At 43.8% G+C, this 56281-nt stretch carries 67 protein-coding genes (2 of these 67 only partly in view); 5 read left to right on the top strand and 62 right to left on the bottom strand.

What is annotated here, in order from left to right; genetic code table 11:
* The 40 genes from BM293_RS00630 to BM293_RS00460 all read right to left on the bottom strand — a co-directional run.
* A protein-coding gene (locus tag BM293_RS00630) for a hypothetical protein (RefSeq protein ID WP_093446074.1) crosses the window boundary here: on the bottom strand, window positions 1-9 show its 5' portion. Its footprint begins 969 nt before the window's first position; only the first 9 of its 978 coding nucleotides appear in the window; the start codon lies at window positions 7-9; the stop codon falls past the left edge of the window.
* Entirely contained in the window at window positions 9-302 is a 294-nt protein-coding gene (locus tag BM293_RS00625; protein WP_093446073.1) for a hypothetical protein, read from the bottom strand. The genes BM293_RS00630 and BM293_RS00625 overlap by 1 nt, the downstream gene beginning before the upstream one ends.
* Before the next feature lie 141 nt (window positions 303-443).
* Entirely contained in the window at window positions 444-1478 is a 1035-nt protein-coding gene (locus tag BM293_RS00620) for an FRG domain-containing protein (RefSeq protein ID WP_093446071.1), read from the bottom strand.
* Window positions 1479-1535: 57 nt separating this feature from the next.
* Window positions 1536-2348, bottom strand: a complete 813-nt coding sequence (locus BM293_RS00615; protein ID WP_093446070.1) for a DUF2971 domain-containing protein — start codon at window positions 2346-2348, stop codon at window positions 1536-1538.
* Between the two features lie 4 nt (window positions 2349-2352).
* Window positions 2353-3483 carry a dTDP-4-amino-4,6-dideoxygalactose transaminase gene (gene rffA, locus BM293_RS00610; protein ID WP_093446068.1) on the bottom strand — a complete coding sequence of 377 codons (1131 nt, stop codon included), beginning with the start codon at window positions 3481-3483 and terminating at the stop codon, window positions 2353-2355.
* A gap of 56 nt (window positions 3484-3539) precedes the next feature.
* Window positions 3540-4727, bottom strand: a complete 1188-nt coding sequence (locus BM293_RS00605; RefSeq protein WP_093446067.1) for an ATP-grasp domain-containing protein — start codon at window positions 4725-4727, stop codon at window positions 3540-3542.
* A 5-nt stretch (window positions 4728-4732) separates the two neighbouring features.
* Window positions 4733-5824 carry an FkbM family methyltransferase gene (locus BM293_RS00600; protein ID WP_093446065.1) on the bottom strand — a complete coding sequence of 364 codons (1092 nt, stop codon included), beginning with the start codon at window positions 5822-5824 and terminating at the stop codon, window positions 4733-4735.
* The gene (locus tag BM293_RS00595) at window positions 5821-6966 is read right to left on the bottom strand and encodes a Gfo/Idh/MocA family protein (protein WP_159428440.1); all 1146 of its coding nucleotides are present in this window, start codon (window positions 6964-6966) and stop codon (window positions 5821-5823) included. Before BM293_RS00595 ends, BM293_RS00600 begins: the two co-directional genes overlap by 4 nt.
* 31 nt (window positions 6967-6997) lie before the next feature.
* Window positions 6998-8056 (bottom strand): TDP-N-acetylfucosamine:lipid II N-acetylfucosaminyltransferase family protein, encoded by a 1059-nt coding sequence (locus tag BM293_RS00590; protein WP_159428439.1) that lies wholly within the window; start codon window positions 8054-8056, stop codon window positions 6998-7000.
* Complete coding sequence (locus BM293_RS10395; protein WP_255360072.1) at window positions 8053-8175, bottom strand: hypothetical protein; 123 nt, start codon at window positions 8173-8175, stop codon at window positions 8053-8055. Before BM293_RS10395 ends, BM293_RS00590 begins: the two co-directional genes overlap by 4 nt.
* Window positions 8172-8810, bottom strand: a complete 639-nt coding sequence (locus BM293_RS00585) for a hypothetical protein (RefSeq protein WP_093446062.1) — start codon at window positions 8808-8810, stop codon at window positions 8172-8174. The genes BM293_RS10395 and BM293_RS00585 overlap by 4 nt, the downstream gene beginning before the upstream one ends.
* A complete protein-coding gene (locus BM293_RS00580) occupies window positions 8810-9697 on the bottom strand; it encodes a formyltransferase family protein (RefSeq protein WP_159428438.1) in 888 nt (295 codons plus the stop codon). The genes BM293_RS00585 and BM293_RS00580 overlap by 1 nt, the downstream gene beginning before the upstream one ends.
* A 7-nt stretch (window positions 9698-9704) precedes the next feature.
* Complete coding sequence (locus tag BM293_RS00575) at window positions 9705-10265, bottom strand: acyltransferase (RefSeq protein WP_093446059.1); 561 nt, start codon at window positions 10263-10265, stop codon at window positions 9705-9707.
* Complete coding sequence (locus BM293_RS00570) at window positions 10265-11308, bottom strand: TDP-N-acetylfucosamine:lipid II N-acetylfucosaminyltransferase (protein ID WP_093446057.1); 1044 nt, start codon at window positions 11306-11308, stop codon at window positions 10265-10267. The genes BM293_RS00575 and BM293_RS00570 overlap by 1 nt, the downstream gene beginning before the upstream one ends.
* A gap of 52 nt (window positions 11309-11360) precedes the next feature.
* Complete coding sequence (locus BM293_RS00565) at window positions 11361-11921, bottom strand: ORF6N domain-containing protein (protein WP_093446056.1); 561 nt, start codon at window positions 11919-11921, stop codon at window positions 11361-11363.
* Window positions 11918-12067 (bottom strand): hypothetical protein, encoded by a 150-nt coding sequence (locus BM293_RS10130; RefSeq protein WP_200770582.1) that lies wholly within the window; start codon window positions 12065-12067, stop codon window positions 11918-11920. The genes BM293_RS00565 and BM293_RS10130 overlap by 4 nt, the downstream gene beginning before the upstream one ends.
* Window positions 12064-12963, bottom strand: coding sequence for an ORF6N domain-containing protein (locus BM293_RS00560; protein ID WP_234968840.1), 900 nt, complete (start codon window positions 12961-12963; stop codon window positions 12064-12066). Before BM293_RS00560 ends, BM293_RS10130 begins: the two co-directional genes overlap by 4 nt.
* Complete coding sequence (locus BM293_RS10125) at window positions 12964-13119, bottom strand: hypothetical protein (protein ID WP_200770581.1); 156 nt, start codon at window positions 13117-13119, stop codon at window positions 12964-12966.
* Between the two features lie 8 nt (window positions 13120-13127).
* Window positions 13128-14132: a PDDEXK nuclease domain-containing protein gene (locus BM293_RS00555; RefSeq protein WP_200770580.1), complete on the bottom strand. Its 1005-nt coding sequence runs from the start codon at window positions 14130-14132 to the stop codon at window positions 13128-13130.
* A gap of 234 nt (window positions 14133-14366) precedes the next feature.
* Window positions 14367-14666 (bottom strand): type II toxin-antitoxin system RelE/ParE family toxin, encoded by a 300-nt coding sequence (locus BM293_RS00550; protein ID WP_093446052.1) that lies wholly within the window; start codon window positions 14664-14666, stop codon window positions 14367-14369.
* Window positions 14659-14871 carry an addiction module protein gene (locus BM293_RS00545; RefSeq protein WP_093446050.1) on the bottom strand — a complete coding sequence of 71 codons (213 nt, stop codon included), beginning with the start codon at window positions 14869-14871 and terminating at the stop codon, window positions 14659-14661. The genes BM293_RS00550 and BM293_RS00545 overlap by 8 nt, the downstream gene beginning before the upstream one ends.
* A 27-nt stretch (window positions 14872-14898) precedes the next feature.
* Window positions 14899-15762 carry a glucose-1-phosphate thymidylyltransferase RfbA gene (gene rfbA, locus BM293_RS00540; RefSeq protein ID WP_093446049.1) on the bottom strand — a complete coding sequence of 288 codons (864 nt, stop codon included), beginning with the start codon at window positions 15760-15762 and terminating at the stop codon, window positions 14899-14901.
* Complete coding sequence (locus BM293_RS00535; RefSeq protein WP_093446047.1) at window positions 15759-17093, bottom strand: GDP-mannose 4,6-dehydratase; 1335 nt, start codon at window positions 17091-17093, stop codon at window positions 15759-15761. The genes rfbA and BM293_RS00535 overlap by 4 nt, the downstream gene beginning before the upstream one ends.
* Window positions 17093-17470 (bottom strand): hypothetical protein, encoded by a 378-nt coding sequence (locus tag BM293_RS10425; protein ID WP_143607722.1) that lies wholly within the window; start codon window positions 17468-17470, stop codon window positions 17093-17095. The genes BM293_RS00535 and BM293_RS10425 overlap by 1 nt, the downstream gene beginning before the upstream one ends.
* Before the next feature lie 255 nt (window positions 17471-17725).
* A complete protein-coding gene (locus tag BM293_RS00525; RefSeq protein WP_093446045.1) occupies window positions 17726-18013 on the bottom strand; it encodes a GIY-YIG nuclease family protein in 288 nt (95 codons plus the stop codon).
* 158 nt (window positions 18014-18171) lie between these two features.
* Entirely contained in the window at window positions 18172-18306 is a 135-nt protein-coding gene (locus BM293_RS10390) for a hypothetical protein (RefSeq protein ID WP_255360071.1), read from the bottom strand.
* Window positions 18281-19636, bottom strand: a complete 1356-nt coding sequence (locus BM293_RS00520) for a Fic family protein (protein ID WP_093446044.1) — start codon at window positions 19634-19636, stop codon at window positions 18281-18283. Before BM293_RS00520 ends, BM293_RS10390 begins: the two co-directional genes overlap by 26 nt.
* 366 nt (window positions 19637-20002) lie before the next feature.
* On the bottom strand, window positions 20003-21202 hold the full coding sequence (locus BM293_RS00515; protein ID WP_093446042.1) for an NAD-dependent epimerase: 1200 nt from the start codon (window positions 21200-21202) through the stop codon (window positions 20003-20005).
* Window positions 21199-21492, bottom strand: a complete 294-nt coding sequence (locus BM293_RS00510; RefSeq protein WP_093446040.1) for a type II toxin-antitoxin system RelE/ParE family toxin — start codon at window positions 21490-21492, stop codon at window positions 21199-21201. Before BM293_RS00510 ends, BM293_RS00515 begins: the two co-directional genes overlap by 4 nt.
* A 1-nt stretch (window position 21493) precedes the next feature.
* Window positions 21494-21709, bottom strand: coding sequence for a hypothetical protein (locus tag BM293_RS00505; RefSeq protein WP_093446039.1), 216 nt, complete (start codon window positions 21707-21709; stop codon window positions 21494-21496).
* A 23-nt stretch (window positions 21710-21732) separates the two neighbouring features.
* A complete protein-coding gene (locus BM293_RS00500) occupies window positions 21733-23028 on the bottom strand; it encodes a nucleotide sugar dehydrogenase (protein ID WP_093446037.1) in 1296 nt (431 codons plus the stop codon).
* A 25-nt stretch (window positions 23029-23053) separates the two neighbouring features.
* Complete coding sequence (locus BM293_RS00495) at window positions 23054-23617, bottom strand: YveK family protein (RefSeq protein WP_159428437.1); 564 nt, start codon at window positions 23615-23617, stop codon at window positions 23054-23056.
* 170 nt (window positions 23618-23787) lie between these two features.
* Window positions 23788-24462 carry a hypothetical protein gene (locus tag BM293_RS00490; protein ID WP_093446034.1) on the bottom strand — a complete coding sequence of 225 codons (675 nt, stop codon included), beginning with the start codon at window positions 24460-24462 and terminating at the stop codon, window positions 23788-23790.
* Window positions 24452-25312: a hypothetical protein gene (locus BM293_RS00485; RefSeq protein WP_093446032.1), complete on the bottom strand. Its 861-nt coding sequence runs from the start codon at window positions 25310-25312 to the stop codon at window positions 24452-24454. Before BM293_RS00485 ends, BM293_RS00490 begins: the two co-directional genes overlap by 11 nt.
* Complete coding sequence (locus tag BM293_RS00480) at window positions 25299-26678, bottom strand: O-antigen ligase family protein (protein WP_093446031.1); 1380 nt, start codon at window positions 26676-26678, stop codon at window positions 25299-25301. The genes BM293_RS00485 and BM293_RS00480 overlap by 14 nt, the downstream gene beginning before the upstream one ends.
* Window positions 26639-27298: a hypothetical protein gene (locus tag BM293_RS10155; protein WP_159428436.1), complete on the bottom strand. Its 660-nt coding sequence runs from the start codon at window positions 27296-27298 to the stop codon at window positions 26639-26641. The genes BM293_RS00480 and BM293_RS10155 overlap by 40 nt, the downstream gene beginning before the upstream one ends.
* A gap of 65 nt (window positions 27299-27363) precedes the next feature.
* Window positions 27364-28296: a phosphotransferase gene (locus BM293_RS00475; RefSeq protein WP_093446030.1), complete on the bottom strand. Its 933-nt coding sequence runs from the start codon at window positions 28294-28296 to the stop codon at window positions 27364-27366.
* On the bottom strand, window positions 28297-29361 hold the full coding sequence (gene waaC, locus BM293_RS00470) for a lipopolysaccharide heptosyltransferase I (RefSeq protein WP_093446028.1): 1065 nt from the start codon (window positions 29359-29361) through the stop codon (window positions 28297-28299).
* The gene (locus BM293_RS00465) at window positions 29354-30454 is read right to left on the bottom strand and encodes a hypothetical protein (protein ID WP_093446027.1); all 1101 of its coding nucleotides are present in this window, start codon (window positions 30452-30454) and stop codon (window positions 29354-29356) included. The genes waaC (BM293_RS00470) and BM293_RS00465 overlap by 8 nt, the downstream gene beginning before the upstream one ends.
* A complete protein-coding gene (locus BM293_RS00460; RefSeq protein ID WP_093446025.1) occupies window positions 30455-31531 on the bottom strand; it encodes a polysialyltransferase family glycosyltransferase in 1077 nt (358 codons plus the stop codon).
* A 62-nt stretch (window positions 31532-31593) separates the two neighbouring features.
* Here BM293_RS00460 and BM293_RS00455 point away from each other — a divergent pair, with 62 nt between their 5' ends.
* On the top strand, window positions 31594-32265 hold the full coding sequence (locus BM293_RS00455) for a hypothetical protein (protein WP_093446024.1): 672 nt from the start codon (window positions 31594-31596) through the stop codon (window positions 32263-32265).
* Here the strand turns inward: BM293_RS00455 and waaC (BM293_RS00450) are convergent.
* Genes waaC (BM293_RS00450) through BM293_RS00430 form a run of 5 tightly spaced genes read right to left on the bottom strand, consistent with a single transcriptional unit; the run spans window position 32237 to window position 36024 of the window.
* Window positions 32237-33304, bottom strand: a complete 1068-nt coding sequence (gene waaC, locus BM293_RS00450) for a lipopolysaccharide heptosyltransferase I (RefSeq protein WP_093447802.1) — start codon at window positions 33302-33304, stop codon at window positions 32237-32239. The genes BM293_RS00455 and waaC (BM293_RS00450) overlap by 29 nt on opposite strands.
* Before the next feature lie 9 nt (window positions 33305-33313).
* A complete protein-coding gene (locus BM293_RS00445; protein WP_093446022.1) occupies window positions 33314-33556 on the bottom strand; it encodes a DUF2442 domain-containing protein in 243 nt (80 codons plus the stop codon).
* Window positions 33537-33767: a DUF4160 domain-containing protein gene (locus tag BM293_RS00440; RefSeq protein ID WP_093446021.1), complete on the bottom strand. Its 231-nt coding sequence runs from the start codon at window positions 33765-33767 to the stop codon at window positions 33537-33539. Before BM293_RS00440 ends, BM293_RS00445 begins: the two co-directional genes overlap by 20 nt.
* A 7-nt stretch (window positions 33768-33774) precedes the next feature.
* Window positions 33775-34743, bottom strand: a complete 969-nt coding sequence (gene rfaD / locus BM293_RS00435) for an ADP-glyceromanno-heptose 6-epimerase (protein ID WP_093446019.1) — start codon at window positions 34741-34743, stop codon at window positions 33775-33777.
* 60 nt (window positions 34744-34803) lie between these two features.
* Window positions 34804-36024, bottom strand: coding sequence for a phosphotransferase (locus BM293_RS00430; RefSeq protein WP_093446018.1), 1221 nt, complete (start codon window positions 36022-36024; stop codon window positions 34804-34806).
* Window positions 36025-36097: 73 nt separating this feature from the next.
* On the opposite strand from BM293_RS00430, the gene BM293_RS00425 reads away from it, so the two are divergent.
* From BM293_RS00425 to BM293_RS00415, 3 genes are read left to right on the top strand one after another with little or no spacing between them, the layout of a single operon-like run.
* Window positions 36098-36766: a fused DSP-PTPase phosphatase/NAD kinase-like protein gene (locus BM293_RS00425; RefSeq protein WP_200770579.1), complete on the top strand. Its 669-nt coding sequence runs from the start codon at window positions 36098-36100 to the stop codon at window positions 36764-36766.
* A gap of 12 nt (window positions 36767-36778) precedes the next feature.
* Window positions 36779-38530 carry a lipid A export permease/ATP-binding protein MsbA gene (msbA, locus tag BM293_RS00420; RefSeq protein WP_093446015.1) on the top strand — a complete coding sequence of 584 codons (1752 nt, stop codon included), beginning with the start codon at window positions 36779-36781 and terminating at the stop codon, window positions 38528-38530.
* Window positions 38514-39491: a lysophospholipid acyltransferase family protein gene (locus BM293_RS00415; protein ID WP_093446013.1), complete on the top strand. Its 978-nt coding sequence runs from the start codon at window positions 38514-38516 to the stop codon at window positions 39489-39491. The genes msbA and BM293_RS00415 overlap by 17 nt, the downstream gene beginning before the upstream one ends.
* 38 nt (window positions 39492-39529) lie before the next feature.
* Here BM293_RS00415 and BM293_RS00410 read toward each other — a convergent pair whose 3' ends face one another.
* From BM293_RS00410 to BM293_RS00385, 6 genes are all read right to left on the bottom strand, one after another.
* Complete coding sequence (locus BM293_RS00410) at window positions 39530-39805, bottom strand: ComEA family DNA-binding protein (protein WP_093446012.1); 276 nt, start codon at window positions 39803-39805, stop codon at window positions 39530-39532.
* Between the two features lie 126 nt (window positions 39806-39931).
* On the bottom strand, window positions 39932-40885 hold the full coding sequence (gene ylqF / locus BM293_RS00405; protein WP_093446010.1) for a ribosome biogenesis GTPase YlqF: 954 nt from the start codon (window positions 40883-40885) through the stop codon (window positions 39932-39934).
* Entirely contained in the window at window positions 40882-41790 is a 909-nt protein-coding gene (locus tag BM293_RS00400) for a hypothetical protein (RefSeq protein WP_093446009.1), read from the bottom strand. The genes ylqF and BM293_RS00400 overlap by 4 nt, the downstream gene beginning before the upstream one ends.
* Before the next feature lie 34 nt (window positions 41791-41824).
* On the bottom strand, window positions 41825-42277 hold the full coding sequence (locus BM293_RS00395; RefSeq protein WP_093446007.1) for a universal stress protein: 453 nt from the start codon (window positions 42275-42277) through the stop codon (window positions 41825-41827).
* A 125-nt stretch (window positions 42278-42402) separates the two neighbouring features.
* Entirely contained in the window at window positions 42403-43077 is a 675-nt protein-coding gene (gene tsaB, locus BM293_RS00390) for a tRNA (adenosine(37)-N6)-threonylcarbamoyltransferase complex dimerization subunit type 1 TsaB (RefSeq protein WP_093446006.1), read from the bottom strand.
* 12 nt (window positions 43078-43089) lie between these two features.
* A complete protein-coding gene (locus tag BM293_RS00385; RefSeq protein ID WP_093446004.1) occupies window positions 43090-45012 on the bottom strand; it encodes an ATP-dependent DNA helicase in 1923 nt (640 codons plus the stop codon).
* A gap of 155 nt (window positions 45013-45167) precedes the next feature.
* Here BM293_RS00385 and ykgO point away from each other — a divergent pair, with 155 nt between their 5' ends.
* On the top strand, window positions 45168-45293 hold the full coding sequence (gene ykgO, locus BM293_RS00380) for a type B 50S ribosomal protein L36 (protein WP_006459136.1): 126 nt from the start codon (window positions 45168-45170) through the stop codon (window positions 45291-45293).
* A gap of 89 nt (window positions 45294-45382) precedes the next feature.
* On the opposite strand, the gene BM293_RS00375 is transcribed toward ykgO, so the two are convergent.
* The 11 genes from BM293_RS00375 to BM293_RS00325 form a co-directional block, all read right to left on the bottom strand.
* Window positions 45383-46369, bottom strand: coding sequence for a chemotaxis protein CheV (locus tag BM293_RS00375; RefSeq protein WP_093446002.1), 987 nt, complete (start codon window positions 46367-46369; stop codon window positions 45383-45385).
* Between the two features lie 67 nt (window positions 46370-46436).
* Window positions 46437-47054 carry a ribonuclease HII gene (locus BM293_RS00370; protein WP_093446000.1) on the bottom strand — a complete coding sequence of 206 codons (618 nt, stop codon included), beginning with the start codon at window positions 47052-47054 and terminating at the stop codon, window positions 46437-46439.
* Window positions 47051-48232 carry a lipid-A-disaccharide synthase gene (lpxB, locus tag BM293_RS00365; RefSeq protein WP_200770604.1) on the bottom strand — a complete coding sequence of 394 codons (1182 nt, stop codon included), beginning with the start codon at window positions 48230-48232 and terminating at the stop codon, window positions 47051-47053. Before lpxB ends, BM293_RS00370 begins: the two co-directional genes overlap by 4 nt.
* Before the next feature lie 4 nt (window positions 48233-48236).
* Window positions 48237-49019 (bottom strand): acyl-ACP--UDP-N-acetylglucosamine O-acyltransferase, encoded by a 783-nt coding sequence (gene lpxA / locus BM293_RS00360; RefSeq protein ID WP_093445997.1) that lies wholly within the window; start codon window positions 49017-49019, stop codon window positions 48237-48239.
* Between the two features lie 2 nt (window positions 49020-49021).
* Window positions 49022-49459, bottom strand: coding sequence for a 3-hydroxyacyl-ACP dehydratase FabZ (gene fabZ, locus BM293_RS00355; RefSeq protein WP_093445996.1), 438 nt, complete (start codon window positions 49457-49459; stop codon window positions 49022-49024).
* Between the two features lie 31 nt (window positions 49460-49490).
* A complete protein-coding gene (gene lpxD / locus BM293_RS00350) occupies window positions 49491-50543 on the bottom strand; it encodes a UDP-3-O-(3-hydroxymyristoyl)glucosamine N-acyltransferase (RefSeq protein WP_093445994.1) in 1053 nt (350 codons plus the stop codon).
* A gap of 40 nt (window positions 50544-50583) precedes the next feature.
* Window positions 50584-51126, bottom strand: coding sequence for an OmpH/Skp family outer membrane protein (locus BM293_RS00345; protein ID WP_093445993.1), 543 nt, complete (start codon window positions 51124-51126; stop codon window positions 50584-50586).
* A gap of 65 nt (window positions 51127-51191) precedes the next feature.
* On the bottom strand, window positions 51192-53495 hold the full coding sequence (gene bamA / locus BM293_RS00340; RefSeq protein ID WP_093445991.1) for an outer membrane protein assembly factor BamA: 2304 nt from the start codon (window positions 53493-53495) through the stop codon (window positions 51192-51194).
* Window positions 53488-54897 (bottom strand): RIP metalloprotease RseP, encoded by a 1410-nt coding sequence (gene rseP, locus BM293_RS00335; RefSeq protein WP_093447801.1) that lies wholly within the window; start codon window positions 54895-54897, stop codon window positions 53488-53490. The genes bamA and rseP overlap by 8 nt, the downstream gene beginning before the upstream one ends.
* Window positions 54882-55709, bottom strand: a complete 828-nt coding sequence (locus tag BM293_RS00330; protein ID WP_093445989.1) for a phosphatidate cytidylyltransferase — start codon at window positions 55707-55709, stop codon at window positions 54882-54884. Before BM293_RS00330 ends, rseP begins: the two co-directional genes overlap by 16 nt.
* Window positions 55703-56281: the 3' portion of an isoprenyl transferase gene (locus tag BM293_RS00325; RefSeq protein WP_143607716.1), read on the bottom strand. It continues 174 nt past the right edge of the window; the window shows 579 of its 753 coding nt (coding positions 175-753); its start codon lies beyond the right edge, outside the window; its stop codon occupies window positions 55703-55705. Before BM293_RS00325 ends, BM293_RS00330 begins: the two co-directional genes overlap by 7 nt.

Genomic DNA, 56281 nt, shown 5'->3' with positions numbered 1-56281 from the left:
CCCGCCCATTAAACGCGCTCCATTAAATGCTTCAATTGCCGAACGGTTTTTTCATTCGCTTGCTGGAGTTGCACACTGGTGAAACGCGACGAAACCAGATTACGCTCATACACATCCGCCTCAACACTCCCTAAACCGGAATAAAAACTCTCTGGGCGCTCTGCTTCAAACTTAGCCTGTTTAATATAGCGTTTTAATCGCACACGACCAACTCGCTCTGATCTGCGCACCGTTTCATGCGGCTGAAACTCAACCGCTTGCAAACCTGTCAATCGTGTAATTAAACGATCAAACCAGCTCATAACTGCCCCTCTTTGAAAACAAAATAAAGTCGGTTATCATAATTTCAAACACCCTGCAAGTCAATTAATCTCAACTCTAATCATTCTTACAGTCATACCCCATGTACAGCTACCAGGCCTGGTGATTTTCTTTTAACCACATCAACCCTGATAGTGCGCCGCTGTTCTTCTAACCCTAATCCGCTTGCCCATATCTTCTAGCTTTTGCTCGAAGGCGTGTTCGTCAAACCGCCATTTAAAGTGTGCTAGTGTGTTTTCATCAACGAAGCTAATGCCCTTTTGTTTTAACCAGGCCTGGATGGTTTCGTTATCCGGTGTTTGGCCTTTGCGTTGAGCGAACTTTTCGCTAGCCGTATCTATTTGCGGTTGTGTGAAATGCGTTAAAGCTTTCACATGGTCGGCAAACTCGGCTAACGGGTCGTGTGGGAATAATAGATCACCGCCTTCAAATTGTTCATAAATCTGTTTTGATACCGCCCAATTGTGTGCAAACTTAAATTTTGTGACCGTTGACACCTTGGCAAAATCCTCATTCACCGCTAAGCGATAGGCATTAGCGCGTTGTTGCGCTGGGCGTTCAAACGGTTGCCAGCCAATCGGCGTGTAAGACGGTGGTTCATCGCCATGCGGCAAAATCGCTATCGCTGGCGTTATTCGATACATTACCCCTTTTTTCAAGCAGGCCTGCATTGGTTCATAACGCTGTGTTTTATCATTCCACTTCTGAGTTGCGAAAAAACTCGCCACATCAAAATTGGGCGTAATGTCCACATAGTCGGTCGCCAAGCCATAATGTTGCGCCACGCCTTGTTGATCAATGCAAAACGGCTTATCAAAAAAAGTCACACGCTGCATACGCAACAGCGCCGGATGCGTTTGCAAGCCGTCTTCAAACACGACATTGCGCAATAACGCATCAAACAAATCCGCATCGGTTTCGCAACGATCCAACCCCGACAAACACACACCATAATCGCGCACTTGACCGCGATACTCCACCAAAGCCCATTCCACCCCGGCACGAAGATGCACACACGCACCGTCTGCACTGGTCATGGCGTGTAAACCTTCAAAATCATCAAAAACAATGCCGCGATAATTGAACCGCTCGCCGGTATTAATCGGCGCAATTTGCAGATGGGTTTTTAAGTCATTCAGGTTTTTAAAGGCTTTCATAGTCGCTTTATGGGTTTAGGCTTTAGCCTGTTACACCAGGCCTGGTCGTTTGGGTATTTAAATATCAACAATCTCTATTTCAAACTTGCCTTGCGGAAATCTGGCTTGCTTAAACTGAACATGCCCGAACCCGTTTTGATGACAAAGCTCTCGGAATCTATCAATTTCTTCCGGCGGTATTTTCGCTCCGAAAATTACCGACTTTAACGATGCTTTTCTAAAGGGCTTATTACCATTCTGTTTCAAGTCAATAAACCGGTATTCTTGCTCGTATTCCCAATCTTTAGCTTTAGTTAACTGTTCGGTCACAAACTGGTCCTGTTTTGGCTTACCAGTTAACGCATAAGACAGCAATTCGTACGCATTGTGTTCTGCATAATCCACGCGCATTGGATGACCAGTAAAGCCATCAGAAACCGAATCTAAAAATAAATCCGGTTTGAATTCGTAAACAATGCCTTTATGGTTGTTCGCATAATGCGACCACATCAAAATATTAGTCGGAGTCGCTGAAAAACAACAAACACCGATTTGACTTCTAAATTGATTAAAAACCCTGTTTTGCTGTTCAACAAAATCTTGATTGCTACCCCATCGCTGCAAAACCTCATCAAGTGATTGTGGATGATCAGGCCTGCTTTCCAAAAAACCGCGCCAAAAAGCTTCAATTTCTTCAACCGAATACATTTGACGATAATCCAGCCTTGAATCCAGTGGATCATTAAAGTTGTCAGGTTTAGAAAACCATATTTTCGAATGGGTAATAACCTGATCTTTGTAATCGGTGTTGTGCGGTGAATAACGATATAAAGTTTCCAACTTCACTTTACCCTCTAACCACTCCTGGAATCTTACAATCCACGCATTCATTAACCTAACCAAAAAACCCCATCACCGCTTCAATCACTTTTTCTCTTTCTTCCTCACTCATACCGTAATACATCGGCAAGCGCACGAGGCGTTCGCTTTCTTTCGTTGTGAAAACATCATCACCACTAAACTCGCCGAACTTTTGCCCGGCCGGTGCGGTGTGCAGTGGGATATAGTGGAATACGGCGTTAATGTCGTTGGATTTTAGGTGTTCGATAAACGCGGTGCGTTGGTCGAGGTCTTTTAGCTTGAGGTAATACATATGGGCGTTGTGCTGGCAATGGTCTGGAATAATCGGTAAAACCACCAGGCCTGGTTGTTGCAGTGGTATAAATGCTTGATGATAGGCATTCCACGTTGCCAAACGGTTTTGATTAATTTCTTCCGCTTTTTCTAACTGCCCCCACAAAAACGCGGCTTGAAGTTCACTAGGTAAATAACTGCTTCCCACGTCCACCCAAGTGTATTTATCCACCTGCCCACGGAAAAACTGGCTGCGGTTAGTGCCTTTTTCACGAATCACTTCCGCCCGCTGCAAAAAACGCTCATCGTTAATAATCAACAAGCCACCTTCACCGCCACTGGTGTAGTTTTTGGTTTCGTGAAAGCTAAACGCCGCCAAGTGCCCAATCGTGCCCAGTGGTTTGCCTTTGTATTGGCTCATCATGCCCTGTGCGGCATCTTCCACAACAAACAAGCCATGACGATTGGCGATGTCCATAATCGCATCCATCTCGCTCCCCACGCCCGCATAATGCACTGGCACAATCGCTTTGGTTTTAGGGGTAATGGCGGCTTCAATTTTGGTTTCGTCAATATTCATCGTATCGGGGCGAATATCCACAAATACAATCTTTGCGCCACGCAATACAAACGCATTGGCGGTGCTGACAAAGGTATAGCTGGGCATAATCACTTCATCACCCGGCTGAATATCAATCAAGATCGCCGCCATTTCCAATGCCGCCGTGCAAGATGGCGTCAGCAAGGTTTTAGCGCATCCTAAATTCTCCTCAAACCAGGCCTGGCATTTTTTACCAAAAAAACCATCGCCCGAAATTTTATTGCTCTGCATCGCCTGCAAAACATACTGCTGCTCACTGCCCGTTAAGGGCGGTTTGTTGAATGGGATCATATTCTATAAACACTTAATAAAATGAATAAGCTTGCTTCAAAAGCAAAGCAGTATAACTAAATAACATCAACTTTAACTAGCTTTGAAAGCTTCTCGGCTTCAGCCATGATATCCAAGGAGTCATCGTACTTAACAAACAAAATCCCAAACTTATGTGTTTCAGGGTTTTCGACTATATCGCCTTCTTTCCACCAAACCAAACGATCTACAATTCGTTTTTCAACTAATGGATCAATATACACCCCAGCCAAAGTACCTGTTTTTTTACCCATAATACAGTGGCGGACAAAACCACCTTGACTCTCTTTTGGTCGTAAATCTGATATATCCAAACCAGCGGCTGCGCGTACAATCCACTCGGAATATTTGGCGCCTGTAGCAATCTCCACCAGCTTCACATAAAGATCGCCCGGTGCCCTTCGACAAATTTCAATAATATATGGTTCGCCATCACGCAGAATAAATTGCACATGAAAAATGCCATCTACTAAAGATAATAGACGGCAAATTTTTTCAGATTGGCCGATCAAGTTTGTAATAGCACTTTTAGGTACTTCGCTTGGAGTTGATGCCGCTGATACTAAATAAGGACTTAAATGGTAATGTTCATTATCAGTAAAATGAAAAACAACTTTGCCTTGCTTTACAAACACTGAAAAACCGTGCCTTGTACCTTCAATAAACTCTTCAACAACAACACGCTTACACTTAGATGCCAAAAAAGCATACTCAATTGCTATATGAAACTCAGTGTGAGAGTCTACTCGAGTTATACCCTTACCTCCCGTCAAATCAACAGGTTTGATAATGACAGGCAACGTCAAAAAGTCTAATGCATTTAAAGCATTTTCAATATCACTGTAACCAAGAGCTTTAGGCGTTGGAATGGCATTATTTTCTGCAAAAGCTCGGTAACGGTCTTTGTGGTGAATTGTTAGTGCGGTTTCAAAAGAATCATGCCCCGGTAAGCCAAGCTTTTCGGCCACATACGCTGCTGAAAGAGCCGAAAAATCATTACAACATGCACAAACAGCCTCAACATCCTGCTCTTGAGCAATACGAAGCATCGCTTCAGGGTCTGAAAAATCGCCAGGACAATACTGGTCAGACTCAATGTGACCCAGATCTGACTCTCTGTTCCCGCTTGTAATAACGTAATAACCCAATGATTGAGCCGCATGGATTAAAGGGATGTCAGCATAGCCCCCACCAGCTATTAGCATTTTTGGTTTGTTTTTCTGCATAACGGTTACTCTTTTGGAATAAAGAACATGACGGTCTCATGTACACCTTCTGTGTAGTGGCGCAAATACAGTTCATAGTCATCTCGAAATGATAAAACCAATTTTGGTATCCGCCACAAATCATCCGCTTTGTGATAAGCACAAATAGCGAGGCGCGGATGATAAAGTTTTATTGAACGCTCTGCGCCTTCAAGTGCAGCAACTTCTGCACCTTCAATATCCATCTTCAAAAAAGTGAAGCGGACTTTAACGAGTTCGTCAATTTGATCGACTTTAATTTCCATCTCCCCGTCTTCAGAAATAGTTGAAGATGATCCACCGGATGAAAATCGTAGTGTCTGCGCTTGGTTTGAGGCACCATAGGGATGGTAATGGATATTATTGTACTGTTCCAACCGATTCTTAACCCTTGCCATGTTCAATGGTTCAGGTTCAAAAACGTGTACTGCTTTATAACCAGGACAACGCTTAATGAACTCTTCACTCGTGTACCCATCAAAGCAACCCACATCAAGAAACACTTCATTTTGAGGCTGCAACTTGAGAAACCGCTCAAAATACTGTCGATCCTGAGCATCGACAAAACCTTTCATAAAAGAAAGGTTACGTGACAGTCGAAAATTTAACAGCGCGCTAAATATTCGCCGGGATTCTTCGTCCGCAAATTGATTAAAGACCCATTCAAACTCATGTTTATTAATCCTAAACTCATTATCAAAAGTTCCAAGAACGGTAACATCTTTTACATTTATACCGCTATATTTTTTAAACGCATAATAATTAATCGCTTGAATGCCTTTTCTATCTAAAACTCGCATAGCTGTAATTGGTCTTGCAATAACCACTGCACTTATTACCATTGCCGTTGGCGGTATCTCACTACTTCGTATAACAGGCTTATCATAAAAAATGACAGAATCCGTAAAGTCATCAACAAATCCATCTAGATCAATATGCTCGGCTATACTTTTAGCCCACTCATTGCAACCAAATACATAACGAGGGGTTTCACCTTTTATAAATTTCTCACAAAACGCAATGGCTTTTACATCTTCAGGAAATCTATCCTGAATCATAACTTGCTTGTACTGTCTCATTTTTTTTCTCTTTGTTTTAAATCTACCCACCGTTGCTCTCGCGCAGACAGTTCAATGGCCTCTAACATTAATAACCCTTCATAAGCATCTTGTGCATGAAAGACAAAGTCATTTTGCGCTGGTTTGCCAATCAATTTATTTGTTAAATCTTCAAAAACATCTACATAAAGATTGGAAAAAGCTTCTAAAAAACCAGATGGATGCCCGGATTTAAACCGGTTATAGCGTGGCTGATGCGCTATAAAAACATCATTATACGCTCGGTCTATTTGCATTTTTCGACCACCGTTATCGCAAAAATGAATAAGCTCAGGCTCCAGCTGAAACCATTCAGCTGAACCTTGATCACCATAGACCCTTACCTTAAGCCCATTTCTATGACCAAGAGCAGATTTACTGAACCATAAGTTACACTCAAGCCCATTAGTGTATTTAACCAATGCCATTGTATTATCAACAACTTGACGGAACTGCCCCATACTGCTTTGCGTTGCAACCAGAGATTCAGGTTTTTCGCCCGTTAAAAAGTCAATCATATGATGAAGATGCACGCCTAGATCCAAAGAGATAGTTGGAATATCACCATCACGCATGCGCCATTGCTGCGGAACCATTGGCTTGCCTTCACGATTAAGTCGTGCAAAACCTTCTTGAGGCATTTCAATATGGATTTGTTCAACCCGGCCTAATCGACCATGACGAATCATTTCTTTAAGCTCACGGACCATCGGGTAACCAGTGTAGTTGTAGGTCACAGCTAAGTACCCAGCACTTTCTTCTAATGCTGCCATCATCTTTTGAGCATCTATGCTCGTTGATGCAAGCGCCTTTTCACAAATTACAGGGATACCATTTTCAATTGCAGAAAGTACGGGATTCAAATGTGCAGGTGTTGGCGTTAAAACTACAATTGCATCAATTGTGCTTTTCGCATTGTTAATTAAGTCTTGCCAGTTAGAGTATAAATTGGAAGGCGCTATTCCCCACTTTTTTGCTGTAGCCTCATTAATCACCTCATCTCGACTAAAGCATCCTGCATCAACTGAAAATAAGTTATCCATTTGAGATGCAATAAAATGAGTGTCACCGATGGCAGAATTTATCCCACCTCCGATAAATGCCAGCTTTAATTTTCTATCCAAGACTTAACTCACTTACACTCTAAAAATAAAACTATTCAAAAACTTTCTTCATATCAAATATTATTCGTTCGACTGAGAAGTTCTCTTCAATAGCCTTACGATTTTTTAAAGCCAATGATTCTTCAATTGGCACAATATCGAACTTTTCAATATCATATACAACAACACCAATAGATTTAAAATAATCCCACAAGGTTGATTGACGTGAAATATAGACTTTTTTCCCAAAACCTAATAGCTGTACAAGATTCCCAAACCCCTGCTGTCTATTATGGTTGAACACAACAATATCTGAATTATAAAGTATATTTATATAGCTTTGATAAAGCATAAAATAAGTTATAGGAACAAAATCATCACCAAACTTTTTCTTTCCATAATCAATAACCACCTTACAATATTTTGGATCACCATAAGATAGAGGTACAATTAATTTTACATTTTTCTTAGATTTTATTTTTTCAGAATAAACTATTTCAAAAGCTTCTAAGTGCCTATTTGTTTCTGTGGCAGAGTTCCCTACAAGCACTCTAATTTCATCTGAGGTTTCGCACGTAATTGTTTTGATATCATTTCGGAAAATATTACTTGTATAAAAAACACAATTTAGTTTTTCCCCATTGAATCCATACCACTCTTTAGCGTTTGCAATATCACCTTGATTACCAGAGACTATGTAGCCCATATTTTTAATCACTGGTCGGCGAAAAAACTCGCGTACTTTCCATTTCCAGTTGCGTTCACCGAGTTGATACACATACAAATCCCCACCCCACATGACCCAGTAGCATTTTTTTAGCAGCCAAGGCATGAAGAACAAGATGTAAACCAACTTAATATCAAACAGGCCATGCAAAATGACTTTTTTGGCTTGGTGCATTTTTATCACAGCCTGAACATAGTGCTGTAAGCGCCCGAAGATGGTTTTTTTCGCCAATTGGGCATTCTCATAGGGCTTTAACTGGTCTTGCGCCATACCGCCGGTGAGAAGAAATTGGTGCTCGCTAAACTCGAAGTGTTCTTTTACAAACTCGATAAACGGCGGGATAAATTTATCGCTGTTGGCAATATGAAGGATTTTTTTACTCATAACCAGGCCTGGCATTTTTTTCCAAAAAAACCATCGCCCGAAATCTTATTACTTTGCATCGCCTGCAAAACATATTGCTGCTCATTGCCAGTTAAAGGCGGTTTGTTGAAAGTTATCATGTTGCCCTACTCCAAAACTTAAAATTACCGAGTGGACGTTTTGCCAACTCATCTAAACCAGCCTTCTTTTGTGAAACTAAGAAGTTAATAAAAACTTCAATAGCCGGGTATGCATCACTACCACCAAGCGTTTTCCTGAACTTGTCTAATCCCGCGTGCCCTTTCTCTGGTGATAACAGATATTTAAACTCTTTTTCGATGACCGTCTTATCAACGGAGTTGTTTTGCCATGCTCCCAGTATAGTTTCAAGCAAATTTAAGTATTGAACACCCAAAAACCTAATTTTCATAACCTGCGCTTTTGAAAGCTTAATTTTTTTGTTTTTCTGATCATCTTTTATACCAATGTGATTTTTAATTATTTTCAAATACTTTGCCTTGACTTTGACAGTCTCTTTATTAGCAACCTTTCTACATTGCTCCTCAGTCAAGATTTCAATGAAGCTTCGTGTGTTTGCCATTTCTTCAGTCAAGCCTTTATTCCACTCCAATAACAAAGCTGTCGTATTTTGTCTTCTTGACCTTTCGTGATCTTGTTCAAACTCTTTTCGATAGAGCACAATTTGCCAAAAAGCTAATAACACACCAATGGCAATAAAAATTTGTGCGACTTCAACAATTAAACCCCAACTCATTACTTAAACCTACTTCTAAAATTTATCTGCACCATTTTGCCATTCGTATCAGTTATTTCTTTCAACACTAATAACCCTTGCGTGCAAACAACGACTGGTGCACCTTGTTCTATAAAAATTACTTTGCCGATATGTCTTTCACGATGTTCAACTACAACATCATCTAGCAGATCAACCTCTTTAAAATAAATCACTTCATCATTTAATCTAGCTTTTGCGCTATCATACGGATAACCCACCGCATCAACAAACCGCTTAATTTTTTCAGCCGACCAAGCCCAGTCAATAAAGTAATCTTCGTGATCTAGCCACAGGCTATAAGTAGCTTGATTTTCGTCTTGCTTATATCCGGTAAGCGCCTCGCCTTTTAAAACGCGAGTGTAGATTTCATCGACCAAATCAAAATATAACGGCTCTATTTGCCTAATTGCCTCTTCTATTTTTAACGGATAGCTAAAATCAGTCGATTTTTGCGCGATAATATCGCCACGATCATACTTGCAATCCGCAAACAAAGCTGTTACCCCCCCCCGCAACTCCTTGTTAATTAAGGAGTTTACTAAAGGAGCAAACCCGCGATATTTGGACAGCAGCGAATCATGGAAAACAATCAGATTGGTTTCATTTTTAATTAACCAACGCCAACCTATGGCAAATTTTAAACCTAAAAATTTGTTTTCTATTTGGGCATCGAATTGGGTGCGTGGATAAAAAGGAATGTCATTGTTTTGTGCAAGCTGTTTAATCTCTTCATAACCATCATATTGCACGGCTTTATCTTGCTCGCTGACCACATAGCCAATCGCATTGGCTCCAAATTTTTCGATGAAGCTTTTAAGCACAAACAGGCCTTTTGAATTCATAACATAAAACGCAATATTTTGCATAACCATCTCAGTGTTCACCTTCTAAATAAGCACGCTCTAACTCAAGCAAATCTTTTTTACGGTCTTTGATTTTTTTGGCAGGGTTTCCAAGATAAATTGACCATGATTCTGTCGATTTTCGTACCAACGACATTGCGCCGATAGATGTACCTTCATTCAAGGTAACGCCGGGCAGTATTATTGACCCTGCTCCAACAATTGAGTGCCTACCGATAAAGACAGCTCTTTTCGCTTCTTTTTTGAATTCAGCTGGAACAGTAGGATTTGTCATTGTTTGACCGGAATAATCATCTGACTGTGTAAAAACTTGCACTTGATAAGCAAGACCTGAAAAATCCTCGAAAATTATGCCTTTTTCACCGCCTGCAACTAAACAATATGGTGCGATATGCACATTACGACCAATTTTTATTTTGCCCGAAATAACACAAAAATCATCAATACGAGAGTAGTCACCAACTTCAATTTGGTCGGCATTATAAATACTGGCACGGTCGCTTATTTTTACGCTCTTGCCAAGTGATTTAAACCCCATCTCGCCTAACTGTTTTTCAGTTAAATAAGCCATTAATTAAAAATCTCACGTAATTGGTTCACAAATGTTTGCTCTGAAAAGTAAGATTTAACTCTGTGCTTATTTTCATCGACTTGAATATCTTCGTCATCAGTTAAAGCAAACGCTTCAATATCATAAACCGCAATACCATGACTTTTGAAAAACGCCCACTGGGTCACATCGCTGCGCATAAACACTTTTTTACCCAAACCCAACAACGTAATGGTATTGCCCATGGCTTGTTGGCGTTTGTGATTAAAAATAGCAATGTCAATTTTGCCAAGAAACTCTAAGTACTGGTTAAACGGCATGTGTTCGGTTAAGGGTTCGAATTTATCGCCAAAGCGTTGTTTGCCTTGCTGAATAGTTGTTTGCGCATAGCCTGGGTTGCCGTAAGACAGGGGCGCATAAATTTTGATGTCTTGGTCTTTAAAGGCTTCCAGTTTGTCAAACACCTCTAAATGGTTATTGCTTGGGTCGGCGGAGTTGCCGACCAATATATTAATGCCGCTGTGTTGTTTGTGCGGCACGTCGTATTCTTTGTAGAGGTTGCTGGTGTACATAAAACATTCGTGATATTGACCTTTTGCGCCATACCATTGTTGCGCGAGTTCGTAATCACCTTTGATATAGGTCACCAAATGACCCATATTTTTAATCACCGGGCGGCGAAAAAACTCACGCACCTTCCATTTCCAGCTGCGTTCGCCGAGTTGGTACACATACAAATCACCACCCCACATGACCCAGTAGCATTTTTTAAGCAGCCAAGGCATGAAGAATAATAGGTAAACCAGCTTTATATCAAACAAGCCATGTAAGATAACTTTTTTGGCTTGGTGCATTTTTATCACGGCTTGAGCGTAGTGCTGTAAACGCCCGATGATGGTTCTTTTCGCCAGTTGGACATTCGCATAGGGTTTTAGCTGCTCTTGCGCCATGCCACCGGTGAGCAGAAATTCGTGCTCGCTAAACTCGAAGTGTTCTTTAACGAACTCAATAAAGGGTGGGATAAATTTATCACTGTTGGCAATGTGGAGGATTTTTTTGCTCATAACCAGGCCTGGTGGTTTCGGTTGTTGGGTAAATAGGCTTTGGTAACTGGGGTCATTTTTGTTTTCGCTTGATTGTATGTTTTAGCTTTAATACGGCAAAGTTCAGCTCAAAGGTGGTTTCACTGTCGGTAGTGGTGAGTCCGTCGTCGATGATTTCTGCTAAAAGTTCTCCGCTTTGGGTCATCAGGGATTTTTGCTCATCTGGGGTCGTTTCTTGTGAGCTAATTTGTGACACCACGCGGGTGAGTTGTCGCAATTTGCTGAAAGCTTCAATAATGGCAAGGGTTGTTTCGGTTGCACGCTTGCTTTTTAGAATGGTGGCAAGCATGTATAAGCCTTTTTCGCTGAAAGCTTTGGGCTTGTATTTTGTGTGTTGCCCTTGCCCCGCTGATTTTAAGGTCGAAATTTTCGACCTTAAACTTGACCAGTCATCGTCAGTTAATTCAACGATATAACCTTGCGGAAATTTTTCTGGGTTGTTTTTAACGGCTTCATTGATACGTTTGGTTTCGACTTGGTATAGCTGAGCAATGTCAGTGTCCAACAGCATTTGCTGATTGTTCAGTTGAATGAACTTGGATTGCACTTCTTGGATGGTGATTTCGTTGTTCATTTGATTAAGTCCGCTAGGTATTGGCCATAGCCGTTTTTGCTGAGGGCTTTAGCGGTTTGGGCGACTTGTTCATTGCTTAGCCAGCCGTTGCACCAGGCCTGGTGGTTTGGGTGGTTGGGTAAATAGGCTTTGGTGACTGGGGTCATTTCGATTGACTCCTTGCTTCTTCAAGTTTTTCCATAATACGCAGGGTTTCTTTTTCCATTTTTGAGAAGGCGAACCACTTTTTGCCGAGCTCTTTTAAGCTTGCGCCTAGGTGATAGATGTCTTGGTTATCGATAATAATGAATCGATCGTGCGCATCATAAAACGGGTAATAAATGACTGGCGGGTACTGCTGGTTGTGTTTTTGCAGATCGAGCGTAAATTGTGGTGTGTTGTTTTTGCCAAATAGTTCTGCCTTTACATTGGCTTGTCGTTTGGTGAGCATCAGCAATACGCTTTCATCTAGGTAATTGTCGATGATAATGATGCTTTGTTTGGCGGACTTGATGAGATCTGCTACAAAAACATAGGCATCGAAAATTTGACCGTTAAAGAAAATGCCTTGTTCAGGCTTTTCTGTCTTAGCTTCAAGCGCATCTAGAATCTGATCAATTTTGCTATCGGTTTTTAATTGCTTGCGTTCTATCGCATCCATTCGCTCAAAAACCAGTGCATGCTGACTTATAAACTGGCGCATCGCAACGAAGGCATCCATAATGCGTATACTCGTGTTTATCGCGGTCTCGCTTTTGAGCACCGTGGAGAGCATCGAAACACCCTGCTCTGTAAACGCGTATGGAAGGGTTCTTCTGCCACCGTGTCCACTTGTGGTCACAATTTGTGACTTCAAGTTTTCAAACTCTTGTTGAGTCAACTGAAAGCAGTAACGCTCTGGAAACCGTAAGCTATTTCGTTTTACTGCTTGGTTTAGTGCCTTAGTTTGTACGCCGTACAATTGCGCCAAATCATGATCGAGCATGACTTGCGTATTTCGCACTGTGTATATCTTGGACTGGACAAGCTGATTGTCGATCTTAGTTAAAGATTCCATTGGCATTTACTTTATTAAATCCGCTAAATATTTGCCATAGCCGTTTTTGCTGAGGGCTTGGGCGGTTTGGGCGACTTGTTCGTTGCTGAGCCAACCATTGCGCCAGGCCTGGTGGTTTTGTTGGTGTTTATTCGGGATATAGGCTTTAGTAACTGGGGTCATGTTAATTTTTAATGCTCAATGTTTAATTTTGAATGGGTGGTTTCATCAGCAAACAATTCACTGAGTTTTTGTTCTATCTCTTCCGCCGCAGGTAATGCGTGTTGGTATTCCTTCGGCAGTTGGTGTGCGAGTTTATAAGTGGCTACGCCTATAGGTTGATTACTCTCTTTCAGCGCAAATTCGACTGTGGTTCTGGCCTTGTCTTTACAGATGATGATGCCTATAGATGGGTTTTCTTCGGGCAGTTTTACGGTCTCGTTCAGTGCCGTAAGGTAAAAGCTCATTTTACCTGCATATTCGGGTTTGAATTTACCGATTTTAAGTTCCACGGCAATGAGTGATTTTAGGCGTCTGTGATAAAGCAGCAAGTCTATAAAGTAGTCTTCGTCATCAACGGTCAATTTGTATTGATTCCCCATAAAGGCGAAGTCTGCACCCATTTGAATCAGAAAGTCGCGGATTTTCTGGATGAGCGCATTTTCCAGCTCTTTTTCAGAGTGTTCTTCGGCCAATTCTAGAAAATCAAAGGTGTATTCGTCTTTGATGATTAAATCGGTTTGTTGTTGCATCTTTGCCGGTAAAGTATTGGCAAAGTTGGTCTGACCAAGGAGCGTTTTTTCATAGGTTTGGTTGTCGATTTGGTGGTCGAGCACTCGCAGGCTCCAGCCATTTTTGAGGGTCGCTTGTATGTAAAATTGTTGTGCTAGCGGGTCTTTGAGCTTTTGCAGTATTTTAATATTGTGTGACCAGCTAATTTCTCTAGACAGTGTCTGGAGTTTTGGATGATCTTGGTAAGCGAGATAATACATTCGCATATTCCAAAGGTTTTGCACAGAAAAACCCTTGGAGTCAACAAACTCTTTTTGCAGTTCGTCACTGATTTGCGCAACCACGGATTTTCCCCAACCATGAATTTCTTGACTTGCAACGATTCTCTGGCCAATCGTCCAATAAAGCGCGGTTAATTCTTTATTAACACTTTGTAGCGCTCTATGCTGGGCAGCACGAATCACTTGCTTTAGTTCATTAAGCAAGTGTTTTAAGTTATCTGTGTTAATTTCAGTTTTCTTCGACATACTTTTGTTTTTTACTTCAGCAAATCCGCTAGATATTGCCCATAGCCGTTGCACCAGGCCTGGTGGTTTGGGTTGTTGGGTAAATAGGCTTTGGTGACTGGAGTCATGTTAATTTTTAATGCTCAATGTTTAATTTTTATAGTCAGTTTGCGAATTGCGTTTTCATGCTTTTCAACCAAGCCTTTGCGCCATCGTTTTAGGATTTATTCGACTATCTAGCACAGCCACAATCAGTATGTCATTTTCGTTTGGCAGTTGATAATAAATCGAAAATGGAAATGTACGCGCTATCATCCTATATTGGCCGAAAACTTTTGCATGCACCCCTGCAAAGAAACGCAGTCTCTCAATGTCTAACATTAAGCTGTCAGCACAATATTCTCCTAGCATTGGATCTACTTTTGCGTAAAAGTTTTTGGCAAGAATCAGATCCTTTTCTGCAGAAGGTGTGAATAGGATTTGCTTAGTCATTTTTAAGCGCGGCACGAACTTGATCGAATGTTTTCCATGCATCAGGTTCGCGAACTTCCTGCGCTCTCGCTTCTAAAACATCTTCATGCCATGCTGGGACTGCAAACTCGGCTTCGTTCTTGATCAATGCGCTCATGACGACTTCCATTAACTCTAGTTTGGTGCTTAAAGGCAGTTCATCTATTTTTTTGGTATCTACAAGCATCGCTAATCTCCCTTTAAATATTAGCCATCACTTTAGCAAATCCGCTAAATATTGCCCATAGCCGTTTTTGCTGAGGGCCTTAGCCGTTTGGGCGACTTGGTCGTTGGTGAGCCAGCCGTTGCGCCAGGCGATTTCTTCCAGGCAGGCGATTTTGTAGCCTTGGCGTTTTTCGATGGTTTCGACAAACATGGCGGCTTCAAGTAAGCTTTCGTGGGTGCCGGTATCGAGCCAGGCAAAGCCACGCCCGAGCAGTTCAACGTTTAAATCGCCCCGCTCCATATACATTTGATTTATGGTAGTGATTTCGAGTTCGCCACGGTGGCTGGGTTTGACTTGTTTGGCGATTTGCACGACATCATTGTCGTAAAAATACAGGCCGGTGACCGCGAAGTTTGATTTGGGTTGGGCGGGTTTTTCTTCGATGCTGATGGCTTTTCTGTTTTCGTCGAATTCGACTACGCCAAAGCGTTCCGGATCTTTAACTTGGTAGCCAAATACGGTGGCCCCAGCAGGCCTGGTGGCGGCACGTTTTAGAATTGGGGTAAAACCTTGCCCCCAGAAGATATTGTCACCGAGCACGAGGCACACGCTGTCGTTGCCAATAAAGTTTTCGCCGATGGTAAAGGCTTGCGCAAGACCATCAGGGCTGGGTTGGATGGCATAGCTTAGGTTGACACCGAAGTCTTTGCCGTCGCCGAGCATACGGATAAATCCCGCTTGATCTTCGGGTGTGGTGATAATCAGGGTGTCTTGAATACCGGCCAGCATCAGCACCGATAGCGGGTAGTAAATCATCGGCTTGTCGTAAACGGGTAATAGTTGTTTGGATACGCCGCGCGTAATCGGATAAAGCCGTGTGCCGGAACCGCCTGCTAAGATAATGCCTTTCATTGTTTACTTCCTAATCTTTCTCTTTGATAGCTGCCGTCTTGTACGTGTTGGCACCAGGCCTGGTTGTCGAGATACCATTGTACGGTTTTGCGGATACCCGATTCAAAGGTTTCTTGCGGTGTCCAACCAAGTTCGCGTTGGATTTTGCTGGCGTCGATGGCGTAGCGCATGTCGTGACCGGGGCGGTCAGTTACATAGGTGATGAGGTCTGTGTAAGAAGAGATTGCTGAGTTGCTACCTGATTGAGATTGCTTCGCTTCGCTCGCAATGACGGGTGAAATACTCGCAATGATGGTTGTTTTTTCTGTCTTCGCGAGGTCGAAGGCCGTGGCTATCCCTTTCTTGTCATCGCGAGGCTGAAGGCCGCGGCGATCTAGCTCATCCAGAATGTTGCATATCGTTTTAACCACTTCGATATTTTGTTTTTCGTTGTGACCGCCGATGTTGTAGGTTTCGCCGATTTTTCCCTGCGTGGCAACGAGTACTAATGCGCGTGCATGATCTTCTACATACAGCCAGTCTCGGATTTGATTACCCTTGCCATACACCGGCAGCGGTTTGCCTTCTAGGGCGTTAAGAATCACTAATGGGATGAGCTTTTCTGGGAAGTGATATGGGCCGTAGTTGTTGGAACAATTGGTGACTAGGGTTGGTAAGCCGTAGGTTCTTTGCCAAGCTCGCACTAAGTGATCTGATGCGGCTTTGCTGGCGCTATAGGGCGAACTTGGCGCGTAAGCGGTGGTTTCGGTGAATAATGGCAGTGGTTGTTCTTTAGAGATTGCTTCGCTTTGCTCGCAATGACTAGCACCTTGGATTGCCGCGTCGCTGTCGCTCCTCGCAATGACGCGTTCTGTCATCGCGAGCGTAGCGTGGCGATCTAGCTCGTCCGGGTGCGGTAAATCGCCATAAACTTCGTCCGTCGAAATATGGTGGAAGCGGAAGTTGGCTTTTTTGTCGCCTTGCAGGCCTGCCCAATAGGCTCTGGCTTGTTCGAGCAAGGTATAGGTGCCGACGATATTGGTTTGAATAAACTCGCCCGGCCCGTCAATCGAGCGGTCAACATGGGATTCTGCCGCGAGATGCATAACGATATCCGGTTGGTGTTGATTAAACACACGCTTGAGTTCTACTGCATCACAAATATCGACTTGTTCAAACGCATAGCGCTCGTTGTTTTCAACTGACTTTAGCGACTCAAGATTGCCCGCATAGGTGAGTTTATCGACATTGACGACGGCGTAATCTGTGTCGTTGATAATATGACGCACAACGGCGCTACCGATAAACCCAGCACCGCCGGTGACTAGGATTTTCAAACTATTTGATTGCATTATTCTACCGTAACTGATTTTGCTAGATTCCTCGGTCTATCGACGTCGGTGCCTTTGGCAAGCGCGACTTGGTAAGCGAGTAATTGTAGCGGAATATTAAATGTTATGGGTGCGGTTATGCGCCCGACATTGGTGGTGGCTTTTATAACTTCGGTGTCGGTATCGGAGGTGAAGCGATAGCCTTGTTCGGTTTGTTGGTGTTTGAGTTGTTGGTAGTTTTCGATTATGCCGTTGTGTAAAACCGAGACGCTTTGGTTGCAGATGTGTGGGTGGGCGATACCCGTTGAGTCGTAACCGCGGTATTCAAGGCGCTTTAAGCCTTCGAGGAGTATCGGGACGATGTTTCTTTCTGCAATGCCTGCAACGATGCCATACATGGTTTTAATTCTCGGGTTTACGTGTTTTATTGAAATGGGCGCTATTGTATCAGCAGGTATTTTTTTGGAAAGTGTAAAAGTTTTTTACAATGGTTAATGTACGCAGGGATTTAGGTCATCGCGATCTATAGATTGCTTCGCTGCGCTCGCAATGACAAGGAAGAGCTCGCAATGACAAGGAAGAGCTCGCAATGACAAGGAAGAGTTCGCAATGACAAGGATTGAGTCATCGCGAGGCTGGAGGCCGTGGCGATCTTATAATATGGATTCGTACAGATCATCCCATTCAGGATTCACTTGTTCTATAAGCTGAATCTTCTTTTGACGACTACCGGATTTCAGTTGTTTTTCTCGCTCTATCGCGCTGCTAATTTCGTCTAGTTGTTCAAAATAAACTAGCCTATTAAGGTTGTAACGCTTGGTAAATCCTTCAATTAAATGTTGTTTGTGCTGGTAAACGCGCTGAATCAAATTACTCGTAACACCAACATATAACGTGCCATTTTTCTTGTTGCTCATTATATAAATGAAACCTTGTTTCATGGTTAAATGTGTATCCATTAATTAAATGTAAGTAAATATTACACCCAATGGCTTTGTTTTGCAGTTTTTATCTATTGGAGATTGCTTCGCTACGCTCGCAATGACGTGGGCGCGGTCATCGCGAGGCCGAAGGCCGTGGCGATCTGGAGATTGCTTCGCTACGCTCGCAATGACGTGGCGCGGTCATCGCGAGGCCGAAGGCCGTGGCGATCTATAGATTGCTTCGCTGCGCTCGCAATGACGGGATAAAGGGTTGCGATAACGTGATCATTCAAGCGTTTTGATGCGTTCATCTAGGTCATCCGGCACATAAAACACGAAGCCTTTGCCCTGTTTGCGTTTTTCCAGCAAACCATATTGGTCAGACAAGCCAAGCAAATCGGTGCGCGCGGTTTGGTAGCTGGTGCCATGTTTGTGGCGGTGCGCTTCGATTGTAAACACTTTTTCTTGCTTGAGGGCTTGGCTCAAAATAGCCATTTGCCGGTGGTTTAGCTGGCTTTTGAGTTTAGCGTTTTTAAGAACCTGCTCGGCATGAGCCATCTCTGCGTTTTTGCGGGCAAGGTAAGCAAACAGTTCGTCAATCGCTTTTTGTAAAACCTCAAGCTGGTGAATCAGAAAATAAGTTAAATCGTTATCATCGGTTTCGGTGTGTAAATAGGCCTTGGCATATTGCGCCGGGGCTTGTTTTAACACTTTGGAAATCGATACAAACTCGGTGAGCCAATAGCCTTTTTTGGCCATGTACCAATAAAATAACGCGCGCGCCGTGCGACCGTTACCATCGACAAATGGATGTTCATAACCCAGCATAAAGTGCAAAATCATCGCCTTTATTACCGGGTGGATAAAGTGTTTTGGGTCATCATTATTGGCAAAGTCGCACAAGTTCTGTAATCTCTTAGCTAGGCTTTTTGCAGACGGCGGGGTGTGTAAAACCTGACCATCGCGATTATCCACCACTTGTATTTGATCGCTCTCAACACGCAACTGCCCGGCTTTGGCAGGGTCGTCTAGGGTGTTTTCCGTTAAAACTTGGTGAAGATGAAACACCAGGCCTGGTGAAAGCGGTTCGTCTTTTAAATCGGCAATAGCTTGCATCGCATGATAGTTATTCACAATCATCTGTTCGCTTTTGTCGCGAGGCGCACGCTGTTGTTGCAACATGGTTTTGGCGACATCGCGCGTGGTGGATGCGCCTTCAAGTTGGCTGGAGTTAATCGCTTCTTCAATTAACGACGACACTAAATATTGATCACGCGTGGCGGTATTGGCAAGGGGTTGCGGCATGGCAACCTGCCCCGCCGCATGTTGGTCTAACCAATGTAGCGAGTGCAACATGGCGTCTGTCACGCAAAATTGCATGGGTTTGCCTTGCTGATCGGTCAGGTTTAGCTTTTTGGCTAATTTGTTTCGTGCCGTTTTGATAACAAACCAATACTCTTCGGTACTTAATCCATGCGGCGGAATAACAAATCGCAATTTATCCCAATGCAAATAGCGGCCACGTTCATCACACGCGCCCATGTCCAGCGACAACAACGCCATCAACTGCGCCGCATCCGCCTGCTGCATAAAATCAGCTAAAAACGCCTCGATACTCGGTGGCGATGGGGGGATTTTCATAATCTTTAAACAACTTGGTTTTGATTGTTAGGATTATTGTAACAACAACAGAGGGCTTTGAAACTAATTTGCTACTAATTTTTAAAAAGTTAGTAGCAAATTAGTTTGACGGGGATTCAGGCTTCACTTCGTTACGCGCTGATTTCCCTGGCTTCGCTGCGCTTGGAAGCCATAAATTCATGAAAAAGCATTTTCAGTCATGAAAAAACATTATTAAACCACGCTTTCATGAAAAATGGTTACACCCTGCCATAATAAGTCGGTCCTGGTTCAAGGGGAATTCCTGCTCAAGAACGCGCTCCTTGCACGTAATTAAACAGGGCTTCTATTGCGTCACTCGAATCTAAACGTATGCCCTCTCCGACATCAATTGTAATAACCTTTATACCATTCGACAAACTTGGCGATGCCGTCTTCGATGCTGGTGGCGGGTTTGAACCCGGTATCCGCAATAAGATCGTCCACATCAGCATAGGTGATTGGCACATCGCCCGCTTGCATGGGTAGTAGGTTTTCATTGGCTTTTTTGCCGGTGGCGGTTTCGATGGCGCTGATAAAACGGCGCAGGGTTACGGGTTGGTTATTGCCGATGTTGTAGATTTTATAAGGTGCTTGCGCATTGGTTATAGATTGCTTCGCTTCGCTCGCAATGACTCGGGCGCTGTCATCGCGAGGCTGAAGGCCGTGGCGATCTCCAGATTGCTTCGCTTCGCTCGCAATGACAGAGGGTTCGCTCTCTATGAACGGGGGACGTTCCATAACGCGAGTGATGCCTTCGACGATGTCGTCAATATAAGTGAAGTCGCGTTTCATGTCGCCGTTGTTAAATACGTTGATGGTTTCTCCCGCTAGGATTTTTTTTGTGAAGGAGAAATACGCCATATCGGGGCGTCCCATTGGGCCATAGACGGTGAAAAACCGTAAGCCGGTGGTTGGGATGCCGTAAAGGTGACTGTAGGTGTGGGCCATCAGTTCGTTGGACTTTTTGGTGGCAGCATAGAGGCTAATTGGGTAGTCCACGCGGTCTTCGGTGCTAAAGGGCTGTTTGATATTCATGCCATACACGGAGCTGGAGCTGGCGTAAACCAGGTGTTTAACTTTGGCGTGACGACAGCCTTCTAGGATATTGACAAAGCCTACTAGGTTGGAATCGACATAGGCGTGTGGGTTGTCGATGGAATAACGCACGCCGGCTTGCGCACCAAGGTTGACGACGATGTCGAATTGATTTTCAGCGAATAGCTGTTGGATGCCTGCGCGGTCGGCGAGATCGAGTTTTATGAAGGTTAGGTTTTGGGAGATTGCTTCGCGGCTTGGGGATTGCCGCGTCGCTGTCGCTCCTCGCAATGACAGGCTGGCGTCATCGCTCGCAATGTCGCTAATATCTAAACCGAGCGCTTTGAGACGGTCGAGTTTGAGCTGCGGGTCATAGTAGTCGTTTAGGTTGTCGATGCCGACTATGTGATGACCGTAGAGTTTTAGGGATTGAATCAGGTGGTAGCCGATAAAGCCTGCTGCGCCGGTCACGAGAATGTTTAATTTTGAATTTTGAATGTTTAGTTTCATGCTTTTAACTTAGGTTCGTTTTGTTTGTACACAAGAAGAATAATGGCATACTCAGGTTCCAATAAATATAAAACTGAATAGCCGCTAACCACAACTCTACGGCAGCTGATTTCTTCGATTTGAATCTGCACACCTGCTTCTGGAAACGTTGTTAGCAACTGACAAAGGGACGCACGAAAATCATCTAGGTGCTTTTTAACAAAGGCTTTTGATTTTGTTTGCCCTATAAGATAGTGGGCAATCTGTTTAATTGATTCGCGCGCTTTTGGGGTATAGCGGATTTGTTTCAAACTATAAACCTAACTCGTTATAAACAGATGCAAAGACTTCATCTTCAGTTATAAGCTGCCCATCTTGATATTGGTTATAGCTTTCACGTAAATCACGCATCATTTTCTTTTTTTGCAAAAAAGCGATGAAAGCAGGATCATCAGACAAACTTTTATCTTGATAAAGTTCCTTAACAAGCGATTCAACACGCGGATTATCAATTGTTAATGCATACATGATCTTAATCCTTAACTATCAACCTAGTCTTTACCGAATAGGTCTCTAGTATACACTTTGTCTTGCACATCCTGCAGGTCGTCAACTAGGCGGTTGGCGATGATAACGTCGCTTTGGGTTTTGAAATCTTCGAGGTTGCTGATGACTTTGGAGTGGAAGAAATCGGTTTGGCCTTGTTCGGTTAAGACCGGTTCGTAAATGACCACTTCAATGCCTTTGGCTTTGATGCGCTTCATCACCCCTTGGATGGCGCTGGCGCGGAAGTTGTCGCTGCCCTGCTTCATCACCAGTCGGTAGATGCCGACTTTTTGTGGCTTGCGCTTGATGACTTGGTCGGCGATAAAGTCTTTTCTTGTGGTGTTGGCATCCACTATCGCGGCAATCAGGTTTTGCGGCACGTCTTGGTAGTTGGCGAGCAGTTGCTTGGTGTCTTTTGGCAGACAATAACCGCCGTAACCAAAACTGGGGTTGTTGTAGTGGCTACCGATGCGAGGGTCTAAGCCGACCCCTTCAATCACTTGACGGGTGCTAAGGCCATGGGTTTCGCAGTAGGTGTCGAGTTCGTTGAAGTAGGCCACGCGCAATGCCAAATAGGTATTGGAAAACAGCTTAATCGCCTCGGCTTCGGTGGAGTCGGTAAAGAGTACCGGGATTTCTGCTTTCGGTTTGGCCGCCCCTTCTAACAGAAGATTAGCAAAGACTTGCGCGCGTTCAGACTGCTCACCCATAACAATGCGTGATGGGTGTAGGTTATCCCAAAGGGCTTTGCCTTCGCGAAGAAATTCGGGCGAGAAGATTATGTTGGGTTGGTGAGATGATTGCTTCGCTTCGCTCGCAATGACATTGTTTTTTCCTGTCATCGCGAGGCCGGAGGCCGTGGCGATCTCTAGATTGCTTCGCTTCGCTCGCAATGACAGGCCGTTTGCAAATTTTGCCTTGACTGAATCGGTGTAGCCGACCGGGATGGTGCTTTTGATAATCATCGTGGCGTTGGGATTAATCACCAGCACATCGGTTATCACCGCTTCCACCGATTTAGTGTTGAAGGTATTGGTTTCGGTGTCGTAGTCGGTTGGGGTGGCGATAACGACAAATTCCGCGTCCTTATAGGCCTGCTGCTTGTCTAGCGTCGCGGTAAAGTTGAGCGGTTTATTGGCTAAAAAGTCTTCGATTTCGGCATCGACAATCGGCGATTGCTTGTTGTTTAACAAGTCGATTTTTTCTGGCACGATATCCAGTGCCACTACCTCGTGATGTTGTGCTAATAATACGGCTAGTGACAAGCCCACATATCCGGTTCCTGCTACAGCAATTTTCATAATTATCTCTTTTTATTTAGCTTTATCAGTTTGCAGGTAATTGTTCACGACGCTTACGTACTGCTGAGCGAATCAAGGCAATAAACACCCCTAACATGCCGCCCAGGACAAAGGCGACTGCAACAACAAGATTACGTTTTTCTAACCCTGACTTTTCATTAATCACAATGTCGCCTATTTGCGAGGTAGGGCTTATTATTTGAATGTTTTGCAAATTTGCTAATTTTTGTTCGTGACGCGCTTTAACGTCAGCAAAGATTTTTTCTAAGCGTTGCTTGGCACTATTTGGATCTAAATCAGTTAATCCTAAGTTAATCAAACCTTGAGTCCCTCTTGGCACTGTCGCGGTCACGCTAGAAAGACGGCTACTCACTTGAGCTAAATTATCCGCAGATTCAATAAATTGAATAGCCGGATCTGACTTATTAACAAACTGAAAACTCGCTAGCTCAATAAGAAGTGAGCCATTAAAAGTGTTAGGCTTACGATCGATATAAGTAACATAAACAAAAGCAATCACTGGCAGCAAAACAGCTAAGGTAAGTATTAATATCTTTTGATCCCAGAGGTTTTGAAAGAGTTCAAACAAGTCGATTTCATCGTCATATTGGTTAGGAACTTGAGCGGGTTGTGGGCTTAAAGAATTAGGTTCTGATTGGGACATATTTAGGGTCTCTAAAGTTGATTGGAATGAAGCGGATTATAGCGACCGCAATCGTCTTTGCAAGTGTATAAAAATTTTACATCAGTAACATTACGCTAGCGTTTTAAACACCCCTCGATAGATAACCTTAAGCTTTTTTCAAATTCCTGACTATTCACATTGGGAGCAAAGTTTTTAAGATACTCTGAGTGCACCCCTTCCACACGAACTGGCATCGACTTAAGCCCCGATTCACGTGCTATTGCAAAACGATGAAAACCACTTTCACCTTTAAGCATTTGACCCGCTGGCCCAATATATACTTTCGCCACATTATGAATGGAATCAACTTTGAAACCTTCGTTAATTAAGCTTAGGTAAAGAGGGGTAACATACCCATCAAAAAATCCGTTAATCTCATCAAGGGTTTTCATAATGATTTTTTTATGTTTAGCGTAACCCTTCTGTTGTAATTGTTTTTCTAACAATTCATACCAATCACTATAGTGATACTGCAGTTTTTGGTCTAATAAATTCTTAACCAACTTATAACGCAATACATCTTGCACTGGCACGACTTCTGTTGCAAACGTATGCCTATCAAAAACAAAAGGAACATTTTTTTCGATGCGAGTGTTTAAGAAGTTAGCTATAAATCGTGGATAGCGTTGTAGGTTATCATTTTTTTCTTTTATATATGGAAATGAAGATTTTGGTGCGTAAAACTCAATACAAGCAGGATCAACCCAAAAAACGTGCTGTTTTAATTGCTTAACTTGTTTAGTATTCATGATTTTTAGCTACATCCGACGTCATACGCTTTAACGGGTCTGAAGGTTCAAAATATGCTTTGAGAACTGACAAAGCAAAATCTTGGGATATTTTACCGGCTGCAACGAGTGGCCAGCCTGCTACATCCTTGTCTGAAACAATTCTGGTCATGTTATCGCGCATCATAACGGGAATATGACTATACCCTAATGCGGCAAGGGCAGCTGCACGGTGCTTGGCGCCATTAACATAAAACTTGTATTGGCCTTGATATTGCAGGAAAAAACCATCAATATGCCCAAACTTATGCGGTAAATAGCCTTGCATACTGATACTTTCATAGGTCTGGGTGACGCGCTGGTATTCCAACTCAAGTTTTTGAGGCGAAACTGGACCATAAAAAGAAGCCCCATGCTTTGCACTTAGACCATTTTCACCTGATGGGATTTTTGATTCACGCAAAAACCAAGGTTCATCATACGGCTTTAAGTCCGCACCCAACACATTATCTTCAATACTTACACCATACATGTCAGCAAGCGATACCGGACAAAACGATTGATAGAAGCTATCAAAGTAATCACGTCTCCCAGTTTTTAACAATGAAACAAATGGATGATAATCAGATGCATAATGATGTGCGCCCGGCATCACCAACATTTCCACGGGTAAATGCATAATAGGTAAACGCCCCACCCAGTAAGGTAATTGTGAAACCTGGTGCTCTGCATTTAAAATCTCGACTAATTCAGCTTTATTTTGCCTTTTAGTCATCCCATCTAGGATAGACTCTTTCGCCGCGTCAATTTGCAAACTGGGTTTTTTATCAAGGCGATTTATTTTTTTCTGAATTTTACTAATTAAGTTCATTGTGACTATCTTGTTGTTGCCAATTTTTGTTTGAAGCCATGACGACTAAAAATGTCATTAAGAAAAAGAAATGCGCAATGCCGGCACTTAAGTTAAGAATGGCCTCACCTTGCATGGCTAAAAAATAGGCAATCGTTACTAGAAAGCCCATCACTGGCCAAGGCGATAACAGTTTTGAGTCTGTATGAGATTGCAGCTTGTTTTTTCGAACACGGCTGAAAAAGTACCAAAACAAGAACCCCATCGTGATTGCAAGCCCAATAAAAGCTAAGACACCTCGCGTGTATGCCTCTTCCACAAATTGATTGTGCCTATGACCATACAGTACATTCCTGTTACGTCCAAAGCGTTCTTGCATAATTTGCCGTGTTGTCACATCCATGTGATCTCGGACATTTTCTAAACCGACCCCTCGCAGCGGCTCCTCCTTAAAACCAATCCAAGCAGCCTCCCACATAACAAAACGCCTTCCAATACTACCTGCATGTTCATTATTCACATAGTTCTGAATATCAGTTTTACCCTGCATAACACGTTTTTCTACTACATCATAAGCACTTATAGTCAATATAAATATTGATACAAAAAAAACCAGGCCTCCTATCACTATTTGCTTCAAAGACAAAGTATTGGAACGTTTAAGATAGTATAAATAAAATAAGGACCAACCCAAAACAGCCTCTGGAAATCCTAGCCAAGCTGAACGAGTTTGCGACATAAAAGCACCTAACACAGCAACAAAAAACGCAAGCGTGAGCAAAACAATGGCTAAAGATCCTGTCCTAAAAGCCCAAATATAGCCACCCAGTAGCACAACTGCCATGAGCATGCTATAAATTCCAAAGCGCAGTGGATTAGTAAAAGTTGTTCCAAATCGGGTGTCTGTAATTTGGTCGAAACTTTCTAGATGCCATACTTCATAACCAAGATAAAAGGCAATCGCACCCGTTCCGACAATAACCCCCCACCAAACCTGATTTTCGGTTAAACGCAACTGCCAAAACATAATAAAAACATACAGCACGACAAAAATGACTGCTAATCTTCGCTGCAGCAACCACTGGCTTTGTTCACCAAAATCATCATGAAAAAAGACAGGCATTGTTGTTAACACAACAAATAAACCTATTGCAACCCAAAACCATAGCCATGGCAGGTCTTTTATTTCAGAAAAGGGCCTTCTAAATATTGCGACATAAATAATTGATAACAATAAAAACAATGATTCAAATGAAAAAGGGCCTGGCAATAATACAACCCAAAAAGAAAAGGCAACAAAGAACACTTTTAAAAAATTGACGTACTCGATTTTTGATGCTGCTTGTCTTATTGCCAGAATTTTTTTATCCATGGTGATTTTTTCCATTGCTTATAAGGCTTATCTGCGACATCTTCAGGGTTAGGTAAACCGTGAAATATAACGACACTCGCACCTTCAGGCACCTTTGATTCACCGCTAGGCTTTAGCCAACCCTTTTTCATCAACCTTTCACCAACGCCCAACCATGAGTCGCCCTGTGCTTGGCAATTTTTCTTGAAAGATACGATCAACTGGTCTGGAAAGGTTTTGGCGCCGGGAATCACCATACCCAACCAATCCTGATCGCCATCAAGATTATTCAAAACCCATTTTTGATTGTAAACAAACGCATCCCAAATAAAGGGAACACTACCGGCTTCAAATCGAATGACTGAACTGTTAAAACGTGCATTAAGACGTTTGCCGCGAGATTTAATCGTGCAAAAACTGCCAGGCTCATAATTAACAACCGGATCTAACGAACCTGTAATCACCACATCTAAGTCGAGATACAAAACTGTACCCGTTAAACCATAACAATCTGGATGAAAAAGTGATAGCTTGTGCCACCACCCTTCTAACTCAGGGTTTTTAAGCTCTAAAACATCAATCTCTGGGTAAAGGCCTTTTGAATTTTCAGTAATACAATGAAAAGTGAAAGGAACGGAAATATTTACTTTTACCATTCGGTACAAGCGATTTACGTACTCTGTAGAATACTTAGTACCCCATTTGAGACAGACTATATTTATCATAAAAACCACCTGTGGCTGTATTCATTGTAATACTCTTTCAATAAAAATGCTTTGACAGATCTATTATATCTGTAGGCCAAAAATATAAAAATTTGTAAGGTTACAACATGGTCATCAGCTATTTCGAGCTCATGAATAAGTGTTGAAACATCCTTTAAACCCAGTCTACCTTTAGAAATTTCGACACTGAGATAATATGATATGTCCGAATGTATATATGAATAACCAAAGTCATCAAAATCAATAACAAAATCACCTATGATATTTTTTTTATTAAAATCACCATGACAAACAACAACAGGAGTATTTTTAATCATGTAACTATAATACTTATTAAAGTTTAGTAGCTCTTCATTTTTTAAAAATTTTCTTATATTATCCACACCCTTGTTTAAGCGTCTATTGTTTTCTAAAATATTGGATGATAGTGGGATATCTACAAGAAAACCATTGTATTTTTTTAATATATCAAAATTACTAAGTTCCATACAGTTACTTATATATTTAAAATATAAAGCAGTTAAAAAATCTCCAGAGTAAACACGATATAAATTTTGAACTTTCAATGAATTAATTCTATTAGAGAAGTTTAAATGAAAACACTTAGATCTCCCTAAGCTTTCCGAGTTAGTCAAGTATATTTTTTCTACATATAGCTTCCCATTCACTTTTACTAACCTTTTTACTCCTAGCTTATCTCTTCCACTAGAAAAACCCAGAAATGAATGATGCTGGAAGTTGTTAATAAGTAAATTCCCATCTAAAGCATTCACAACTTTTATAAATTTTTCTGGCGAAAGAAACTGATACTTCTCAAGCGCTTTATTAAGGTAATTTAACCTTTTCACTGGAGTCAACAAAGTTGAAAACTTGATTTTAAGGCTAAAATTTAAATGTCGAATTTTTTGCAACAAGATACTAAGGTTCATCTAAATCTTTACTTCCAATGCATTAAACTCTCCCCAGACGTCATCCACATTCATCTGACTAAAGCATACCTGTCCACCTTCACGCGGACAATGGGTTTGCATGCAAGGTGAGCAAGCTAAATCAAGCCAAAGCGTTTTAGTTCGCTGACCTGTGGCTGCAGTCAGGTGCGGGTTGGTTGGACCAAACAAGCAGAGTGTTGGTTTGTTTAATGCGGCTGCTAAATGCGTCAGCCCTGTATCGACACCGATAATTCCCCGCGCACCCGCTAATAACTTCGCCCATTGTTCCAGCGATTGTGCCGGTAAAATCTCGCCCCAGTGGGCCTGCTCTATCATCGCACTCACCTGTGCTTGCTCTTTCTCCCCCACCCAAGGCAGCAGCACCGGCAGGCTTGCTTGTTTGGCTTTTTTGAGTAGCTCAATCCACATCTCGATTGACAAGTGCTTGGTGGCCCAGGTGGTTGCTTGGCAAAAAACTAAATAATCATCCGTTTGTTGTTGCCAGCGTTGATTATGCTCATCAAGTTCAATGTGCGATAAGTCCAAGCCGTAATCAAGATTACAAGCTAAGTTTGCTGTATGTTGCTCAGGGGCATAATCATACCCTAGACTCAATGCTAACAACTTTCTTGAACGATCAATAGCATGCAATGAACGCGATACGTAATGTGCATGGTCAAAGACTTTGGCAATACTTGCATCGTGAGCGGTATTAGCGGTTAAGCCATGTTTAACGCCTTTTGCGAGTTTGGCAACTTTTGCGCCTTTTTTAACATACTGGTTTTCAATGACAGCGTCATAATGCGTGCTTTGTATTTGCTGCCTAAAATCTTGATATAGCTTTAATGACGCTAGTGAAAAACGGTTTTTATTAATTGCGAGTCGCGGATTAACAATCACCTGATTAACCGCCGGGTGGAGTTTGGGTAAATCTTTAAACGGCGCTTCGACCACCCAATCAAATTGAATACCGGGTAAGGCTTTTTGGGCATCGGTTAGCGCTGGAAAGGTATGCACGATATCGCCAAGCGATGACATCTTTATCAGCAATATGCGTTTAGTCATCAAGGTGTACCTGTTTAATGCCTAGGGCTTGACAAAATCCTTGCATAGCCTGGGTATGCTGGGTTTGTACCCCCGATAGCCACTGGCTATTAAATCCAAAGTAATGCGCCAGTAAGGTCGTGGTGGACAGGTCGCCAATAAATTCGATGCCTTGGTCTTGCCACAAGCTTAACAATACTTCGAAACTCAGTTGGTCGTTTATGCACTGCACCCCAAACTGCGACACGAGGTTTAACTTATCCTCGCCTTGTGCGACGGGATGATACTTTACCGCAATACGCTTGTTCTGTTGTTGCAGCTGTTTAATCAATTTTGTTAAACGGCTTAAATAGTCAGGTGTCGTTTTAATCAGATTATGATTAGGCAAAGCAATGAGAATATCCGGTGCATTCGCTTCTATGAGTGCTTTGGCGTGCATACGAATGAGCCGTTGTGCTATGGGTGCAAAACTGTTTAAATCTTTACGCGCTAGTGAGATATTTTGTGGTGATTTGCCCTGTAGCTCAGAGTGCGCATAGGATGGATACATTAAGCACGCCTGATCAATCCATTTGCTCGCCCCTATTGTACTAGGGCTGTCATACCAAAGCCCATAGCTGAGTTTTTTAAGGCCTTGATCAATAATACGTTCATGCCAGGATTTTGAGGCTGCGCGCCCCAAATAACTAAACACACCATCATCAAGTGCTATTGCTAGTTGGCTACTTGAATTTTGTGGTTGTTGTGGTTTTTGTGCTTGTTTAAGCGTTCGCAATACATATTGACCAAACACACTACGGTCATTGCCAATAAACACTTGTTCAAACTGCAGTTCTTTTAACATGCTTTGGGCTTGGTTAAAATCCTGCTTGCGCTGCTGGTATTTTTGCCAACCCTTAAGCTCACGCCCCGCCCAAAGCTTTGAACTCAGAAAAGGCGTATCAACTTCATTAAGTAATGGGGTAAAGGCTAAAGGTTGTTGTGTATATTGATCAATTAACCAAAGGTGGGCATCACGCTGGGGTTGATGTTTAGCGGCCAGCAGCCACGCCCAAAAGAAGTGAAGCGTTGAAGATACCAAATATAAATCGGCTGGTCGTGTTGATTGAGGCATTTAGGGTGTTAGGCTTGTCAGGTTGTCTATTATGTTAATGTCAAATTGCTCAAAATAAGGTCTAAATTGCTGGGCGTAGGCATCATTTGGATCAAATACGCCGGTGACACTTAAATCATTGCGCAACCATTTAGCCGTGAGCAGTACCGTTGAAATATCACCGACTATCTGAGTTTGCGGCGCTAAATCGGCTAGTAAATACTCAAACGCTAAACTTTTTGGAATCAGTGTCACATTTGACATTTGTGCTAACTGAAATTCATCATCTAGTGATTGCCGCGGGTGGTATTTTACCGCAACTTTAGCCCCTTGCTCGGTGATTTGGCGCAAATAGTTTTTGATGGAGGTGGCGTAACCCTTCATCTTAGCCTGATCTGCTGGATGTGGAAGCAGCAATAATAGACTGATGGCTTGTAAATCTTGGCTAGCCAAGTCGGTTCGGACCAGTTTACTCAATGATTGAATTTCAGGCGCTTGAAACCATTCTGTTGGCAGTATGTTCAGTTGTTTGTTGGCTAAAAGCGGATGTGCCTGCGCTGGCTTGAATAACCAGGCCTGGTTAATCCAGTTTGATGCGCCAATGGTTTTAGGTTCTTGCCACCAGAGGCCATAGGTCAGTTTTTTTAACAGTGCGTTTAGCGTATCTTTCAGTGGTTGTTTGGGCCAACCGGCATAGGAATAGAGTCCATCATCAAGATACCAGCCCAGTGTTTGGGTGCCCTGCTGACGCATCCTATGCATGGCATATTGAAACTCAATACGACGGTCACTGCCGGTGGCGATAATATTGGGCTGAAACTCTGCAAGGCCTTGATCAATTGTTTGAAAATTTTGCTTGCGCTCTGTGAGTTTAGCGCGCCCCTTTGCCACGCCAGGCAATATTTTAATGCTTTGAAAAGGCGATTCTGCCCAACTTTCAAGTGCTTTTAAGTAGGGATTATTTGCTAGGTTCTTTTGGTCAATGAGCCAAATTTCAGCGTGAAACTCAGCCCCCTGCTCTTGACGCAGATGACAAGCGAGTGCAGCCGACACCAAAATATTGAGCGGGGTAGAGGGAAGAAATAAGAGCCTAGACATATTTGTTTTAATAAATTGTAATTTTTCAGTATGGCGTTAGAATTGCATCATTCTAACAAATTATGATGATTCAAACGATGTCAACAATGCCATTACCGCCCTATCCCAGCACCATGGAGCTGGTTAAAAACCTGCGTCAGTATGAAAATATTGGCACGCTTTACATTCAAAACCACATTAGAAACTGGCAGTTACAAAGAGGGCGCTTTAGGTGGCCGATCCAAAGTTTATTTCATCCTGTGTATATTAAACCGAATGCGGTGGTCGGTATGATGTCGGACAAAAGTTTGTCCAAACGCGGTAATTTTTTAATGAGCAAGCTGGGTTCATTTCAGGATGGTGATTGGGATCAAACTGCGACAGCCTTGAATCAATGTGGTTTGTATCTTCGCTTTAAACAGCATTTTGTAGATCAGGTGCCTTGGGAAGAATTAGCAGACTTTAAGCAGCTTAATAGTCCAGCTCAGCAGCAGGCGTTTTTAACGCGTGGTCGACAGATAGACGAGTTGTTTTTTTCTTTAAAAGAACATGGCTGTCAATGGTCGCCAGATATTTTGCGGGTTAATATTGGTCGTGATGGGCAAGTGATTCGAAATTCGCGTGGGTTACATCGCTCAATTCTACTACAAATTTTGGGGCAAAAAACGATGCCGGCTTACATTCACGTAATCCACAAAGCGTTTGATATGTCACAACTTGACAAGATTATTTTTGATCAGGCAAAGCCTCATTAAACTCCAACAAATTTATCTTATCTAAAACATCATCCACCCCCAACCCTTGAAGTGACGCGTGTTCTTGGCCTGGTTTAAACTGCTTGATATATTGCGGGGCTAAAGGCGAACAAAGGTGCGTGACCATTTGACCCTGTGCACCAACCAGCTTAGGGTCGGTGACACGATAGAGCACAACCAAAGGTACGTCTAACGCGGCGGCTACGTGCGACAAACCGGTATCGACTGAAACCACGGCTTTAGCGTGTTTAAGCAAACGCGCGACTTCATTAAGTTTTAAAGATGCAGGCGGACACCAGGCCTGGTGTTCGTTTAAACCTTGCGCCAAACGTTCGGAACGCGCTTTTTCTTCGGCGTTCCCCCAGGGCAAAACCACCTTTAAACCTTGTTGATTGAGTTGGGTGATAAGTGCCTGCCAATGATCTTCCGGCCAATATTTAGTTTGCCAGGTGGTGCCGTGCAAACACACTACATACGATTTCGATTTCGATTGTGGATTCGGCCCTTGCTCTAATGGCAACCAGGCCTGGTGGTTTAAGCCATATTCAATTGGCGTATTTGGCAGCGGATAATCGAGTGCTTTAGCGAACAACTCGCGTAAGCGAGTTATGGCGTGCTGATCTTTTGCGACGTTGATTTTACGATCATAGAAAAAACTCGCCAGTCGTTCGCGTGCCGATGACCAATCTAGCCCAGCTTTTAGCACTTTCTCCGGCGCATTGATTTGACGTGTAACCCAGGCACTTTTTAATAAGCCTTGCGCATCTAAGACCAGATCATAGCGCTGTTCGTTTACCTTGTTAAAGAAGGCATTTTTTTGTGTGCGCGTCTGTTTTGCAAACGGCTGCTTGCGCCACTGACGCAGATTGATCAGCAAAACACGGTCAACCACCGGGTGCCAGAACGGAATTTCCGCAAAGGCTTCTTCCACCACCCAATCGACCACCAGGCCTGGTATGGCGTGCTGTGCATCGGTCAAAGCAGGAGAGGTATGAAACACATCCCCCATTGACGACATCTTGACTAGCAATACTCTCACGACAAGCAACTATGCAACATCTTGAACTTTTTGAAACTGCATCATATTTTCAATGCTTAAGTGATAGTCAAGACTAGTCCACTCGATTCCAGTGTCATCACAGATAAACACATAGCGTTTCAACTCGTTAAGTGAGGCTTGCTGTAGCTCTGGGTACCAACTAATAGGCGTTGATATTCTTCGGCCATCTATCAGATCAACGTGCAAAAACTGATCATCGATATGCACTTCCTTACCGGCTAAACCATTCATACCACTTCTCCAAAAATTCTTGCTGATGCTGATTAACTATTTCTAAGACTTTCTTTAGTTCTGCTGGCTTAAAACTCGAACTGACCACTTCTAAATTTTCAAGCTCAATTTTAGCCCAACTGCCTCCTTTTAACACATGAACATGCGCAGGCAAGTGGTCATTTGCATAAAAGAAAAACTTAAACCCATCGAAATTTAACAGTGTTGGCATCTTTTAATCATCGACTAAAATCTAAGAAATGTTTGTTTTCGGTGAGCCAGCTGAGGTATTTGTGCACCCCTTCAGCGACGGTGTGGAATTTGTCGCTATAACCGGCCTGACGCAAACGCGTATTGTCGGCTTGAGTAAAACTTTGATAAGCGCCCTTTAAGTGTTCCGGGAACGGAATATATTCAATCTGCCCTTTGCCGTGGAAGTTGATGACCGCTTCGGCAACGTTTTTAAACGGCTCGGCTGCTGCTGGACCGAGATTAAAGATGCCGGATTTATGCGGGTTTGCCATAAACCATAAATTGACCTTCACCACGTCCTCAATATAGACAAAGTCGCGGGTTTGCATGCCCGGGCCATAGCCATCGTACTCGCCAAACAGTTTGGGATTTTCACCGCGTAAAATTTGGTTATGCAGTTTAAACGCCACGCTGGCCATATCGCCTTTGTGTTGTTCACGCGGTCCATACACATTGAAATAACGAAACCCAGCCACTTGGCTTTGTGCCTGAGGCAGAATTTGGCGCACATATTGGTCAAACTGAAACTTTGAGTAACCATAAACATTGAGCGGCTTTTCATATTGACGCTCTTCGATAAAGGTTGGGCCATCACCATAGGTGGCGGCTGAAGATGCATACAGAAACGGGATTTTGCGGTCTGAACAAAAGTTCAACAAGTCTTTGGAGTACTCGTAGTTATTATCCATGACGTATTTGCCGTCCCATTCGGTGGTGGCGGAACACGCACCCTCATGGAAAATGCAGTCAATCTTTGGCAACCCTTCTTCGGCAAAAATACGCGCTTGAAAGTCTTCTTTATCCAGGTAATCGGCAATATCGCAATCGGCAATATTGATAAACTTTTTACCGTTTTTAAGATTATCCACCACAATAATATCGCTACGCCCTTGGGCATTCAGCGCCTTCACAATGTTGCTGCCAATAAACCCTGCCCCACCAGTGACTACGATCATGTTACATCCTGCTTGTTAAGTTAATTTCTATTAGTTTTGTATAGCCTATATTTTAGCACTTTAGTGCACATGTCGCTCCAACCATTCCAATATGCTGGCCAGCATCTCCATGGTGATACGCTCATTAATCTTGCGCGCATACAACACGGCCATTAAGAACATCATGTTGATTTTAATCTTAAGCTTGAGGTTTTCTGGGTAATGGACTAGCACATTCTGTTCAATTACCTGCTCTAAGTGTTCGATAGAGTAAATGTTTTGCACCTTAGACAATAGCAGTGCCATGTCGTAACCTATGGGGTAGTAGCCTAGATTATCCCAATCGATCACCCAGCCTGCGGATGACAAGTTTTTACCATGAATATCACCATGACACAGTTGTTTTGGATGCTGGTTAACAATCGCAAGCTGGTGTTGCAACCAGTGCAGATTGAATTCAAAAGTTACATATTTGTTTAGTTCCTGCTCAAAACTTGCCAATCGTTGCAGACACGCATTAAATAGCGGAATCGCTGAGAGTTGATCTAAGTTTTCTGGTAGAGTTTTGAGCAATTCCGGATAGTCTGATGAAATGCGCCATAGCTCCTGCTGAATTGCGACGCCTCGCTGCAACAATCGCTTTTTAGCTTGAATATCATCAAGCGGTTCATTGATAAATTCAAAATACGCTGCAACAAGATGCACCCCTTCTTGGGCGTTGACCAATGTGGGTAACTTAATGACCGCTGGATTAAGGATAGGTTGTAGATGAGCATATAACCAGGCCTGCAACTGCCAATCACGACTGGTTTTTAAGTAGATTTTTTCAAACAATTCGCCAGTGTCATTAGATTCAATTTTACGATATACGTTAAGGCTATCCATGCCATGCCCTCGCCCGTAAAAACAGGCCTGAGCAGAACTCAATTGAATCTGAGCATCATAGTCATGCACGGCCTGCTTAAATCTAGGCATATCATCAAGTATTTGTGCCATGTCCGTTGCATCTTTTAGCATTAACCAATTTTCAGGCGCGGTTGACATGGCCGATTTTAAACGGTCACTACCATGAGATTTGATCCATACTATGAGCTTAAATGGGTCATCATGCTGCTTTTGAAAAGCTAGTAGATTTTGGTAGCTTGGGTCATCAACCAAGGCTTCAATAAAAGAATCTAATGTTTTTAAGGTTAAAGGCTGTGGGTTAGGTAAGCGATATTTTGCATAATAGAATTTGGCACGACCAACAACATAGCACCGTAGCCTTGTTAAAAGCCTTAAAAGGGAAGTCACTGTCGCCATAACTCAGTCTATTACCTTTTTATTTGTAAAAACGGTAGAATAAGCGAGTTTTTAATTGAATAGAACCCTATTGATGTCATCTTCTTCTCAGCTATCCATTGGTCAACGCATTCTAGCCATTCTTCATGCGTGGTTTATTGACCATGAACTGCTCCGCAAAGTCTATCGTAATTTTTACCAATTAAGCCCAGAAGCTTACCGAAGCAATCATCCTTCTGCGGGATTTATTAAAAAAATAAAACGCGAGCACGGTATTAAAACTATCGTAAGTTTGCGTAAGGCGAACCGGTCTGGGGCTCACTTACTTGAAGCTGAAGCATGTGAAAAGTTTGATGTAAAACTTGTAAACATTAAACTTTCTTCAAGACGAATGCCAAAAATATCTGAACTTAGTGCCTTAAAAGCAATGTTTGATACAGCCGACTACCCTATTCTTATGCATTGTAAGTCGGGCGCTGATCGTGCAGGCTTAGCTAGCGTGCTGTACCGTATTACACGTTTGAAAGAGCCTGTTTATGAGGCTCGCGCAGAATTGGCTATCAAGTATGGCCATTTCCGTTGGGCCGATACAGGTCGCTTAGATTATTTTTTCGATTGCTTTGAAGCCTTTGCCGCCCAGCATCCTGAAATTGAATTTTGGCAATGGGTCGAGCAACATTATGACCCAAGTGAACTTGCTAAAGACTTTAAAAGCCAAGGTTGGGCGAATTTGATTGTCAACGGCCTTTTACGTCGCGAATAGCTGGGTCTGCTCATGTACGATAAACAATCATTACGACTCTATGGCAAGCTATTACGCTATATTGTTCCGTACAAATCAGCCATTGCTCTAACCCTTTTTAGTCTAGTCATCATTGCTCTTTTAGAACCTGCAACGGCTTATGTGTTAAAGGATTTGGTCGATGTTGGCTTAATTGAACAAGATCCTAATAGCTTTGTGATTCTGCCTTTTTTATTGGCCTTGGTATTTATTTTTAAAGGGGTATTTGAATATATCAGTAAGGTTGTGAGTCAATGGATTAGCGAACGTGCTACCCTACAAATCCGTCATGACATGTTTGAGAAATTGCAATTTATGACGTTGCAAAGTTTCCAAGAAACTACATCCGGCCACTTGATGTCAAAAATCACCCACAACGTATCGCAAACGAGTCAAGCCTTGGTGAATGCATGGGTTATTCTAATTCGCGATACCTTAATGATTATTGCACTGGTCGCCTATATGCTCTATGTTTCGTGGGAGCTGACCTTGCTGATGTTAATTATTGCCCCAGTGGTCGCCTTCTTGATTAATAAAGCCAGCCAACTAATGCGCAAGTACAGCCGCAAATCGCAAGAAAATATGGGGGCAGTAACCCAACAACTCGAAGAAAGCATCCATGCACATAAAGATATTAAAGTCTATGGTGCTGAAGGCTATGAGATCAGTCGATTTAATCGAGTACTTGCCAAACAAATGCAGTACAACATTAAACAAGTTCGCGTATCAGCATTGAATGTGCCTTTGGTGCAGGTGATTGCAGCCATCGCTTTATCCTTTGTAGTTTATTTTGCAATGAAACTGGCCGCAGATGGCGCCTTCACACCCGGAGAACTGGTTTCTTTTATCTTGGCCATGGCGTTAACTTTTGACCCCATTCGCCGTTTAACTAGCGTCAATATCACGCTGCAAAAAGGTCTTGCGGCCGCAGAAAGTATTTTTGACTTTCTAATCATAGCTAATGAAACCAACACCGGCACCCAAAAACCACCGGTTAAAGGCGAGTTGCGACTTAATAACCTGGTGTTCCACTATGACACAGCCACAACTCCGACCCTCAAAAACGTTAATTTAACCATCCCAGCCTATCAAACCACCGCCTTAGTTGGGGCGTCGGGGAGTGGCAAAAGCACACTTGTTAATTTAATTGCCCGCTTTTATGCCCCTAGTAGCGGGGAGATTCTATTGGATAACACCCCGCTCTCTGAAATTGAACTCAATTATCTGCGCTCGCATATTGCCTTTGTAAGTCAGCATGTCGTGCTATTTAATGACTCGATTCGCGCTAACATTGCTTATGGTCATGATGAATTTGATGAAGCAGCGATTATCCAAGCCGCCAAGGATGCGCATGCTTGGGAGTTTATTGAAAAGCTGCCCGCAGGCCTGGATACCATTATTGGTGATAATGGTGCACTGTTATCCGGTGGCCAACGTCAGCGTATTGCGATTGCGCGGGCCTTTTTGAAAAACGCACCCATATTAATACTGGATGAAGCTACCTCGGCGCTGGATAATCAGAGTGAAGCGATGATTCAACAGGCGATGGCAAAGCTGCGCCAAAATCGCACAGTGATTATTATTGCTCATCGCTTAAGCACCATTGAACAAGCGGATCAAATTGTGGTGCTTGACCAGGGTGAATTAGTTGAACTAGGTACCCATAGTCAGCTTTTGGCTAGACAAGGGGCTTACGCAAGACTTCAGCAGCAGGGTGAATTACAGGGAGATGGCTCGCGTGAGTGAGTTGTTGCGACAATTTAAGGCACCCCAATACTGGGGCATTTGGTTAGGTGTCGGCTTGCTTTGGCTATTGAGCAAGTTGCCGCTTAAATTGCGTTACCGCGCAAGTGAATGGCTTGGTTTAGTGCTGTACGCCCTAGCCCGTTCACGACGCCGTTTGGTTTTGGCCAATTTAACGCTCGCCTTTCCTGAAAAAACGCCACTAGAACGCAAAGCCATTGCACAAGCACACTTTAAATCGCTGGGGATCCAAGTGTTTGCTGAAATGACTGAAACCTGGTTTGGGCCCTATCGCAGTGATCAACGCGAAGATAGATTAGCGGTTGAGTTTGAGGACCTAGAACATCTTGAGGCAGCGCGTGAGCAAAACCAAGGCTTAATTATACTCACCCCGCACTTTACGCATTTAGAAATTACAGGCTTAATCATTGCGCGTCTAATGGATATACACCCTATTTATCGACCGCATGATCATCCTTTAGTGGATGCGCTGATTTTACGAGGCCGCAGCTTCCAAATTGGTGAGCATATCACCGCACCCGTCAGTGCCAACGATACCCGCAAGATGATTAAACTATTACGCCAAAAACAGGCACTCGGCTACTTACCTGATCAACGCTATCGAGGCAAAGGCCATGTCACCATTCCATTTTTTGGCCAACCAGCCAAAAGCCATACCGCCACCTCAAAACTCGCTGCACTGACCCATGCCTTAGTGGTGCCAACCTTTACCGAGCGGCGTTACGACCCGGTTCGCTTCCCAAAACAAGGTTGGTATTATGTAGTGAAGTTTTATCCGGCGTTAGATGCCTTTCCGAGTGGCGATGAGGCTCAAGACACGCAACGTTTGCATGCGCTTTACGAACATGAAATCAAAAAAAATCCCAGCCAGTACTTGTGGGTACATAATCGCTGGGATTTATCTAAAGATCAAATTACTCAGTTAGTAAAGTCTAAATATTAAACCCTGAATAATCATCTGTCTCTGTGCAATCTAATAGACTAGTCGTGTGGCCGCACGCTTAACTTTGCTTCATTCATTTCATAAATACCCAAGCCAATCCCGGATACCTTAACTAAGTCTTGAATAGACTCAAATGGGCCATGCATCTCCCGATACTCGACTATCGCTTGCGCCTTGACCATACCGACTCCACTTAATGCCTGCGCCAATTCTTCGGCACTGGCTTGATTGATATTAACACTGCTCATGGCCAGCGCTAACCCAGACCCTGCCATTGAAAGACTTAACACCAGCCCTGCTAACAACTTTTTCATTATGATACTCCTACTAATAATTAAACAGTGGACTCTATAAGAATCGACTATATATTAGTAAAAATACTTAAGTATAAACAGCGAACACAAAGAGTAAAGTAATAAAAAACACGCATTATGACGTATTTATTTTCGATTCTTACGCGTTCGAGCCTTGCGCTCGGTATCCCTCTGGGCTTTTAATTGCGCTTTTTCAGCCTCAGCTTGCTGTGCCCGAGCCACTTCTTGTACACATTGCGTAGGCGTTTCGTAAGTTAAACGGCCAAGCTTACCATCACGCACTTCATTGACTAACAAACGACACACCTTGTCCCAATCCACACTCCCCGGGCGTAGCATACTGCCGCGTTTTTGGGCAATTTGAGTTAACAAGGCTTCGTCTTGCTCTTCTGGCAGCAGGCCTGCTAATGGCATTAAATCGACCCCATAACGCGCTATTAGCGCATCAGGGTAAGACTGGATTAAAAATTGCGCGGTAAATAAGCCAAGATCGATATAGTCGTAGGCCGTTTCTTTAATTGCGCCACTAATCGCTAAGCGCAAACCTGCTTCAGGCGGGGTGAGCTTGGGCCATAGAAAACCGGGCGTATCGGTTAGTGTGAGGTTATTAGCCAGTTTGATTTTTTGTTGCGAACGCGTTACCCCAGCTTCATTGCCGGTTTTAGTCATTTTTTTGCCGACCCAAGCGTTAATTAAGGTCGACTTGCCGACATTGGGGATGCCCATAATCATTACCCGGCCACCGCGAATCGCTAAATCTCGCCCCGCTAAGGCTTTATCAATCCGCTGATATATCGGAGATAAGGTGGTCGGGTTCTTTTCGCTAATCGCCAAAGCCTGCACACCTTGCTGGGCTTCAAAATAATCTAACCAGGCCTGCGTTAGCTCAGGATCGGCTAGATCAGCCTTATTAAGCAATTTAATGCAGGGCTTCTCGCCGCGCAAACCAGCAACAAGCGGGTTCTCACTGGAAAACGGCAGCCGCGCATCGAGGATCTCAATAACCACATCTATTTGTGGCATAACGTCAGCAATCTCTTTGCGGGCCTTGTGCATGTGCCCAGGGAACCAATTAATCATCGACGCGGTTCATAACCTAACTTGGCTAAACGCGTAGTTAAACGCGCCACATCCTGCGCATCAGCTTGAGATAAATCTTCATATAGTTGATTATAACTGTCTTTAACAAGCTTATCTAATGCACTGATTAAGAACACATTTCTAACCGACGAATTTAATACTTCACGATCACGCGGCTTGGCAAAAAACAACTCGTTAATTTCAGCGTCTTGGTCCAGTATCTGCTCTACTTCATCTAACAGGCCATTTAAAAACGGCACTGTTTCATAAGGCCAGTAAGGACGCCCCCAGCCATTTTCATAAAATGCCATTCGATGCGCGATGGCTAAATTAAACGCATCGGTCATGCCTTCTAAGCCATAGTTAGGGGCATCATTGCGTGCACGTTCGATACGTTCTGGTGCCAAAATAGGCGCATCGGATATCCAACGACCATACACAATCCAAGTGTTATTGCGCTCAATGTAGTGATATTGCCCCGTGCGATAGGGCATCACTGAGTCACGCGGCACCACAAACTCTAAATTCGCCTGACGCAAGCTAGTGGTATCCTCCCATAATTCCCAACCATCGCCATAGTCACTGGTTACATTAACCGGCACCGGTGTGCAGAAAGCACCATAATCATGCCCTTCAACAAAATCCATCACCTGTAACTGATAATCACCGTCATCGTTGATATGGGTAATACGGCCAATAATAAAGGCATCATCCCGTATTGTGGTTGAAGGCAAGCCGACGAAGACTTGATCACCCACTTTAAACTGATCAAAATGTCGGTCAGAGGCGGCTGTATTGATGGGTGCATTCGGGTTTGCGACCGCATTCGACGCGGTCAAAGGCATCATACTGGCTTGAGCCAACAGCAGGCCTGCTGCTAAGGGTGATAATTTTTTTAAGGGCATACTATCCTCTCACTATTTTATTCGATCAAGCGTACTAGTCGTCTAAACTGACGGCTAACACATCACAAGACGCATCGTGCAAAACGCTATCGGCGGTTGAACCCAGTAGGCGCTGCAAACCTGACAAACCACGCCGACCGACCACAATCAAATCTGCATGGCAAGCTTTGGCTTGCTCAACAATGATTCGCCGTGGCACACCGGTAACAACTTTAATAGACTCTGCAGCAATCCCCGCATCGGCAACCAATTGATTTAAACGTTTTTCTGCTGCGGCCACGGCTTTGTCGGCCAGCTCATCAACCCACGCGCCTGCTACACCTGTTATTGCAACATCTTCTAACACAGGATAACTGGGTAATTCTGTGACATGCAGCACGTGTAACGTGGCATTAAAAGTGTCAGCCAATGCCTGTGCTCGTGCCAAAGCTTTTGTACTGGTTGATGAAAAATCTACCGCCACCAACAGGGTGTGATACTGAGCCATGAGGCCTCCTTGTTATGTTTTACACAGAAACTGTGGATAAGTTTGTGTGCAACTACGATAATCTACCTTAAAAACCTTTAAAGTCTAGGGGTTAACAGGTGTTGCACATTTTTTTAGCAATAGGGTTATTTTACCACTGATGGGCGCAGGTAAATCGGTTCGGGTAATTGCTGATCAAGTGACCGGGCTTGGTCAAGCTGCGACCAGGCCAAACGCCCCGCCGCTTCGGCTTCGGGACAAGCCGCACGCCAGTCATGAAGCAGCGGTTTAATGACATCCCAGCCTTGTTTTAGGTTCATTAAATCCCCGATGCTGCCTTGGTGTGGCTCGGCAAGCGCCATGGTTAAATTCGCAATCGGCCATAAATGCGCATCGTTTTCAGCCACAAATCCATCTGCTGTATACTGGAATGACTGGGCATAAACTTCATTCATTCTGGCATCGAGTAACGCCCAATATCGTCCGCCTAGCTCGCGCTGGCCCGCGGGGATTTGATTGACTAATACACTGAGACTGGGCAGGCTAATGACTGGTTTTTGCCAACCCATGGCTAAGCCTTGCACCACCCCAGCAGCAATACGTAAACCGGTAAAAGCACCTGGTCCCTGCACCCAGGCGAGTGCACGTAAACGCTGTGGGTCGAGCTGTGCCTGCTGTAACACCTCATCAACCCAAGGCAAGATCACACGCGCATGGCCTTGTGGCACCCACTCACTGCGGGTTATGGCATGACCATCTTCAAACACCAGGCTCACTGAACAATTAGCCGTAGTGGCATCAAGGGCTAAAATCGCTGACATGCAGACTATCCTTTATTTCGATAAAAACTGTTTAACCGGGTCAGGCTGCTCATACCAGGGAAAAGGCGGCAAACTATCACGAATGCGTTTGCCATAGCCTTTTTGGGTTAAGCGCGGATCACATAACACCAATACGCCACGATCCTCGGTATCACGAATTAAACGGCCACAGCCTTGTTTAAGATTCATGACCGCTTCAGGTAACTGAAAATGGGCAAAACCGTTTAAGCCTTGTGATTTCAAATAGGCTTCGCGTGCTTGCACAATCGGGTCATCAGGCGGACTAAACGGAATACGGTCGATCATAACGAGTTGTAACGCGTCCCCTTTCACATCTACCCCTTCCCAAAAACTTTGCGTGCCCAGCAAAATACCCCGCTTGGCCAGTTTAAACTGCTCTAGCAAACTATTTTTATCGCCCTCACCCTGCACAAATAACTTGCCATCCCAGTGTGGCGCTAAAATCGCTTTTGCCTCATTGAGTGCTTTGAAGCTGGTAAAGAGTAAAAATGCTCGACCACCACTCAATTGTAATAACGGCCAGATGGCACGCAAACAGATTTTAATGTAATCGCTTTGTTTGGGGTCAGGCAAACCAACAGGATGGTAAATCGCGGCTTGTTTGGCATAATCAAACGGACTGGCTAAAGAAAGGGTCTCTGCTTTTTGTAAGCCCAGCCGATGCATAAAATAGTCAAACTGCCCCTGCACACTGAGGGTCGCTGACGTAAAAATCCAACTGCCACCGAGTGCGGCGCGTTGTCGATTAAACGGGCCATCCACATTCAGTGGCACTAAACTTAACCGAAAACGCGCTTGCGATGATTCTACCCAGCGTACCTGAGTGGGGTCATCACTTTGAATCCAATGAGCAAGGTTGTCGACCCAACCTTGGACTTTTCGTGCCAAACTCGCTAATAACTTACCGCGCTTCTCTAACTGGCTAAGTTGATCATAAAGCGCTTGCAAATGACTGAGTAATTCATCGACCGTGTCCATAAACGCTGAGGTCGCTTGTAGCTCTTGCCATGTCCAACGTTTATCCCAACTGCCTAATGTCGCGTTGAGAGCCTTAAGATGCGCTTGCAATGCCTGAGCACGATCGACTAGCTCTTGACTATCGGCAGCTTCAGACGCCTGCGCTTCTTTTATTTCACGAACCAGTTCTTCAAGTTGAAAACGACTGAGGTTAAACCCTAAAAACTGTGCGGCGATGTCGGCGAGTTGATGCGCTTCGTCAAATATATATACATCACACGCTGGTAACAGCTCATTAATTCCTTGTTCGCGCAATGCCAGATCAGCACAAAACAAATGATGGTTAACCACAATAATATCGGCTTCGCTGGCTTGTACTTTGCGTTGCGGATAAAAACACTCACTGTCTTTTTGGCAATTATTGGCTTGGCAAAACTCCAATTTGGCACAGACTTTTTGCCATAGTCCATCTGTTTCAGCTAAACCTGGGCATTCACTTAAATCGCCGGTTTTGGTTTTGCTGGCCCACACTTGAATCTGTCCGAGCGTTTGTTTTTCAGTTTTGGTTAATGCGTCTTGCAGCGGCGCTAACTCTAACCTTGCTTGGCAAAGATAGTTTTCTCGCCCTTTTAGCAATAGGATTTTAGGGTAGCGCTGACAAATTTTTTTTAATTTTGGCAAGTCTTTGCTGACAAGTTGCTGCTGCAGATTTTTGGTGGCGGTAGATACCAAGATTTTTTTGCCTGATAAAATTGCTGGGATGAGATAGGCAAAGGTTTTACCCGTACCCGTCCCTGCTTCGGCAACGAGCAGGCCTGCATCATCAATCGATTTAGCGACCGCTTGGGCTAAATCAACTTGGGCTTGACGCGGCTGATAGCCCTCGACAAACTCACTGAGCCTGCCGTTGCTGGCAAAAATAGTCGTTAAGGTCGTTTTTAGGTCGGGTTTAGCCAAACATCTGCCCTCAGTATCACATTGATCCAAAAGTGCCTAGGATACCTTAAACCCCTTATCTTGTGTATTATTGATTGTAATCGCTAGACATTTAGGGGAATTGTGAGTAGAATGCGCACTTCAAATTTGAATCAACACTAACCTAGGTAATAATCATGAAAATTTTATCTTCATTAAAATCAGCAAAAACACGTCATAAAGACTGCCAAGTTGTGCGTCGTCGCGGTAAGGTTTACGTTATTTGTAAAACCAATCCTAAGTTCAAAGCGCGTCAGCGTTAATTGAATAGCGTCTTAATTTAGACGCAACCGGATGATACAAAAAACCGCCCTGATCAGGCGGTTTTTTTTATGGCTTAATTTTTTGATAATTAGGCTTTTTTGAAGCGTGGATGGGTTTGTTGTAATTTTTCAATAGTATTAACAATCAAATGGGTATCCACCTTACCAATAAAGCCATCGGCCCCCATCGCGAGTACTTCTCGCTCATTATTCTCACTGGTCATTGAAGTATGCACAACAATCGGCAGCTTGTGCCATTCTGGATGGGCGCGCATTTCCTTGATAACTGTGTGACCCGATGCTACTGGCATTTCTAGATCTGTAAATACCATCGAAATGTCGTCTATATTTTCTAAACTTGCCAAATAATTTAGCAGTAGACGGCCATTATCAAAGCCTTTTACTGGAATACCCAAACGCTCAAATACCTGATTCATATACTGTTGAATCGAGCGACTGTCTTCGGCATAAAGCAATGTTTTAGTACGCACCAGTTCACTTAACTTAACTAATGAGGGGTCAACTTCTTCTGCTGAAGAGAAAATTTTCTTGGCCATTGAGGGCATGGCTTCAATCAATAGTTTTTCAATATCGAGAATATAACAAAGCTTGTCAGAGTTTTCTAAATAGGTGTGGTTAACGATCTGTGCAGATTGTGCATTGAGGTTGTAATTACTAGCCGGTTTAATGTCCTGCCAATCTTTTTCTTCCACGCCATGAATATGCGCTACACGTAAGCCTATAAAATTACGACTAAAATCGGCTACGATAATGATTGATTTTTCACGCTGCTCTGGAGTCATGGTGTAACCCATCCACTGAGGCAAATCAATGACGGGCAGGTAAACACCACGTAACTCAATCATACCTTCAACCAAGTGATTAGTATCTGGCATCGGGGATATAGGGTAAGCGCGCCCCTCTAACACTTCTCTGACTTTAAAAACGTTCATACCATAAAACGGCGGCTCACGATGTTGCTCATCACTAAAATGCACTTGAAAAACCATCAAGCTCAATTGATTGTTTTTACTCAGGTTAGCGGTTTTTTCAATTTGCTCAAGACTTGCCGACATAAGCCACTCACTTTTAACGAATTTAGTTTCTCAAAAATGCTTTTAGTATAACAAAACTACACCACACTCAACTGCGATTCAACACATCATTTACCGGCTTAAAACTCTTACGGTGCATCGGTAGCGCGCCATAGTCTGCGAGCGCTTTTAGATGCACTGGCGTAGGATAGCCCTTATGCCGATCAAAACCATATTCTGGAAACTGCTGGTGTAATTGCATCATTTGCTGATCACGATAAACCTTGGCAATAATGGCCGCCGCACTGATAATATCAAGACGCAAATCCCCTTTTACCACGGGTTGGCAAGAACAGTCTAAATCAGGACAACGATTGCCATCGACATAAACCTGTTTAATGGGATGCTTTAATTGAAGTACAGCCTGCCTCATCGCCCATAGGGTCGCCTGCAAAATGTTGTACTGGTCAACTTGTGCCGGCGATGCCCCCACAATAGCATAATCCACCGCCACCGCTTTAATTTGCTCGGCCAAGGATTCACGCTTTTTTGCCGATAGTTTTTTTGAGTCGGTTAACAATAAACCATGGTCGGCAGGCAAAATCACCGCCGCCGCAACCACCTCACCCACCAAAGGACCTCGGCCCACTTCATCCACCCCAACTGAATAGGGATAGTCTTTGGCGGCTAGCCTAATCGGCGCTAAGTCAAGATTCGATTGGCTCATGACACTTTTGCCTTGTTTAAACCGGCGAGTTCAGACACGGCTTGGGCAGCTAAGCGCCCAGAGTCACGTTGCAGAGTCTGTTTAAGCTGATAAAAGTGCTGTCGCTGGGCATCACGCACTTGGGAATCTATTATTAACTGACCCAAAGCTAAGGCTAATTTATCAGCACGAGCATCATGTTGAATAAATTCCGGTACGATAGTTTGCTGCGCCAAAATATTTGGTAAGCCCACCCAGGGTAATAACGCCATACGCTTCATTATCCAATAAGACAGGGGGTGAACCTTAATCGCAATGACCATCGGACGCGCCATTAACGCGGTTTCGAGTGTCGCCGTACCCGATGTCACCAATACCAAATCACTCGCTTGCATGACCGTTTGCGCGGGCACTTGCACCAACTTAATCGGCAGGCCTGGTGCTTGATGCGCCACCATGTCTGCCAGTAGCTCATAAACTCGCTGGTTAACGCATGGAATAACAAACTGGTAGGCCGGAAAACGCGGATGTAGTTTTAAAAGCGTTGCCAAATAAACAGGCGCCATGCTAGTAACTTCACTTAAACGCGAACCCGGTAATACCGCCATCAATGGCTGCTCATTCGTAATACCCAGCGTTGTCTTTGCCGCACTAATGAGCGCAGGTTCATCAGGGTTATTGGCAACCTGTTGCGCAAGGGGGTGGCCAACACAGGTCACCGGAATCTGGTGTTGCTGATAAATGGCTTCTTCAAAAGGAAACAGTACCAGCATCCCCGATACAGAGTTTTTAATCTTATGAATACGTTTAGGACGCCATGCCCAAATAGACGGGCTAACATAGTGTAAGGTAACCAGGCCTGCTTGTTTCAGCTTTTTGGCCAAGCCTAAATTAAAATCAGGCGCATCAATGCCAATAAAAGCATGGGGTTTCAGCGCGATGATCCGTGCCGCTAAATGGGCTCGCAATTTTAATAATTTAGGTAGGTGTTTAATGACTTCGGCAAAACCCATAATAGAGAGCTGACTCATATCCGCCCAACTCTCTAATCCCAAGGCTTGCATTTTAGGTCCGCCGATCCCCACAAAACGTGCATTAGGATAAAGATCAAGCAAGCCCTGCATCAAATCAGCGCCGAGAGTATCACCGGACAGTTCCCCAGCAACCAGCGCAAAAACTGGCTCATGTTGATTTAACATCGCTCTAGCGGATAATGCCACTATGATGATCTTGCGATAAAAACGCCACTAATGAATCGAGTGTGCCTCGATGATCATTCAGCGCTTGTATTTCAATAATTGCATCGTTTAACTTAAATTCTTTACGGTACAAGATACGATAGGCTTTTTTAATTAAACTGATTTGTGCCTCATCAAAATCTCGACGCTTTAAGCCTTCTGAGTTAATCCCGTGTGGTTTGGCAATATTGCCTGACACCACCACATAATTAGGCACATCCTGGTTAATGACACTACCCATACCACAAAACGCATGCGCACCAATGTGACAAAATTGATGAACCAGGGTGTAGCCACCTAAGATAGCCCAATCATCGACTTTCACATGACCGGCAAGTGCCACGGCATTAGCAAAAATCGTGTTATTACCTACGATACAATCATGGGCAATATGCACGCCTGCCATGATCCAATTATGATCACCGATGGCCGTGTAACCAAGGTCTTGCACCGTGCCCGTATTAACCGTCACATTTTCACGAAAAGTGTTATCGGTGCCTATGCGTAACTCGGTAGGTTCATTACGATACTTTTTATCTTGGGGTTCTGCACCAATGCAACTAAATGGAAAAAAACGATTATTGGGCCCAATGTGGCTGTGCCCTTCAATCACCACATGGGCATCGAGCTGACAGCCTTGCTCTATTTTGACATTCGCCCCAACGACACAAAATGGGCCTACCCGCACATCATCTGCTAATTCGGCTTGCGGATGAATAACGGCGGTTGAATGAATTAACCCTGACATAGCTACACCTTTCGTTCTGCACACATTAAATCAGCAGACGCAATAACCTTACCATCAATACGTGTTTCACACTCAAACTTCCAAATTCCGCGCTTTTGCCCTGTGGTCTTAACCGAAAAATCCAACCGATCACCCGGAACAGCAGGCTGCCTAAAACGGCAATTATCTATAGCCGCTAGATAATACATCGTCGTGCCATCTGGCTTTAACTCTTGCGATTTAAACGCCAAAATGCCAGTGCACTGTGCCATAGCTTCAACAATCATCACCCCCGGCATGATTGGATTATTGGGAAAGTGCCCGGTAAACTGCGGCTCATTAAAGGTCACATTTTTATAACCTTTAAGCGAAACCCCAAGTTCAATCTCGGTCACCCGATCGACCAATAAAAATGGATAACGGTGTGGCAAGTAGTCGAATATATCTTTGATATCTAACATTATTTAATTTCCTAATTAAATCAGCAGGCAACTATTCACCTTCCGTTGAGAACTGAGCCAGCTTTTTTTCAAGCTGTTTAACACGCTGTGTTAAATCATTTAGTTTGCGTATCTGAACTTTACTTTTTTGCCACTGGGTGTGCGGTATGGCCGGAAAACCTGAATAAACACCTGATTCCACAATATCACTGGCAGGTGCTCCACGCGCCATAAAGGTTGTTTTGTCAGCGATAGTAACATGACCAACCGCACCCGCCTGGCCTGCAAACACACAATAAGCGCCAATTTTGGTACTGCCTGCAATACCCACCTGGGCAGCCATAGCTGTGCCCTGACCCACTTCAACATTGTGTGCTATGTGTACCAAATTATCGATAATACAATCATCGCCAATTATAGTGTCTTTCAAGGCGCCACGATCAATGCAAGTATTTGAGCCAATCGAAACACGATGACCTATTAAGACACGTCCAATTTGAGGAATTTTTAACCAGCGTCCCTGATAGGGTGCAAAACCAAAACCATCGCCGCCAATGACCGCACCTGATTTAATATGGCAATCCTCACCGACTTCACAGTAATGCAGAATGGATACATTATTATCAATTCGACTTCTGGCACCTACTTTGGCGCCCGTCGCAATTCGACTGTGCGATGAAATAACGACGTCTTCACCAATCACTGCGCCCGCTTCAATGACTACAAAGGGCCCAATCACAGCAGAAGATGCAATTTGGGCGCCTCTATTGACCACGGCTTGTGGATGAATACCCGACGCCTGACGTGGGTTTGGATAAAACAGTTGTGAGACTAAAGCATAAGCTGCGTAAGGATCCGCAACCAAAATAGCCGGACAATCTAGGGTGTACTGATCTAACCATGAAGGGTTTAACAATAGCAGGCCTGCTTGTGTTGCATGCAGCTGTTTTAAATACTTAGCCTGACTCACAAAACTGACTTGCTGTTGATTGGACTGACACAGCGGTGCAACGCCAACCAAATCGCTAGGTAGCTCGCCATGAGCAATCGCTTCCATGCCTGCTTGCTGCAAGTGATTAAGCAACTGTTGACCTGTATATCCCACAAGCACCTACCTTTGTTCTATAGCTTATTTTAATGTATGACTAGCGATTAAATTCGGTGCTAGACCGGTCGTGCAGCTCCGTCATATAGGATAAAACTTGTTGGGTTAAATCCACTCGCGCACTGGTAAATGCAATACCCTCGTACAATATCAGGTCAAACCCTTCACGCTGCCCTACTTCACGAATCGCATCATTCACCACATTTTGTAACTTGGCCAATTCTTCATTGCGTCTTATATTAAGCAATTCCTGTACATCATTACGTTTACGCTGGATTTCTCGACCCAAAATTGCAATTTCACGTTCCCGTAAGTTTTGTTGTGACTCTGTCATGGCCAACTGATCACGATTGAACCCACGTTGTTTTTGCTCCATCTTGTTATTAAGCTCAATGAGCTCTTGCTGCTGTGATGAGAACTCGCTTTCTAAACTTGCACTGGCACGTTTAGCCTGGGGCGACTGTTCGAGCAACACAGCAACATTCACGACCCCCACCTTTACCGCGCCAGTTTGCGCAACTAACGGTAAAGACTGCAAGCCTAAAAAACCAGCGATAAAACTTATTGCCAACCAACGACGCATACTTATATTCCGCTCAAAATGTAAATTAATATAAAGCATTCACTCATTTTTTGTAAGCTTATCGATTAAAAAGGAACCCCTAAGCTAAATTGGAATGACTGCGTTTTATCACCTTTTTCCGTTTTTAACGGCCTTGAAAAGCTAAATGCTAATGGCCCGACAGGTGTAATCCAAGAAAAACCTAGCCCCGTAGCCACTCTAAATTCACTGGGATCCACCTCATCCAGCGTGGAGTAGATATTACCGCCATCGACAAACCAGCTTAAACGAATATTACTGGAATCTTCAATTAAAGGCATGGGAAACACTAATTCCGCTGTTGTAATAGCTCGCGCATCGCCACCACGTGGTCGATTTGATCCTTCCGCTGGTGTATAAAAGCCACCTAATGAGTTTGGCTCAAAACCACGCACGGACCCGATCCCACCGGCAAAGAAGCGCTCATAAAAAGGTAACCGCGTCAAATCACCATAGCCTTCACCAAAGGCCAAAGAACCGGATAATTTTAACGTGAAATTATCGGTTAGCGGGGTCCACCAGGCTTCATCTAAAAAGACTTTATAAAAGGTCACGTCAGAGGTTCCAGGAATAGCAGCTTGCGCCGATACGCTGGCACGATGACCTTCCGTTGGGAAGAAAAAACTGTTGCGGCTATCATAGCGCCAACCACCGGTAAGCGACAGGACCGCATTTTGCTTACCGAAGTCTCTTACAAAATCATTACAGTCACGGAAACCGCTGGCGTTACAGTTCACACCTACTTCTTCAACACGCAAGCCCATATTTAAACGGGTCAGTTCTGAAGTTGGGTAACCGACACTGATTCTTGCGCCAAGACGATCAAGCGTATAGTCGGTAATATTTAGCTCAGAAGCATTGACCTTACTGTAAAAAATCCCTGTTGATAAACTGACACCATCTTTGGTGAAATAAGGATTGGTAAACCCTAAATCCGCACTTTGAATGGCCACCGATGAATTGACACTCAGTTCTAACTCATTACCCGTGCCTAAAACGTTCTTTTCCGCAATCCCTAAGTTAAAGCTGATACCATCCAACTGGGAAAACCCAATGCCTGCGGTAAACGAGCCAGTGGGCTGTTCTTCCACTCGAATCACAAGATCTACCTCATCATCTGAAACACGTCGCGTATCAACATCTACACTCGAGAAGTAGCCTAGACGATTTAGGCGCGATGTCGATTGGCGAACGGCTTGAAGTGAATAAGGCGCCTTCTCATATTGACGCATTTCACGTCTAAGCACATGGTCGCGAGTACGGGTATTGCCCTCTATTTCAATTTGACGCACATAGACGCGCGATCCTTCTTCTAGCACAAAATTGATGTTGGCCAGCTGGGTTTCAGGGTCTAGATCAACTTGTGGATCAACATCGGCAAATGCAAAGCCTTTGTCACTAAATCTATCTCGAATGGCGTTGATACCCGCAATAATCTGACTGCGTGAAAATAATTCACCCGTTTCCAGGTTAAGCAGCTCATATAAGCTCGCTTCATCTATTCGATCAGACCCGCTAAAGGTCAGCTGATTTAGACGGTACTGTGGCCCTTCCGTCAAATTAACCGAGATATATACCTCCGTTAAATCCTCTGATAAAGCGACTTGTGAAGAATTAATATCAAATTCGGCAAAACCACGATCCAAATAAAATGAGCGTAAGGTTTCTAAGTCTGCTTGTAACTTAGGACGTGAATATTTATCCGCACTGCCAAACACCACATGTTCTTTTAACAACAATTGACCCTTTAGGCGACGATCACTATAGGTATGATTACCCACAAGACTGATCCGTTCTATGGAAGCAGGCAGGCCTTCAACAACCTCAATGTTCAGTGCAACACGATTACGCGGCAATTCTTCCGCGCTAATCTTTACCTGGGCGGCATAGTAGCCTTGGTTATGATATTGGCGACGTAAATCCAGGATAACCCGTTCCATCTCCACCGGATTAAAAATTTTACCCTGAGTAATCCCCAGACTGGTGAGCGCTTTTTTAAGGTCATCGGTTTTAATCAGCCGATTGCCACTAATATCAATATCTGCAATAGAGGGGCGCTCCACTACTTCAATAATTAACTCATCCTGCTCACCACGATACAAGGCAATATCATTAAAAAAACCAGTCCGAAATAATGCGCGTATGCTTTCCTGCTCAAGGCCTAGGGTTAAGGTTTCACCCACTTGCACAGGTAAATAGGTATTGAGGGTCTCAAAGCCAATACGCTCATTACCGATAACCTTGACATCTGTCACTACAAAGTCTCCCGCTACAACAGGGGCAGCCAGACTCATTGCACAGAAGGTTGCAAGTAATTTTGGTTTGAAATACTGCGTAATCTTATTATCCATTTGATAGCCTTAGCAGGTCATTGGAAATCGCTAAAAGCGTCAAGCCTGCAATCATTAAAAATCCAACACGCTGCGCCGCCATTTCAAAGCTCTCGCTTACCGGCTTGCCTCGTATCATTTCATATATATAGTAAGTCAAATGCCCGCCATCAAGCATTGGAATGGGCAACAAATTCAAAATACCCAAACTCAAGCTAAGCAGTGCCATAAGCGTTAAAAACTGTACCCAGCCAGATTGTATCGCCTGTCCAGAAAAGTCAGCAATACTAATCGGACCAGACAAATGGCTTAAACTAACCTCACCGGTCACCATGCGTTGTAACATCTTTAACGTCATACTAACCAGGGTTTTAGTCTGCTCATAACCCGCAACGGATGCTGCCCATAAACCCAGTTGTTGGGTTTGCTGGTATTGGCGAATAATCTCAGGGTCTTGATAGACGCTGGCGCCGAATTGACCCCGCTTAACGCCATTTACCTCAATTTCGGCTAATTGTACCCAAGTATTGAACTCGGCACCATCACGGCGATAGCTAATTTGCGCTGTTTCGCCCGGGTGAGCCTGCACCCAAGCCACAAACGCCTGCCAACTAGCTACCCTTTCACCATCAACCCGATCAATAATATCACCACTACGCAGGCCTGCTTGATCGGCTGCACTGGCTGAAATAACACGGTCAAGTTTAGCGGGCAAGGGTGGCAAATAACCGGCCCAGCCCATCTCAAATACTCGGTCAGCACTAAAATCGTTAATATTTAAATGATTAATGGGCAACTCAACATAGTAGGTTTGTAACGGTGTTGATGCATCAATATTGGGCGAAACAGTTAATGTTAGGTGACTGCGTTGGTTAATCACCCCCTCTCCCACCGCCTGTGACACCCCTTGCCAACCATAGATATCACGCCCATTTACCTGCGTAATCCACCAGGCCTGCTCAGTCGATCTGCCCAGCTCACCTATAGAGGCCATCGCCTCAGAAACCGGTGTTACTTCTGGCTCAATAGTAAACAATGCTTTGGATTGAGCCACCCCAACGGAATAAATAAAAACATACACCAACCAAGCAAAGACTAAATTAATCGCAGGACCGGCAGCGACTATGGCAAAACGCTTATAAACTGATTGACGATTAAAAGCGCGGTGTTTTTCATCCTCCGCAACGGGACCATTACGCTCATCCAAAAAACGAACATACCCACCCAACGGAATCGCAGCCAATTGAAACTGGGTTTCACCCACTTTGCGCGTCCAGATAGGTTTGCCAAAACCAATAGAAAATACTTCCGCCTTAACCTTAAACCAACGGCCTACAGCATAGTGACCCCATTCGTGAATGGTAACCAGCACGCCAATGATCACGACAAAACCAAGCAAAGACCAAGCTAGGCTAGTAACCATACCCATCCCACCCAGAACAATGGCAGTGCAATCAATAGACTATCCACACGATCCAGTACGCCACCATGGCCAGGCAACAAACGACTACTATCCTTAATTCCCGACTGGCGCTTCAACAAACTTTCAAATAAATCGCCACCAACAGATATAAAGGCGACAACCAGGCTCCATCCCACAAATGCAATGATATTAAGGTCTTGCCCTGCACTAAGATAATCCAATCCACCGCTCAGGATAACACTTAGCGCAAATAACGCCACCAAAGCCAAGCCGCCCCAAACACCTTCCCAGCTTTTACCTGGGCTAACATAGACCGCTAACTTACGTTTACCCCACTGCCGCCCAGCAAAATAAGCACCGCTATCCATTATCCACACCAGTGCCATGGCATAAAGTAATACCCAAACAGAATAAGCTAAGCGTAGTTCAATAAGCGCCAATCCTAATGCGGAAATAAAGATCGCACCTAAAGCCATGGCCACATAGATATTTTGGTACAAATACACCTGCCCTTGCGCACGCTGATAACGCCATACGCCAAAGCCAATCGCAAGCAATTGAATAAACACCAGACCATACAGCCAAGAGGCTAGATTAAGTTGCCACAGACTCCATACACAACTTACAACGACTAGGCTATAGCTAATTTTAAGCATTTCAGCGCGCATGCCGTATAAGTTAGGCCACTCCCATGCCGCCAAAGCCACCACGCCTAACACAATATAAGGCCACCAGCTTTCATCTGCGACAAATAACGCCAGGCCTGCTAATACCAATAGCACCAGTGCGGTAAGAATCCGAGGCATTAACATTGCGCGACCTGCTCGCCTGTTTGCCCAAAACGTCGTTGACGCTGCGCAAAAGACGCTAAGGCTAGATCAAGCTCGGCCTCATCAAAATCAGGCCATAAAGTCGCGGTAAAATAAAACTCCGCGTAAGCCATTTGCCAAATCATAAAGTTACTGATACGTTGCTCCCCACCGGTACGAATTAACAAATCAGGCTCGGGCAAGTCGGCCAAACTAAGAAAGGGATGTAAAGCATCCGGCGTAAGCGCATCAATCGACAAATCTGGATGCGCCTGCTGCCAATTTTGAACAGCGGTAACAATATCGGCTCGCCCGCCATAATTTGCCGCGATATTTAAATGCAGTGCCGTATTATGCTGGGTCAGCTTTTCAGCACGATCGATATAGGCTTGAATATCCTCAGAAAAACCCTGCTTGTTACCAATAACACGCACCCTAACATTATGTTTGTGCAGCGTATCAACTTCTTTTTGCAAGGCCTTTAAAAACATAGCCATTAACTTAGATACTTCGTCTGCTGGACGGCGCCAATTTTCAGTACTAAAGGCAAATAGTGTCAGCGCATGCACACCGCG

Origin of the sequence: Thiomicrospira sp. ALE5, from assembly GCF_900112445.1 — a bacterium.
Classification (GTDB): Bacteria; Pseudomonadota; Gammaproteobacteria; order Thiomicrospirales; family Thiomicrospiraceae; genus Thiomicrospira.
Note: the sequence above shows the minus strand (reverse complement) of the source record. Positions and strands in the feature narration are given on the sequence as shown.

Coding starts and splice junctions, on each gene's coding strand:
- BM293_RS00625 (WP_093446073.1), bottom strand. CDS start 302: ATGAGCTGGTTTGATCGTTTAATTACACGATTGACAGGTTTGCAAGCG.
- BM293_RS00620 (WP_093446071.1), bottom strand. CDS start 1,478: ATGAAAGCCTTTAAAAACCTGAATGACTTAAAAACCCATCTGCAAATT.
- BM293_RS00615 (WP_093446070.1), bottom strand. CDS start 2,348: ATGAATGCGTGGATTGTAAGATTCCAGGAGTGGTTAGAGGGTAAAGTG.
- rffA (WP_093446068.1), bottom strand. CDS start 3,483: ATGATCCCATTCAACAAACCGCCCTTAACGGGCAGTGAGCAGCAGTAT.
- BM293_RS00605 (WP_093446067.1), bottom strand. CDS start 4,727: ATGCAGAAAAACAAACCAAAAATGCTAATAGCTGGTGGGGGCTATGCT.
- BM293_RS00600 (WP_093446065.1), bottom strand. CDS start 5,824: ATGAGACAGTACAAGCAAGTTATGATTCAGGATAGATTTCCTGAAGAT.
- BM293_RS00590 (WP_159428439.1), bottom strand. CDS start 8,056: ATGAGTAAAAAAATCCTTCATATTGCCAACAGCGATAAATTTATCCCG.
- BM293_RS10395 (WP_255360072.1), bottom strand. CDS start 8,175: ATGATAACTTTCAACAAACCGCCTTTAACTGGCAATGAGCAGCAATAT.
- BM293_RS00585 (WP_093446062.1), bottom strand. CDS start 8,810: ATGAGTTGGGGTTTAATTGTTGAAGTCGCACAAATTTTTATTGCCATT.
- BM293_RS00580 (WP_159428438.1), bottom strand. CDS start 9,697: ATGCAAAATATTGCGTTTTATGTTATGAATTCAAAAGGCCTGTTTGTG.
- BM293_RS00575 (WP_093446059.1), bottom strand. CDS start 10,265: ATGGCTTATTTAACTGAAAAACAGTTAGGCGAGATGGGGTTTAAATCA.
- BM293_RS00570 (WP_093446057.1), bottom strand. CDS start 11,308: ATGAGCAAAAAAATCCTCCACATTGCCAACAGTGATAAATTTATCCCA.
- BM293_RS00565 (WP_093446056.1), bottom strand. CDS start 11,921: ATGAACAACGAAATCACCATCCAAGAAGTGCAATCCAAGTTCATTCAA.
- BM293_RS10130 (WP_200770582.1), bottom strand. CDS start 12,067: ATGACCCCAGTCACCAAAGCCTATTTACCCAACCACCCAAACCACCAG.
- BM293_RS00560 (WP_234968840.1), bottom strand. CDS start 12,963: ATGCCAATGGAATCTTTAACTAAGATCGACAATCAGCTTGTCCAGTCC.
- BM293_RS10125 (WP_200770581.1), bottom strand. CDS start 13,119: ATGACCCCAGTTACTAAAGCCTATATCCCGAATAAACACCAACAAAAC.
- BM293_RS00550 (WP_093446052.1), bottom strand. CDS start 14,666: ATGACTAAGCAAATCCTATTCACACCTTCTGCAGAAAAGGATCTGATT.
- BM293_RS00545 (WP_093446050.1), bottom strand. CDS start 14,871: ATGCTTGTAGATACCAAAAAAATAGATGAACTGCCTTTAAGCACCAAA.
- rfbA (WP_093446049.1), bottom strand. CDS start 15,762: ATGAAAGGCATTATCTTAGCAGGCGGTTCCGGCACACGGCTTTATCCG.
- BM293_RS00535 (WP_093446047.1), bottom strand. CDS start 17,093: ATGCAATCAAATAGTTTGAAAATCCTAGTCACCGGCGGTGCTGGGTTT.
- BM293_RS10425 (WP_143607722.1), bottom strand. CDS start 17,470: ATGTATGGCATCGTTGCAGGCATTGCAGAAAGAAACATCGTCCCGATA.
- BM293_RS00525 (WP_093446045.1), bottom strand. CDS start 18,013: ATGAAACAAGGTTTCATTTATATAATGAGCAACAAGAAAAATGGCACG.
- BM293_RS10390 (WP_255360071.1), bottom strand. CDS start 18,306: ATGAACGCATCAAAACGCTTGAATGATCACGTTATCGCAACCCTTTAT.
- BM293_RS00520 (WP_093446044.1), bottom strand. CDS start 19,636: ATGAAAATCCCCCCATCGCCACCGAGTATCGAGGCGTTTTTAGCTGAT.
- BM293_RS00515 (WP_093446042.1), bottom strand. CDS start 21,202: ATGAAACTAAACATTCAAAATTCAAAATTAAACATTCTCGTGACCGGC.
- BM293_RS00505 (WP_093446039.1), bottom strand. CDS start 21,709: ATGTATGCATTAACAATTGATAATCCGCGTGTTGAATCGCTTGTTAAG.
- BM293_RS00500 (WP_093446037.1), bottom strand. CDS start 23,028: ATGAAAATTGCTGTAGCAGGAACCGGATATGTGGGCTTGTCACTAGCC.
- BM293_RS00490 (WP_093446034.1), bottom strand. CDS start 24,462: ATGAATACTAAACAAGTTAAGCAATTAAAACAGCACGTTTTTTGGGTT.
- BM293_RS00485 (WP_093446032.1), bottom strand. CDS start 25,312: ATGAACTTAATTAGTAAAATTCAGAAAAAAATAAATCGCCTTGATAAA.
- BM293_RS00480 (WP_093446031.1), bottom strand. CDS start 26,678: ATGGAAAAAATCACCATGGATAAAAAAATTCTGGCAATAAGACAAGCA.
- BM293_RS10155 (WP_159428436.1), bottom strand. CDS start 27,298: ATGGTAAAAGTAAATATTTCCGTTCCTTTCACTTTTCATTGTATTACT.
- BM293_RS00475 (WP_093446030.1), bottom strand. CDS start 28,296: ATGAACCTTAGTATCTTGTTGCAAAAAATTCGACATTTAAATTTTAGC.
- waaC (WP_093446028.1), bottom strand. CDS start 29,361: ATGACTAAACGCATATTGCTGATAAAGATGTCATCGCTTGGCGATATC.
- BM293_RS00465 (WP_093446027.1), bottom strand. CDS start 30,454: ATGCCTCAATCAACACGACCAGCCGATTTATATTTGGTATCTTCAACG.
- BM293_RS00460 (WP_093446025.1), bottom strand. CDS start 31,531: ATGTCTAGGCTCTTATTTCTTCCCTCTACCCCGCTCAATATTTTGGTG.
- BM293_RS00455 (WP_093446024.1), top strand. CDS start 31,594: ATGATGATTCAAACGATGTCAACAATGCCATTACCGCCCTATCCCAGC.
- BM293_RS00445 (WP_093446022.1), bottom strand. CDS start 33,556: ATGAATGGTTTAGCCGGTAAGGAAGTGCATATCGATGATCAGTTTTTG.
- BM293_RS00440 (WP_093446021.1), bottom strand. CDS start 33,767: ATGCCAACACTGTTAAATTTCGATGGGTTTAAGTTTTTCTTTTATGCA.
- rfaD (WP_093446019.1), bottom strand. CDS start 34,743: ATGATCGTAGTCACTGGTGGGGCAGGGTTTATTGGCAGCAACATTGTG.
- BM293_RS00430 (WP_093446018.1), bottom strand. CDS start 36,024: ATGGCGACAGTGACTTCCCTTTTAAGGCTTTTAACAAGGCTACGGTGC.
- BM293_RS00425 (WP_200770579.1), top strand. CDS start 36,098: ATGTCATCTTCTTCTCAGCTATCCATTGGTCAACGCATTCTAGCCATT.
- msbA (WP_093446015.1), top strand. CDS start 36,779: ATGTACGATAAACAATCATTACGACTCTATGGCAAGCTATTACGCTAT.
- BM293_RS00415 (WP_093446013.1), top strand. CDS start 38,514: ATGGCTCGCGTGAGTGAGTTGTTGCGACAATTTAAGGCACCCCAATAC.
- BM293_RS00410 (WP_093446012.1), bottom strand. CDS start 39,805: ATGAAAAAGTTGTTAGCAGGGCTGGTGTTAAGTCTTTCAATGGCAGGG.
- ylqF (WP_093446010.1), bottom strand. CDS start 40,885: ATGATTAATTGGTTCCCTGGGCACATGCACAAGGCCCGCAAAGAGATT.
- BM293_RS00400 (WP_093446009.1), bottom strand. CDS start 41,790: ATGCCCTTAAAAAAATTATCACCCTTAGCAGCAGGCCTGCTGTTGGCT.
- BM293_RS00395 (WP_093446007.1), bottom strand. CDS start 42,277: ATGGCTCAGTATCACACCCTGTTGGTGGCGGTAGATTTTTCATCAACC.
- tsaB (WP_093446006.1), bottom strand. CDS start 43,077: ATGTCAGCGATTTTAGCCCTTGATGCCACTACGGCTAATTGTTCAGTG.
- ykgO (WP_006459136.1), top strand. CDS start 45,168: ATGAAAATTTTATCTTCATTAAAATCAGCAAAAACACGTCATAAAGAC.
- BM293_RS00375 (WP_093446002.1), bottom strand. CDS start 46,369: ATGTCGGCAAGTCTTGAGCAAATTGAAAAAACCGCTAACCTGAGTAAA.
- BM293_RS00370 (WP_093446000.1), bottom strand. CDS start 47,054: ATGAGCCAATCGAATCTTGACTTAGCGCCGATTAGGCTAGCCGCCAAA.
- lpxB (WP_200770604.1), bottom strand. CDS start 48,232: ATGTTAAATCAACATGAGCCAGTTTTTGCGCTGGTTGCTGGGGAACTG.
- lpxA (WP_093445997.1), bottom strand. CDS start 49,019: ATGTCAGGGTTAATTCATTCAACCGCCGTTATTCATCCGCAAGCCGAA.
- fabZ (WP_093445996.1), bottom strand. CDS start 49,459: ATGTTAGATATCAAAGATATATTCGACTACTTGCCACACCGTTATCCA.
- BM293_RS00345 (WP_093445993.1), bottom strand. CDS start 51,126: ATGCGTCGTTGGTTGGCAATAAGTTTTATCGCTGGTTTTTTAGGCTTG.
- bamA (WP_093445991.1), bottom strand. CDS start 53,495: ATGGATAATAAGATTACGCAGTATTTCAAACCAAAATTACTTGCAACC.
- rseP (WP_093447801.1), bottom strand. CDS start 54,897: ATGGTTACTAGCCTAGCTTGGTCTTTGCTTGGTTTTGTCGTGATCATT.
- BM293_RS00330 (WP_093445989.1), bottom strand. CDS start 55,709: ATGTTAATGCCTCGGATTCTTACCGCACTGGTGCTATTGGTATTAGCA.